At 69.2% G+C, this 54,202-nt stretch carries 58 protein-coding genes and 1 riboswitch (1 of these 59 cut by a window edge); of the genes, 21 read left to right on the top strand and 37 right to left on the bottom strand.

Features of this window, described 5'->3' with window-relative positions; translation table 11 throughout:
- The 5 genes from B0E52_RS06840 to B0E52_RS06820 all read right to left on the bottom strand — a co-directional run.
- Positions 1-241 carry the 5' end (the start) of a hypothetical protein gene (locus B0E52_RS06840; RefSeq protein WP_254426730.1) on the bottom strand. 1,484 nt of this gene lie to the left of the window's left edge, so only the first 241 of its 1,725 coding nucleotides appear in the window; the start codon lies at positions 239-241; the stop codon falls past the left edge of the window.
- A 132-nt stretch (positions 242-373) separates the two neighbouring features.
- A complete protein-coding gene (locus tag B0E52_RS06835; RefSeq protein ID WP_077482901.1) occupies positions 374-784 on the bottom strand; it encodes a hypothetical protein in 411 nt (136 codons plus the stop codon).
- A gap of 67 nt (positions 785-851) precedes the next feature.
- A complete protein-coding gene (locus tag B0E52_RS06830; protein WP_077482899.1) occupies positions 852-3,071 on the bottom strand; it encodes a toll/interleukin-1 receptor domain-containing protein in 2,220 nt (739 codons plus the stop codon).
- A gap of 153 nt (positions 3,072-3,224) precedes the next feature.
- Positions 3,225-5,645 carry a penicillin acylase family protein gene (locus tag B0E52_RS06825; protein WP_077482897.1) on the bottom strand — a complete coding sequence of 807 codons (2,421 nt, stop codon included), beginning with the start codon at positions 5,643-5,645 and terminating at the stop codon, positions 3,225-3,227.
- Complete coding sequence (locus B0E52_RS06820; protein ID WP_139351615.1) at positions 5,642-6,445, bottom strand: phosphodiester glycosidase family protein; 804 nt, start codon at positions 6,443-6,445, stop codon at positions 5,642-5,644. Before B0E52_RS06820 ends, B0E52_RS06825 begins: the two co-directional genes overlap by 4 nt.
- Before the next feature lie 105 nt (positions 6,446-6,550).
- On the opposite strand from B0E52_RS06820, the gene B0E52_RS06815 reads away from it, so the two are divergent.
- Together B0E52_RS06815 and B0E52_RS06810 are read left to right on the top strand one after the other, a co-directional pair.
- Positions 6,551-7,039: an 8-oxo-dGTP diphosphatase gene (locus B0E52_RS06815; RefSeq protein WP_077482974.1), complete on the top strand. Its 489-nt coding sequence runs from the start codon at positions 6,551-6,553 to the stop codon at positions 7,037-7,039.
- On the top strand, positions 7,036-7,467 hold the full coding sequence (locus B0E52_RS06810; RefSeq protein ID WP_077482895.1) for an NUDIX domain-containing protein: 432 nt from the start codon (positions 7,036-7,038) through the stop codon (positions 7,465-7,467). The genes B0E52_RS06815 and B0E52_RS06810 overlap by 4 nt, the downstream gene beginning before the upstream one ends.
- On the opposite strand, the gene B0E52_RS06805 is transcribed toward B0E52_RS06810, so the two are convergent.
- On the bottom strand, positions 7,448-7,681 hold the full coding sequence (locus tag B0E52_RS06805; RefSeq protein ID WP_077482893.1) for a helix-turn-helix transcriptional regulator: 234 nt from the start codon (positions 7,679-7,681) through the stop codon (positions 7,448-7,450). The two genes, B0E52_RS06810 and B0E52_RS06805, sit on opposite strands and share 20 nt — an antisense overlap.
- 7 nt (positions 7,682-7,688) lie before the next feature.
- The gene (locus B0E52_RS18530) at positions 7,689-8,123 is read right to left on the bottom strand and encodes a DUF2975 domain-containing protein (protein ID WP_168174152.1); all 435 of its coding nucleotides are present in this window, start codon (positions 8,121-8,123) and stop codon (positions 7,689-7,691) included.
- A gap of 172 nt (positions 8,124-8,295) precedes the next feature.
- On the opposite strand from B0E52_RS18530, the gene B0E52_RS06795 reads away from it, so the two are divergent.
- Entirely contained in the window at positions 8,296-9,612 is a 1,317-nt protein-coding gene (locus tag B0E52_RS06795; RefSeq protein ID WP_168174150.1) for a retropepsin-like aspartic protease, read from the top strand.
- A gap of 285 nt (positions 9,613-9,897) precedes the next feature.
- On the opposite strand, the gene B0E52_RS06790 is transcribed toward B0E52_RS06795, so the two are convergent.
- The 5 genes from B0E52_RS06790 to B0E52_RS06770 form a co-directional block, all read right to left on the bottom strand.
- Positions 9,898-10,674: a lipoate--protein ligase family protein gene (locus tag B0E52_RS06790; protein WP_077482889.1), complete on the bottom strand. Its 777-nt coding sequence runs from the start codon at positions 10,672-10,674 to the stop codon at positions 9,898-9,900.
- On the bottom strand, positions 10,671-10,961 hold the full coding sequence (locus tag B0E52_RS18595) for a biotin--protein ligase (protein ID WP_077482887.1): 291 nt from the start codon (positions 10,959-10,961) through the stop codon (positions 10,671-10,673). Before B0E52_RS18595 ends, B0E52_RS06790 begins: the two co-directional genes overlap by 4 nt.
- 65 nt (positions 10,962-11,026) lie before the next feature.
- The gene (locus tag B0E52_RS06780; RefSeq protein ID WP_077482885.1) at positions 11,027-11,461 is read right to left on the bottom strand and encodes a hypothetical protein; all 435 of its coding nucleotides are present in this window, start codon (positions 11,459-11,461) and stop codon (positions 11,027-11,029) included.
- Between the two features lie 159 nt (positions 11,462-11,620).
- On the bottom strand, positions 11,621-13,858 hold the full coding sequence (parC, locus tag B0E52_RS06775; protein WP_077482883.1) for a DNA topoisomerase IV subunit A: 2,238 nt from the start codon (positions 13,856-13,858) through the stop codon (positions 11,621-11,623).
- Between the two features lie 108 nt (positions 13,859-13,966).
- On the bottom strand, positions 13,967-14,443 hold the full coding sequence (locus tag B0E52_RS06770; protein ID WP_077482882.1) for an Lrp/AsnC family transcriptional regulator: 477 nt from the start codon (positions 14,441-14,443) through the stop codon (positions 13,967-13,969).
- Between the two features lie 93 nt (positions 14,444-14,536).
- Between B0E52_RS06770 and B0E52_RS06765 the strand changes: the two genes are divergently transcribed.
- Together B0E52_RS06765 and B0E52_RS06760 are read left to right on the top strand one after the other, a co-directional pair.
- A complete protein-coding gene (locus B0E52_RS06765; RefSeq protein WP_077482880.1) occupies positions 14,537-15,436 on the top strand; it encodes an EamA family transporter in 900 nt (299 codons plus the stop codon).
- A 38-nt stretch (positions 15,437-15,474) separates the two neighbouring features.
- The gene (locus B0E52_RS06760; RefSeq protein ID WP_077482878.1) at positions 15,475-16,461 is read left to right on the top strand and encodes an aldo/keto reductase; all 987 of its coding nucleotides are present in this window, start codon (positions 15,475-15,477) and stop codon (positions 16,459-16,461) included.
- Positions 16,462-16,478: 17 nt separating this feature from the next.
- Here the strand turns inward: B0E52_RS06760 and cfa are convergent, their stop codons facing one another.
- The 12 genes from cfa to B0E52_RS06700 all read right to left on the bottom strand — a co-directional run bounded on the left by cfa (position 16,479) and on the right by B0E52_RS06700 (position 26,279).
- The gene (cfa, locus tag B0E52_RS06755; RefSeq protein ID WP_077482876.1) at positions 16,479-17,597 is read right to left on the bottom strand and encodes a cyclopropane fatty acyl phospholipid synthase; all 1,119 of its coding nucleotides are present in this window, start codon (positions 17,595-17,597) and stop codon (positions 16,479-16,481) included.
- On the bottom strand, positions 17,594-17,941 hold the full coding sequence (locus B0E52_RS06750; RefSeq protein WP_077482874.1) for a DUF190 domain-containing protein: 348 nt from the start codon (positions 17,939-17,941) through the stop codon (positions 17,594-17,596). The genes cfa and B0E52_RS06750 overlap by 4 nt, the downstream gene beginning before the upstream one ends.
- Before the next feature lie 13 nt (positions 17,942-17,954).
- The gene (gene crcB, locus B0E52_RS06745; protein WP_077482872.1) at positions 17,955-18,341 is read right to left on the bottom strand and encodes a fluoride efflux transporter CrcB; all 387 of its coding nucleotides are present in this window, start codon (positions 18,339-18,341) and stop codon (positions 17,955-17,957) included.
- A gap of 67 nt (positions 18,342-18,408) precedes the next feature.
- Positions 18,409-18,499, bottom strand: a riboswitch (Fluoride riboswitch).
- Positions 18,500-18,544: 45 nt separating this feature from the next.
- Positions 18,545-19,651, bottom strand: a complete 1,107-nt coding sequence (locus tag B0E52_RS06740) for a DUF2235 domain-containing protein (RefSeq protein WP_077482870.1) — start codon at positions 19,649-19,651, stop codon at positions 18,545-18,547.
- A gap of 68 nt (positions 19,652-19,719) precedes the next feature.
- Positions 19,720-20,106: a DUF4288 domain-containing protein gene (locus B0E52_RS06735; RefSeq protein ID WP_168174148.1), complete on the bottom strand. Its 387-nt coding sequence runs from the start codon at positions 20,104-20,106 to the stop codon at positions 19,720-19,722.
- A 37-nt stretch (positions 20,107-20,143) separates the two neighbouring features.
- On the bottom strand, positions 20,144-21,928 hold the full coding sequence (locus B0E52_RS06730; RefSeq protein WP_077482866.1) for a DUF885 domain-containing protein: 1,785 nt from the start codon (positions 21,926-21,928) through the stop codon (positions 20,144-20,146).
- A gap of 150 nt (positions 21,929-22,078) precedes the next feature.
- A complete protein-coding gene (locus tag B0E52_RS06725) occupies positions 22,079-23,158 on the bottom strand; it encodes a glycosyltransferase family 9 protein (RefSeq protein ID WP_168174147.1) in 1,080 nt (359 codons plus the stop codon).
- Positions 23,159-23,186: 28 nt separating this feature from the next.
- A complete protein-coding gene (locus B0E52_RS06720) occupies positions 23,187-23,702 on the bottom strand; it encodes a hypothetical protein (protein ID WP_077482862.1) in 516 nt (171 codons plus the stop codon).
- 38 nt (positions 23,703-23,740) lie between these two features.
- A complete protein-coding gene (gene minE, locus B0E52_RS06715; protein ID WP_077482860.1) occupies positions 23,741-24,019 on the bottom strand; it encodes a cell division topological specificity factor MinE in 279 nt (92 codons plus the stop codon).
- 5 nt (positions 24,020-24,024) lie between these two features.
- Positions 24,025-24,840, bottom strand: coding sequence for a septum site-determining protein MinD (minD, locus tag B0E52_RS06710; RefSeq protein WP_077482858.1), 816 nt, complete (start codon positions 24,838-24,840; stop codon positions 24,025-24,027).
- Between the two features lie 48 nt (positions 24,841-24,888).
- Positions 24,889-25,662, bottom strand: a complete 774-nt coding sequence (minC, locus tag B0E52_RS06705; protein ID WP_077482857.1) for a septum site-determining protein MinC — start codon at positions 25,660-25,662, stop codon at positions 24,889-24,891.
- Positions 25,659-26,279, bottom strand: coding sequence for a GNAT family N-acetyltransferase (locus tag B0E52_RS06700; protein WP_077482855.1), 621 nt, complete (start codon positions 26,277-26,279; stop codon positions 25,659-25,661). Before B0E52_RS06700 ends, minC begins: the two co-directional genes overlap by 4 nt.
- 189 nt (positions 26,280-26,468) lie before the next feature.
- Between B0E52_RS06700 and B0E52_RS06695 the strand changes: the two genes are divergently transcribed.
- From B0E52_RS06695 to B0E52_RS06665, 7 genes are all read left to right on the top strand, one after another.
- Entirely contained in the window at positions 26,469-27,692 is a 1,224-nt protein-coding gene (locus tag B0E52_RS06695; RefSeq protein ID WP_077482970.1) for a sensor histidine kinase, read from the top strand.
- Positions 27,693-27,813: 121 nt separating this feature from the next.
- Entirely contained in the window at positions 27,814-28,455 is a 642-nt protein-coding gene (locus tag B0E52_RS06690; protein ID WP_077482853.1) for a response regulator transcription factor, read from the top strand.
- 297 nt (positions 28,456-28,752) lie between these two features.
- Positions 28,753-30,084: a polyketide cyclase gene (locus B0E52_RS06685; protein WP_254426729.1), complete on the top strand. Its 1,332-nt coding sequence runs from the start codon at positions 28,753-28,755 to the stop codon at positions 30,082-30,084.
- 206 nt (positions 30,085-30,290) lie between these two features.
- Positions 30,291-31,232 carry an ABC transporter ATP-binding protein gene (locus tag B0E52_RS06680; protein WP_077482851.1) on the top strand — a complete coding sequence of 314 codons (942 nt, stop codon included), beginning with the start codon at positions 30,291-30,293 and terminating at the stop codon, positions 31,230-31,232.
- Positions 31,229-31,963, top strand: coding sequence for an ABC transporter permease subunit (locus tag B0E52_RS06675; RefSeq protein ID WP_077482849.1), 735 nt, complete (start codon positions 31,229-31,231; stop codon positions 31,961-31,963). The genes B0E52_RS06680 and B0E52_RS06675 overlap by 4 nt, the downstream gene beginning before the upstream one ends.
- Before the next feature lie 2 nt (positions 31,964-31,965).
- Positions 31,966-33,879 (top strand): Gldg family protein, encoded by a 1,914-nt coding sequence (locus tag B0E52_RS06670; RefSeq protein ID WP_077482847.1) that lies wholly within the window; start codon positions 31,966-31,968, stop codon positions 33,877-33,879.
- 64 nt (positions 33,880-33,943) lie between these two features.
- Complete coding sequence (locus tag B0E52_RS06665) at positions 33,944-34,801, top strand: cytochrome c oxidase assembly protein (protein WP_077482845.1); 858 nt, start codon at positions 33,944-33,946, stop codon at positions 34,799-34,801.
- A gap of 127 nt (positions 34,802-34,928) precedes the next feature.
- Here B0E52_RS06665 and B0E52_RS06660 read toward each other — a convergent pair whose 3' ends face one another.
- Together B0E52_RS06660 and B0E52_RS06655 are read right to left on the bottom strand one after the other, a co-directional pair.
- Positions 34,929-35,378, bottom strand: a complete 450-nt coding sequence (locus B0E52_RS06660) for a copper chaperone PCu(A)C (RefSeq protein WP_077482843.1) — start codon at positions 35,376-35,378, stop codon at positions 34,929-34,931.
- Positions 35,375-35,989 carry an SCO family protein gene (locus tag B0E52_RS06655; RefSeq protein WP_077482841.1) on the bottom strand — a complete coding sequence of 205 codons (615 nt, stop codon included), beginning with the start codon at positions 35,987-35,989 and terminating at the stop codon, positions 35,375-35,377. Before B0E52_RS06655 ends, B0E52_RS06660 begins: the two co-directional genes overlap by 4 nt.
- Before the next feature lie 69 nt (positions 35,990-36,058).
- On the opposite strand from B0E52_RS06655, the gene B0E52_RS06650 reads away from it, so the two are divergent.
- Together B0E52_RS06650 and B0E52_RS06645 are read left to right on the top strand one after the other, a co-directional pair.
- Entirely contained in the window at positions 36,059-36,436 is a 378-nt protein-coding gene (locus tag B0E52_RS06650; RefSeq protein ID WP_077482966.1) for a DUF423 domain-containing protein, read from the top strand.
- A gap of 49 nt (positions 36,437-36,485) precedes the next feature.
- Positions 36,486-36,848 (top strand): hypothetical protein, encoded by a 363-nt coding sequence (locus tag B0E52_RS06645; protein WP_139351611.1) that lies wholly within the window; start codon positions 36,486-36,488, stop codon positions 36,846-36,848.
- 26 nt (positions 36,849-36,874) lie between these two features.
- On the opposite strand, the gene B0E52_RS06640 is transcribed toward B0E52_RS06645, so the two are convergent.
- Complete coding sequence (locus B0E52_RS06640) at positions 36,875-38,449, bottom strand: transglutaminase-like domain-containing protein (RefSeq protein WP_077482838.1); 1,575 nt, start codon at positions 38,447-38,449, stop codon at positions 36,875-36,877.
- A gap of 144 nt (positions 38,450-38,593) precedes the next feature.
- Here B0E52_RS06640 and purT point away from each other — a divergent pair, with 144 nt between their 5' ends.
- Positions 38,594-39,775 carry a formate-dependent phosphoribosylglycinamide formyltransferase gene (gene purT, locus B0E52_RS06635; protein ID WP_077482836.1) on the top strand — a complete coding sequence of 394 codons (1,182 nt, stop codon included), beginning with the start codon at positions 38,594-38,596 and terminating at the stop codon, positions 39,773-39,775.
- 186 nt (positions 39,776-39,961) lie between these two features.
- The gene (locus B0E52_RS06630; protein ID WP_077482834.1) at positions 39,962-41,470 is read left to right on the top strand and encodes an FMN-binding glutamate synthase family protein; all 1,509 of its coding nucleotides are present in this window, start codon (positions 39,962-39,964) and stop codon (positions 41,468-41,470) included.
- A gap of 130 nt (positions 41,471-41,600) precedes the next feature.
- Here the strand turns inward: B0E52_RS06630 and B0E52_RS06625 are convergent, their stop codons facing one another.
- The 8 genes from B0E52_RS06625 to B0E52_RS06595 form a co-directional block, all read right to left on the bottom strand.
- Positions 41,601-42,305, bottom strand: a complete 705-nt coding sequence (locus B0E52_RS06625) for an arginyltransferase (protein ID WP_077482832.1) — start codon at positions 42,303-42,305, stop codon at positions 41,601-41,603.
- 64 nt (positions 42,306-42,369) lie between these two features.
- Positions 42,370-42,762 (bottom strand): hypothetical protein, encoded by a 393-nt coding sequence (locus B0E52_RS06620; RefSeq protein ID WP_077482830.1) that lies wholly within the window; start codon positions 42,760-42,762, stop codon positions 42,370-42,372.
- Positions 42,763-42,774: 12 nt separating this feature from the next.
- Positions 42,775-43,641: an acyl-CoA thioesterase II gene (locus B0E52_RS06615; RefSeq protein ID WP_077482828.1), complete on the bottom strand. Its 867-nt coding sequence runs from the start codon at positions 43,639-43,641 to the stop codon at positions 42,775-42,777.
- A gap of 55 nt (positions 43,642-43,696) precedes the next feature.
- A complete protein-coding gene (locus tag B0E52_RS06610) occupies positions 43,697-44,749 on the bottom strand; it encodes a saccharopine dehydrogenase NADP-binding domain-containing protein (RefSeq protein WP_077482826.1) in 1,053 nt (350 codons plus the stop codon).
- A complete protein-coding gene (locus B0E52_RS06605; RefSeq protein WP_254426728.1) occupies positions 44,746-45,780 on the bottom strand; it encodes an alpha/beta hydrolase in 1,035 nt (344 codons plus the stop codon). Before B0E52_RS06605 ends, B0E52_RS06610 begins: the two co-directional genes overlap by 4 nt.
- Positions 45,777-45,920: a hypothetical protein gene (locus B0E52_RS18525; RefSeq protein WP_168174145.1), complete on the bottom strand. Its 144-nt coding sequence runs from the start codon at positions 45,918-45,920 to the stop codon at positions 45,777-45,779. The genes B0E52_RS06605 and B0E52_RS18525 overlap by 4 nt, the downstream gene beginning before the upstream one ends.
- A 75-nt stretch (positions 45,921-45,995) precedes the next feature.
- On the bottom strand, positions 45,996-46,841 hold the full coding sequence (locus B0E52_RS06600; RefSeq protein ID WP_077482823.1) for an AraC family transcriptional regulator: 846 nt from the start codon (positions 46,839-46,841) through the stop codon (positions 45,996-45,998).
- Complete coding sequence (locus B0E52_RS06595; RefSeq protein ID WP_077482821.1) at positions 46,834-47,424, bottom strand: N-acetylmuramoyl-L-alanine amidase; 591 nt, start codon at positions 47,422-47,424, stop codon at positions 46,834-46,836. The genes B0E52_RS06600 and B0E52_RS06595 overlap by 8 nt, the downstream gene beginning before the upstream one ends.
- Positions 47,425-47,487: 63 nt before the next feature.
- On the opposite strand from B0E52_RS06595, the gene B0E52_RS06590 reads away from it, so the two are divergent.
- The 3 genes from B0E52_RS06590 (at position 47,488) to B0E52_RS06580 (ending at position 50,703) form a co-directional block, all read left to right on the top strand.
- The gene (locus tag B0E52_RS06590; protein WP_077482965.1) at positions 47,488-48,006 is read left to right on the top strand and encodes an alpha/beta fold hydrolase; all 519 of its coding nucleotides are present in this window, start codon (positions 47,488-47,490) and stop codon (positions 48,004-48,006) included.
- A complete protein-coding gene (rlmKL, locus tag B0E52_RS06585) occupies positions 48,003-50,186 on the top strand; it encodes a bifunctional 23S rRNA (guanine(2069)-N(7))-methyltransferase RlmK/23S rRNA (guanine(2445)-N(2))-methyltransferase RlmL (RefSeq protein WP_077482819.1) in 2,184 nt (727 codons plus the stop codon). Before B0E52_RS06590 ends, rlmKL begins: the two co-directional genes overlap by 4 nt.
- Before the next feature lie 82 nt (positions 50,187-50,268).
- On the top strand, positions 50,269-50,703 hold the full coding sequence (locus B0E52_RS06580) for a hypothetical protein (protein ID WP_077482817.1): 435 nt from the start codon (positions 50,269-50,271) through the stop codon (positions 50,701-50,703).
- A 69-nt stretch (positions 50,704-50,772) separates the two neighbouring features.
- Here the strand turns inward: B0E52_RS06580 and B0E52_RS06575 are convergent, their stop codons facing one another.
- Both B0E52_RS06575 and B0E52_RS06570 read right to left on the bottom strand, forming a co-directional pair.
- Positions 50,773-51,222, bottom strand: coding sequence for a DUF6491 family protein (locus tag B0E52_RS06575; protein ID WP_077482815.1), 450 nt, complete (start codon positions 51,220-51,222; stop codon positions 50,773-50,775).
- A 160-nt stretch (positions 51,223-51,382) separates the two neighbouring features.
- Complete coding sequence (locus B0E52_RS06570) at positions 51,383-52,888, bottom strand: peptidase S10 (protein WP_077482813.1); 1,506 nt, start codon at positions 52,886-52,888, stop codon at positions 51,383-51,385.
- A gap of 183 nt (positions 52,889-53,071) precedes the next feature.
- Here B0E52_RS06570 and B0E52_RS06565 point away from each other — a divergent pair, with 183 nt between their 5' ends.
- Both B0E52_RS06565 and B0E52_RS06560 read left to right on the top strand, forming a co-directional pair.
- Positions 53,072-53,893: an SAM-dependent methyltransferase gene (locus B0E52_RS06565; RefSeq protein WP_256363976.1), complete on the top strand. Its 822-nt coding sequence runs from the start codon at positions 53,072-53,074 to the stop codon at positions 53,891-53,893.
- Positions 53,894-53,948: 55 nt separating this feature from the next.
- On the top strand, positions 53,949-54,202 hold a 254-nt coding region (locus tag B0E52_RS06560; protein WP_077482811.1), incomplete at its 3' end, for a hypothetical protein.

The following is a 54,202-nucleotide window of genomic DNA, read 5'->3' as shown; positions in this document are numbered from 1 at the left end:
ACGGCGCCAGCAACTTCGCCCCGGCGGCAAGCGCCTCGTGCGCCACCAGCCGGTCGCCGCCCTCGGCCAGTGCCGACAGCAGCAGCAGCGGCAAGCCGGGATACTCGCGCTGCAATCGCGCAAGGAAGCTCCGCACGCGTTGCCGGATCGGTTCGATCTCGCTCGCGGCAAGATTGCGGTGGCTGGTGACGCCGATGACCAGGGGCACGATGATCGGAGTAGTGGTTTCTTGGATACGCATCGGCCTCGACCAGAAGGTTGCGGGGCAGGCAGGGGCGCACTAGCGGTGGATATGGCGGAGGCGCCGTAGCGCAGCCGCGCACAGCACTCCACCGGTTCCGGGCATGTCGGCCGGCCCGGCCACGGGCCCGTGTCAGGTGTTCTTGATCGTGGGATTGGCCGTGTTGGAGGGGCCGTTCGTGGCCGCCCACGGCGTCTGGTACACCCGGTCGCCGAAGCGTGCGAACAACAGGTATGGCCAGTGGCCCCGGCTCCCGTTGCCGGTGTGGTGGTTCATCACCTTGAGCTGGTGGGGGGCGGGCCTCGAGAAGGATCGGAAGATGCCTTCGGGTGGTGTGCTGACGGACCATCGGAAGCCCGGGTCGAACTCGTCGAGCGCGCAGAATTCGCCGTGGCTGGCGTTGCCGACTAGGGTCCAGCAGATGCCCTGACCCTCGGGGTGCTGGTTGAACTCGTGCAGGTGTCTGCCGTTGTTGACCACGAGGTAGCAGTGGCCGGGCAGGTCCGTGTTGAGGGTGACTTCGATGACGAGGTCTTGGTTCATGGCGTGCTCCCAGGGTTTGAGGGTCGACGACGGCAACTCCGGCCGGATGCTGCTCCGGGTCCGGTGTTCAGTGCGGCAGGCCTGCGATGCCGGCGCTGGTCGCCAGCAGTTGTTTCTGGAAACCGGCATTGGGTGGATAGCTCATGTGCGCGTGCAGCACGGTGGCCAGCAGTTGCGCATCGCGATAGCCGCTGCCCCACAGTTGCCGTATCAGCGGCCGTGCGGCGGCCTTGTCGCCCAGCGCCAGCAGCGCCTGCACCTGCAAGGCCAGCAGGCGGGGGTCGTTGCGTCCGTGTGACTGACCCTGCAGCGCGGCCAGTGCGTCGCGGCGCAGTTGCAGCGCGGTGCGTGGGTCGGGACTGGCCTCGGCCAGCAGCAGGCGGGCGTCGGTGGCGGACAGCAGCGTGGCGCGGTCCTGCGGTTGCTGCGCCAGCAGCGGGTCGAGCTGGTCCAGCGCGGATTGCGCCTGGATGCGCGCGGCCTCCCTTTGTCCGCCCGCCAGGAGTTGGGCGGCCTGTTCCGTCCGCGCCTCGGCGAGCTCGCGCCGGATCTCGGTGTCGGCGGGATCCTGCCGCGCATGCTCGCCCAGGATGGCCAGCGCGCGGGCCAGCAACGCCTGCGCCGCCGTGGGGTCGCCGTTGAGGCGGCGCAGCCTGGCGAGCTGCGAGGCGTAGCGTGCGAGATCCTCGCGGATACCGTCGTTGTGCGGGTCGACCTGCACCAGTGCGGCGGCGGTGTCGACGGCCTGCTGCAGGCGGCGCATGCCGGCGTCGTCGTCGCCGGTCAGAGCCAGCATGCGCCCCAGGATGGCGCGCACGACCAGCATGTTGTCCTGCTGGCTGTTGTTGCGCGGGTCGCGTGCGGCCAGTCTCGACTCGATCGCGTCGTCCGCGGCGTAGCGGGCAACGGCCATGGCGAGGTCGCCGTGCAGCAGCGCCAGCTTGCCGAGGTTGTTTTCGGCCTGCCCGAGTTGCACGGCCCATTCCGTATCGTCGGGTCGCGCGGCCGTCAGCTGCTGCATCAGGGCCAGCATCTGTTCGTACTGGGGGGCGGCCTGGTCCAGCTGGCCACGGGCTTCGAGCACGTGGCCGATATTGTTGTCGATCACGCTCAGCTGGAAGAACAGGGCCGGGTCGCGGGTGCCCCTCACCCTGGCGCCCTGCAGGGCCTGCTGTGCGGCTTCGAATGCCCGCTGCGCATCGTCGAGCCGGCCCTGGTACCAATAGGTCATCCCGACATAGGCCAGTGTGCGGGACCAGGCGATCTGCCGCGGCGTGTCCCGGGGCGCCTCGCGGGCCAGCGTGCCGGCCAGCTTCGCGGCGGCCTGGTAGGCCAGCAGCGCGGCCGACTGGTGGCCCTGTTCCTGGCGCACGCTGCCGATCTTTTCCAGTGCCTTGGCGCGCTGCATCAGGGCCTGCTCGGTGACGTCGCCAGTCGGCAGCGAGGCGAAATAGGCCATCGCCTTGTCGTCGACCGCCTCCATGATGTCGAGGCGCTTGACCTGGGCCAGCTTGTCGTTGAGGTCGCCGAGCATGAAGCCGACCAGGTTCTCGGCCTGCTTCTGCCGGCGTTCGGCGTCCAGCCGGGCGACGACGGCGGCGTGGCGGGCGAACAGCGCGGCGATCGCGAGGGTGGTGGTCAGCGTCGTCACCACCAGCGCCCCGGCTGCGATGGCGGCCAGCCGCCGGTTGCGCCGCTTCAGTTCGCGCTGCTTGAGTCGGTCGTAGTCGAGGTCGAGCAGGCCGGCGATCAGCTTCAGTTTCGCGTTGCCCTTGCCATCCCTGCCGGTGCGCGCGTCGGCGGCGACCGGTTCGCAGCGCTGCGCGCCCGGCTGGCCGTCGGCGCCCAGCGTGTGGCGCAGCGCAGGCGCGAAACACTCCCGGGCATCCGCTCCGGGCACGTTGCCGGCGTTCGGCTCGCCTTCCACGATCAGGCAGAAGATGCGCTCGCCGCGACCCAACCGCTTGAACGCCAGCACTTCCTCGTTGACCCAGCGCGAGGCCGCCGAGCGCGGCGAGCAGATCACGATCAGATTCGCGGACTGCGCCAGCGCCTCGTTGACCTTGCGGTCGAGGTCGGTGGCGCTGGCCAGTTCCTCGCGATCGCGGAAGATCGGCGCAAGCCGAGCGGGCACCACGCCGGCCAGCGTGGTCTGGCCGATCAGCCGTCGCGGGATCGCGTAGGTTTCCAGCGCCTTGTGCAGCCAGTCCGCCCAGGACTTGTCCTGGTGGCTGTAGCTGATGAAGGCGCGGTACCGGAAATCCGGCATCGCGGAGGCTGGTGTCATGGCGCACCGCGCTCCCGCACGAGGTGATGCATTCCCTTGCCGGGAAATCCCCAACCGCCGATCGGGAATCGGGCGCCGAACAATCATGGTGATACGGCGTGTCACGACCCTCGCAGCGGGACAATAGCACGCAGAAATGTGATGCACATCACATTATTTGGCGTCCACGGTCCCAGGTTCCAGCATCAGCGTGTGCTGCGCGGGGCCGGGCTGCAGCGGGGTGGGGCGGCCGTGCACCCAGTCCCCGTGGCCGGCGCCGTAGTACGGCGACAGCGGATGGCCGCTCTGGCCGCCGGGCATTTCCAGCACGCCTTGCGCCTCGTGGCCGGGCGACACGTCCAGGCGCTCGGAGGCGCCGAAGCCGGGGCGCGCCACGCGCGGCATGTCGTCGTCGCCGGGCAGTTCGTCGTCCGGCATGTCGAGGAAGTGCGCCACGAAGCCGGGCAGGGCGCGCGACAGCGGGTGATCGATCCCGGCACGGTTGATCTCGCCCCAGCGGCGTGCGGCGAGGCCGCCGGGCTGCCCGCCCAAGGTGTCGGTCACATGGCGCGCGGCGGCCAGCAGCAGCGCATGCCAGTCCGGGTAGGCCGGGGCCAGCAGGTTCGGCGGCTGGCGCTGCACCAGCATCCACACCGCGGCCTCCGGATCGCCGAGGCCGGGCCAGGCGAAGTCGGGGTATTTCGCCACGACGCGCGCGGCGAACGGAGCGAGCACGGCGTCGTGCACCGCGTCGCGGAACGCGCGCACCAGCCGGTAATCCACGCTGTCCGGGTCGGCGCGGTTGCGCCAGGCGGCGGTGAGCTCGCGCAACTGGCGCAGCGCCGGCTCCTGCGTGCCGGCCAGGGTCTGCTGCAGCAACTGCTGCCAGCGGCTGAGGAAGACGGCGCGGTCGTCGAGCTGGATGTCGAGCAAGTTGCCGGGGGTGAAGTCCGCATGGGCGAACAAGTCGTCGCGGATCTGCTGCGCGCGCGCGCCGAGGTCGTGGCCGCCGTGGCCGAGCAGGGCCAGCGCCTCGCCGCCCACCACGCGGTTGTTCGCCGTCCACAGCCGGCCGCCGGCGGGGTCGAGCACGTGCGGGTACTGCGCCGGCGCGGCCCAGCCGGTCCAACCCGAACCGGGTTGCGACCAGTCGGCGGGCAGGCGCGGGTTGTGATCGCCGCGCAGCGGCACGCCGTTGCCGGCGATGGTCCAGCCGATGTGGCCCGCGCTGTCGGCCACCAGCAGGTTCTGCGGCGGCATGCCGAAGGTGGGCGCGAGATCGAGCGCCGCCGCCGCACTGGCGGTGCGTTCCAGCTGGATCAGGCCGAGGTTGTAGCCGCGCGGTTGCTGGGCGATCCAGGCCAGCGCCAGCGGCGTGCCGTCGGTGTCACGCGCCATGATCGGGCCCCAGCGCGTGTCCTCCACTTTCAGCGTGCGTGGCGCCTCGCCCTTCACGCGGATGGTTTCCTCGTGCGTCTGCAGCGTCGCCCAGCCGCCGGGCACCTTGTAGTGTGCGGGATCGTGCGGATCGCGGATCACGCGTACCCAGTCCATCCAGTCGCCGTAGCTGTTGGTGAAGCCCCAGGCGAGTTGGCCGTTGGAGCCCACGATCATCGCCGGCGTGCCGGGCAGGCTGACGCCGACCACATCGCGCTCGCCATGCGGCGCGGCGGGATCGGGGTAGCGCAGGCGGGTGCGGAACCAGATGTTCGGCACGCGCAGCGCCAGGTGCATGTCGTTCGCCAGCATCGCCGCGCCGGTGCCGGTGAGCGCGCCGGCGACCGCGAAGTTGTTGCTGCCGGGGCGGCGCGCGTCATGGCTGGGTGCGAGCACGGCGGCAAGGTCGGCGACGGGTTTGGTCGCGGGCAGCGTGCGCAGGTCGAACACGTTGGCGTCGGGGGGCACCGGCTGCGGCGACAGTGGACCTTCGAGCGGCGCTTCCCAGGTGGGATCGGGTGCGAGCAGGAAATCCACCAGTGCGCCGGGCAATGCCGCACGCATCTCGGCGATGCGCAGTTCGCGCGTGTTGCGGCCGTCGTGGTTGAGGTCGAGGTACATCGCCGCGATCACCAGCAAAGTGTCCTCGGAGCGCCACGGCTTCGGGTTCGCGCCCAGCAACAGGTAGGTCCAGGGCCGCACGCGCAGCGCGGCGAGTCCGGCGTTGACGCCGTCGCGGTAGCGGTCGAGTTCCTGCTGCTGCGTGGGTGGCAGTTGCGCATAGGCCGCTACGGCCACCGCGCGCAGGCGGTGGCGGCGATGGTTCAGATCGGTAGTCAGTGCGGCCGGGCCGACCAGTTCGGCCAGCTCGCCCGCGGCGGTGCGGCGCGTCAGGTCCATCTCGAAATAGCGTTCCTGGGCGTGCACGTAGCCCAGCGCGTAGTCGAGGTCGCCGCGGCTCTTGCCGGTGAGCGTGACCGTGCCCAGCGCGTCGCGCTGGATCTCCACCGGCGCCTGCACGCCGCCGGTGCGCACGCGGCCGTCCAGCTGCGCGCGGCTGCCGGCGAGCAGGTACCAGCCGGTGCCGAGCGCGGCCAGCAGCACGACCGGCACCGCGAGCAGCAAGCCGCGCAGCCAGCGGAACCGGCGCCGGATCATTGCGGCACGAACACCGCGAAGATGCCCGCGTAGGGCTTGACCAGGAACGCCGGCGCGCCGGCGTAGCCTTCACCGTCGACGAAGACCTGCGAGATGCTGCCGTCCAGGTACAGCGCGTCGCGGCAGCCCAGCTTGTCGCGGAACAGCCGGGCGAAGCCGTGGAAGTTCACCGGCACCTCGCTCACCGCGAACACCACTTCGTGCGGAGTCTTCGCGCAGACGCCGCTGCGCCATTTCAGGCTGCCGGAATCGTCCACGAAACTGGGGTTGAGCTGGCCGTCGATGACCAGCATCGGGCCGGACTGGGTGGCCCAGCGCACCGGCTTGCCGTCGGCCTTGAACGCGGCGCTGGTGCGCACCGCGGCGTGGCCGTCGGGGTAGATCGCGAACACGCCGTTCGGCAGCAGCGAGAAGTTGCCGGAGGCGGGGTTGCCGTGCGCCATGTTCAGCGGCACCAGGGTCTTGCCGTTCTCCACGTACAAGCCCAGCGGCGCGGCCTTGCGGTCGTAGATGCCGGCGTTGGTGGCGAACAGCAGGCGCTGGCCGTGCGTCTCGCCCCATTGCTGCAGGGTCTCGATGTCGCCGTAGGCTTCGCCGTTGGCCGGATCGCGCCAGTGCAGGCTGAGCGGATCGTGCTTCAGGTCCAGCGTCACCACGCGGTAGGTCTGGCCGTCGAAGCTCAGCTCGCGGCTGTGCGGCGCACGCGTCGAGGCGCCGCAGCCGGCCGCGCCCGCGAGCAGCGCCAGCAGTGGCAGCCAGCGCCAGCGGCGAGTGCGAGGCTCGGAGGATGGGCGAAGCATCATGCGCATCCGCCGATGGTCGCCGCCCGGTACGGGTCGATGCAAGTCCGCGGCTGGGGCGTGGCCGGCACCGTTACAATCGACGCTTTCCGCGGCCGTTTCGCCATGCCCTACACCCCCATCGTCGCCACGCTCGGTTACGTGCTCTCGCCCGACCGCACGGAGGTGCTGATGATCCACCGCAATGCGCGCCCCGACGACCAGCACCTGGGCAAGTACAACGGCCTCGGCGGCAAGATGGAGCCGGGCGAGGACATCGCCGCCTGCATGCGCCGCGAGATCCGCGAGGAAGCCGGCATCGAGTGCACCTCGATGCAGTTGCGCGGCACGTTGAACTGGCCCGGCTTCGGCAAGCAGGGCGAGGACTGGCTGGGCTTCATCTTCCTGATCGACCGCTACGACGGCACGCCGCTCGAACGCAACCCCGAAGGCACGCTGGAATGGGTGGCGCGCGAGCGGCTGATGGAACTGCCGATGTGGGAAGGCGACCGCCACTTCCTGCCGCTGGTGTTCGACGCGGACCCGCGGCCGTTCCACGGCGTGATGCCGTACCGGGAGGGGCGCATGCAGTCGTGGTCGTACAGCCGGCTGTGAGCGAAGCGCCGCGCACCCGCATCGTCGCCGCGGTGATCCGCGACGAGGCGGGTCGGACGTTGCTGGTGCGCAAGCACGGCGCCACGGTGTTCCAGCAACCCGGCGGCAAGCGCGATGCAAACGATGCGGATGATCTGGCCACGCTGGCGCGCGAACTGCGCGAGGAACTGGCTTGCACGTTGCTGCCCGGCTCGGCGTGCTTTCTGTGCCGCGCCAGCGCGCCGGCCACGAACGAGCGCGGCCATGTGGTGGAAGCCGAGGCCTGTGTCGTCGAGGTGGATGGCCAACCGCGCGTGCAGGCGGAGATCGCCGAGCTGCGCTGGGTCGCCCCCGCCGCACCCGGCGTGCCGGTGGCGCAGCTGAGTTTCGAGCACATCCTGCCGCTGTCGGGGCGCTGGGCGGGCTCCCCTAATCGCCGTCATTCTTGACCGTTTCCTCGTCGGGTACCCAGGCGAGCAGGTCGCCGGGCTGGCACTGCAGGAACTCGCAGATCTTGCCCAGCGTCTCGAAGCGCACGCCGCGCACGTGCCCGGACTTGAGCAGCGACAGGTTGGATTCGGTGATGCCCACGTAGCGGGCCAGGTCGCGCGAGCGGGCCTTGCGCAGCGCGAGCATCACATCGAGTCGGACGACGATGGCCATCGGTGCCTCAAACGATCGAGCGGCTGTCGTCTTCGAGGCGCGCCGCCTCGTCGAACAACCGGGCCACGAGAAAGAACACCGCCGTGAGCAGCAGCGCCAGCAGGTCGCCGCCGTCGAACGTCAGGTAAGTGGCGTGGCGGCCCGCCTGCCAGGCCACGGCTACGGTGGCGAGCGGCGGCAGCGCCACGCGCAACCCGGCCGCCAGCGCCAGCAGGCCCGCGAAGTGGCGGAAGTGGCGCGTCCCCGCGGGGGCGAACAGCGCGTGCTCCCGCACCCGCCCCAGCATGCGCGCCAGCTCGATAAGGGCGGCGGCGCTGACCAGGGCCAGCACCAGCGCGATGCCTGCCGCCCAGGCGCGCGGCAGGTCGCCGCTGGACAAGGTGGCGGCGATCCCGGTCGAGCCATCCGGTGGCGTCAGCACGCCAAGGAGGGTGACGAGCACGCAGGCGGCGGCTCCCGTCCAAGCGGCCACGCGCAGGGCGCGGGCAGTCCGGATGATGCTTTTGTTTGCTGTTGATTGCATAATATTTTCTGTTATACGATAAATTATGTTCATGAGACAGGATGAATCTAGCATGCCGCACCGAGTCATTCGACCCAGGCTCCGCCAAGGGATGGGGTTCTTCGTCGGGCTGCTGTCGCTGGGCTGCGCAAGCGCCGTCGCCACACAGGCGCAGACGCAACCGCCGCCTGCCGCCAGCGTGGAGGCGATGCTGGCCGCACCGGCGCAGGAGATCTTCGCGCTGCGTGCCGCGTTGCCGCGGGTCGATACGCCTGAGCTGGCGCTGCTGACGCGCGCGCGGCTCGCGGCAGGGCGGCTGGACGATGCGGAAGCCATGCGACTGGTGGAGCAGTTTCTCGCTGGCAACGCCTCCAGTCCGCGGCAACGCGCGATCGCCTGGGAGATCGCCGCCGACGCCGCCTTCGCGGACGGCGATTACGCGCGCGCTTCGAAGGCGGCACGGCAGTTGCAAGCCGCGCTGGCGGCGTCCGCGGCCGATGGGACGGAACAGGCCGGTGCCGCGCAGACGGCGGCGATGGCCACGCAGTTGGCCGCGTTGCCGGCGCAGCGGATCGTTGCGTACCAACCGCAGGCGGAGCCGGTGCGCAGGGACAAGGTGGGCCTGCCGCGGGTTTCGGTGAACATCGACGATCATGCGCAGGAGGCGGTGCTGGATACCGGCGCCAACCTCTCGGTGGTGTCGTTGTCGACCGCGCGCCGGCTGGGCCTGCATCTGCAGCGGGGCGACGCCAGCGTGGGCAGTTCCAGCCGCGACGCGGTGGCCGTGCGGCTGGGCCTGGCCGATACCCTGCGCTTCGCCGGGCTCACCTTGCATGACGTGCCTTTCCTGGTGCTGGACGACGCGCAACTGGCCATGCCGGTGCCGGGTGGTTACCGGATCGACGCCATCCTCGGCTTTCCCGTGCTGCGGGCCTTGCAGCGTTTCCGCATCACCGCCGCCGGCCGGTTGTTGCCGTCCCTGTCGGCTGCGAGTCCTGCGGATGCCGGCAAAGGAAACCTGTTGATGGTCGGCAACGACATGTACGCGCAGGCGAACGTCGGCGGCGTTCCCGTCGTGATGCACCTGGACAGCGGTGCGGCGGGTTCGGCGCTTTCCGCGAGTTTCGCCCGACGCCATGTCGGCTTGCTGAAAGGCCTGTCGTCGCGCCGTGCGCGCGTGGCGGGCGCGGGCGGCGCGGTGGAACGGCGCACGGCGACCTGGCCCGATGTGCGCGTGTCCGTGGGTGAGCGCACGACAACGCTGGCCGGGCTCGACGTGGAGCTGGCCGATGGCGCGGGCATTGCGCCGAACGTGTTGGGCGAGGATGTGCTGGGCGCGTTCGATTGGTGGTCGGTCGATTTCGGCAGGATGCGGCTGGAGCTGGGGCCGCCGAAGCGCAAGCAGGCGTTGGCGAAGGTCGTGCCATGAGCACGACCCAAGCGGCCAGTCGCTCCTGTCGCGGCGCACGGGCTGCGATCGCGCACAGGCTTGCGGGCGGGCGCAGCCGACGCAGACCCGGGACGTGTGCTGGCGTGGTACCGGGAAACACCCATCGCCGAGCTCGATTGGCGCACCGCTGACCATCTGGTGGCGGGCGGGCGGGCGACGGAGGCGATGGCTTTTCTGCGCTCGATAGCGAGCAGGCTGCGGGATTGAGATCAACGACTCGAGCTGGGGTTTCGCTCCACGGGTTCGTGGGAGGGCGTCTGGGCCTCAAGGCACGTCCGTGATCCAGGCCGCGGTGCCGAACTTGTCACGCACCAGCGCCTGCGCCTGCGCGAGCTCTTCCTCGCGCAGCCGGTCGTCGGCGAGCCCGTGCAGGCGGCGGAACGTGGCCAGCATGCGTTCCACCACGCCTGCGCGCGGCAGGCCGGTCTGGCTGCGCAGCGGGTCGACGCGCTTGGCGGCGCTGGCCGTGCCCTTGTCCGAGAGTTTCTCGCGGCCGATGCGCAGCACGTCCAGCATCTTCGCCGCATCGATGTCGTAGGCCATGGTGACGTGGTGCAGCAGCGCGCCGCCGCGACGAGTCTGCGCGGCGCCGCCGATCTTGCCTGCGGCGGAGGCGAGGTCGTTGAGCGGCTGGTACCACGCCTCGATGCCCAGTTCGCGCAGCGCCTCCAGCACCCATGCGTCCATCAGCGCATAGGATTCCTGGAAGCTGAGGCCCTCGACCATGGCCAACGGCGCATAGATCGAATAGGTGATGGTGTTGCCCGGCTCGATGAACATCGCGCCGCCGCCGGAGATGCGCCGCACCACCTCGATACCGTGGCGTTGCGCGGCATCAAAGTCCACCTCGTTGCGCAGCGACTGGAAGCGGCCGATCACCACCGCGGGGGACGCCCATTCCCACAGGCGCAGCGTGGGCGGGCGGCGGCCCGCGCCGACCGCGTCGAGCAGGGCTTCGTCCAGCGCCATGTGCAGCAGTGGCGGCTGCGGCGCGGCATGGATCAGCTGCCAGTCGTGGTCGCGCCAGTCGCTGCGGCTCATGCGGGCGCTCCTTCGTGCAGGGCGCGGCGCAGCGTGACGACGATGGCTGCGCTGGAGATGCCGTACATCGTGGTGCCCGCGGGCAGGGCGGCGTCGATGGCGGCGACCAGCGTGGCGTCGTCAATGCCGGTGGGCTGGCCTTCGAGCGCGGCATTGATCACCGGCAGCGCCGCGTCGGGTTCGAGAAAGAAGTCGCCGCTCAGCCGCACGCCGGCGAAGCGGCCGTCGCGCAGGTCGAGGTCGACCACTACCAGCTTGCCGCCTGGCATCTTGTATTCGCCGTGCATCGCGTGCGTATCCGTGGCGTCCGGCCGTGCCGGAACGGAAGTCGCGATTTTAGCGCGGCGCCGCGTTACCAGCCGCGGCCGTGGAAGTGGCCCTGGCCCACGCCGATCGAGAAGTTGACGGAGCCGCTGGGGTGGTCGCAGTCGCCGAGGTTCTTGCTGATGTTCACCGCGCCGGTCTGGTAGTTGCCGCTGGTGTGGTTGCCGGCGACCACGCCCATGCCCACGCTGCCGTGCATCTGCGCCTGGTTGTAGGTGGAGTCGTCGCAGCGCTGCAGGCTGGCGCTGCGCTCGTCGGCATGGCTGGTGCTGCCGCTGGTGTCGCCGTAGTACATGCCGGGCGTGCTGCTGGCGGGCTTGGTGGTGCTGGCGCTGCGGGCGGGCAGGTCGGTCGGCGGCATGTCGCTCTGCGGCGGCAGCTTGAGGTTGAGCGGCTGGCTGGCGCTTTGCGCCCAGGCAGGGGCGGCGAGCAGGCAGGCAACGATGAGGACGAGCGACTTCATGGGCTTGCTCCGGGGAATGCCGTCTTCAACGCATGAGTGGCGACGGCGTGTACCGACGTTTGACGGCTCCGGCGGCGCGAGGTTCCCCGTAGCTCTTGTGGCTCGGGATTCATCCCGACATCAGCTTGCCGTGATGCCCATGTCGGGATGAAACCCGCCCTACGCCGTGGTTTCGATCCGTTCCACCCGGCGCAGGCCGCGCGGCAGCAGGCCGCCGCGGGTGGCGCGGTTGCCGCCGTATTCCACGAGGTCGGCCCAGCGCAGGGTGAGCTTGCGGGCGCCGGCGTACATGGTGACTTCGCCCTTGCCTTCGGCGACCACGGCCACGCCGGCCACGCGCTCGCCTTCCGTCAGCTGCTTCTTCGGAATCTCGATCAGCTTGTTGCCCTTGCCCTTGTCGAGTTCCGGCAGCTCGGCCACCGAGAACATCAGCAGGTGGCCTTCCGTGGTGACCACCACGATGCGGTCGCGCGCGGGGTCGGCGCTGGCCTGCGGCGCCAGCACCTTGGCGCCGTCGCTGAGGCTGATGATCTGCTTGCCGGCCTTGTTGCGGCCGGTGAGCGCCTCGAAGCGGGTGACGAAGCCGTAGCCGAAATCGGTGGCGAGGATCAGGCGGGTGTCGTTGTCGCCGGCGGTCAGCGCGTCGAAGCTGGCGCCGGCCGGTGGCGTGAAGCGGCCGGTGAGCGGTTCGCCGTTGCCGCGCGCGGAAGGCAGGGTGTGCGCGGGCGTGGAATAGCTGCGGCCGGTGGCGTCGATGACCGCGATCTGCTGCGTGGTGCGCGCCTTCACCGTGGCGAGCAGGCCGTCGCCTTCGCGGTAGCTCAGGCCTTCGGCGTCGATGTCGTGGCCCTTCGCCGCGCGGATCCAGCCCTTCCGGCTGAGCACCACGGTGACCGGCTCGCTGGCCACCAGCGCGCTCTCGTCCAGTGCCTGCGCGGCCTCGCGCTCGACCAGCGGCGAACGGCGGGCGTCGCCGTATTTTTCCGCGTCGGCGCGCAGCTCGTCCTTGATCAGGCTCTTCAGCTTGGCGGGCGACTTCAGCAGCACGTTGATGCGCGCGCGCTCCTCTTCGAGCTGGTCGCGCTCGCCGTTGATCTTCATTTCCTCCAGCCGCGCCAGCTGGCGCAGGCGGGTTTCGAGAATGTAGTCGGTCTGTTCCTCGCTGAGGCCGAAGCGCGCCATCAGCTTGGCCTTCGGCTCCTCCTCGGTGCGGATGATGTGGATCACCTCGTCGAGGTTGAGGTAGGCGATGCGCAGGCCTTCCAGCAGGTGCAGGCGACGCTCGACCCTGGCGAGGCGGTGGTTGAGGCGGCGCGTCACCGTCGAGGTGCGGAACGTCAGCCATTCGCCGAGGATCTTCTTCAGATCCTTCACCTGCGGACGGCCGTCGAGGCCGATCATGTTGAGGTTGACGCGGAAGCTCTTTTCCAGGTCCGTGGTGGCGAACAGGTGCGGCATCAGCTCGTCGGCGTCGACGCGGCTGGAGCGCGGCACCAGCACCAGGCGGATCGGATTCTCGTGGTCGGATTCGTCGCGCAGGTCCTCGATCATCGGCAGTTTCTTCGCGCGCATCTGCGCGGCGATCTGTTCGAGGATCTTCGACGGGCTGACCTGGTGCGGCAGCGCGGTGATGACGATGTTGCCTTCCTCGCGCTGGAACACTGCACGGGCGCGTACCGAGCCGATGCCGTTCTGGTACATCGCCAGCAGTTCCGCGCGCGGAGTGATGATCTCCGCCTCGGTGGGATAGTCCGGGCCCAACACGTGCTCGCACAATTGCGCGACGGTTGCTTCGGGTTCGTCCAGCAGGCGGATGCAGGCGGTCACCAGTTCGCGCAGGTTGTGCGGCGGGATGTCGGTGGCCATGCCCACCGCGATGCCCATCGAGCCGTTGAGCAGCACGTGCGGCACGCGCGCGGGCAGCCACGAGGGTTCCTCCAGCGTGCCGTCGAAGTTCGGCACCCAGTCCACCGTGCCCTGGCCCAGCTCGCCGAGCAGCGCCTCGGCGATCGGGCTGAGCTTGCTCTCGGTGTAGCGCATCGCCGCGAAGCTCTTGGGGTCGTCCGGCGAGCCGAAGTTGCCCTGGCCGTCCACCAGCGGATAGCGGTACGAGAACGGCTGCGCCATCAGCACCATGGCTTCGTAGCAGGAGCTGTCGCCGTGCGGATGGAACTTGCCGATCACGTCGCCGATCGTGCGCGCGGATTTCTTCGGCTTCGCCGAAGCGGCCAGGCCCAGCTCGCTCATCGCGTAGACGATGCGCCGCTGCACCGGCTTCAGGCCGTCGCCCACGAAGGGCAGGGCGCGGTCCAGCACCACGTACATCGAGTAGTCGAGATACGCCCGCTCGGCGTATTCCTTGAGCGGGATCTGTTCGTAATTGGCTTGCAGGTTCATGCAGATGCGTCGACAGGCGCGCGATTCGCGCGGATAACCGGGCGATGGTGCCAGAACGGGCGGCGCCGGGACAGCTTGCGGCGCAGCCGGGTTCGTGCGGATGGCGCGTCAGCGCCGTTTCGGGACTTTCGGCAGCGGCGGGGCGCGCAGCGGCACCGGCGTGGACTGCACGATCGAGGTGGTGGTCTGGCCGTATTGCAGGAAGCGGTCGAGGATCTGGTCGAGGTTTTCCAGCGCGTCCAGGTGCACCTTGATGACGAAGCAATCCTCGCCGGTGACGCGATGGCATTCGGCGACCTGCGGCATCTTCTGCGCCAGTTCGGCGATCTTCGGTAGCTGGCCGGGAGCCGGGCGCACACGCACGTAGGCGGTGATCGGCCAACCCAGCGCCTTCGGTTCCAGCTCCAGCCGGTAGCCGCGGATCACGCCGGCTTCCTCCAACCGGTTCATGCGCTCCTTCACCGCGGGCGCGGACATGCCGATGCGTTGGGCGAGCTTGGTCACCGGCTGGCGGGGATCGTCCAGCAGGGCCTGCAGCAGCTCGATGTTGCGCGGATCGGACAGCAGAGTGGAAATCTGAGGCATATCGACCACATGACCTTCAAAAACTGATATATCGGTTGTTATTTCTTGCAACTATGCATGGATCATGCACCACTTGTCTGCAAAAGTGGAGTCATGGATGCACGCTCCGACCTTCCCGTGGCCGACCGGCCATCATCGCCGCCCGCGACCGCTGCAGGCCGGCTGCCGCCGCCGCTGTATTTCGTGGCCAGTGCGGTTTTCCACTACCTCGGCCCCGCTTTCGCGGTGCTGCTGTTCGCGCGCGTGGAACCCTTGGGCGTCGCCTGGCTGCGGATCGCCAGCGCGGCATTGATCTTCGCCGCATGGCGTCGGCCGTGGCGTCGCGTTTCGCAGCTGAATGCGGCGACGCGATGGAACATCGCGGGGCTGGGCGTGGTGCTCGGTGGCATGAATGCCTGCTTCTATCTGGCGATCGACCGCCTGCCGCTGGCGACGGTCGGCGCGATCGAGTTTCTCGGCCCGATCGGGCTGGCGCTGGCCGGGTTGCGCACGCAGCGCAATATCGTGGCGCTCGCGCTGGTGGTTGCCGGCGTGTGGCTGCTGACCCGCCTGCGCCTCGCCGGCACGCCGCTCGGCTTCGTGTTCGCCTTTGCCAACTGCGCGCTGTTCACGCTGTACATCGTGCTCGGCCATCGGGTGGCGAACGATGGCGGCGGCAACGCGATCGATCGCCTGGCCGCGGCGATGCTGGTGGCGCTGGTGGTGGTCACGCTGATCGGCATCCGTCCGGCTGCGCCGGCGCTGCTCAGCCTGCCGCTGCTCGCCGCGGGCACAGGCGTGGGCGTGACCTCATCGGTCATACCGTACGTGTGCGACCAGCTGGCGATGGCGCGATTGCCGCGGGCCACCTTCGCCACGCTGCTGGCCCTGCTGCCCGCCACGGCATGTATGGTCGGCGCGGTCGTGCTGCACCAGCTGCCCGGCCGGACGGAGACGATCGGCATTGCGCTGGTCGCCGCCGGCATCGCGATCCACCACGAGGCACGGCAATGAGACCAGGCCGAATCCACGCAACGACAGCGAGGTGACCCATGGATTACGCACGACTCGGAAAATCCGGACTCAAGGTTTCGCGCATCTGCCTCGGCTGCATGAGCTATTCGGTCGAGCCCACCGAGGCGAGGCCATGGACGCTGGACGAGGAGCACGGCCGACCGTTCATCCGCCGCGCGCTCGAACTGGGCATCAATTATTTCGACACCGCGAACATGTACTCCGGCGGCGGCAGCGAGCTGGTGCTGGGACGCGCGTTGCGCGACTTCGCCCGGCGCGAGGAGGTCGTCATCGCGACCAAGGTGTTCTATCCGATGCGCTCCGACGCCAACGGTGGCGGCCTGTCGCGCAAGGCGATCATGACCGAGATCGACGCCAGCCTGCGCCGGCTGGGCACCGACTACGTCGATCTCTACCAGATCCACCGCTGGGACGACGCCACGCCGATCGAGGAAACGCTGGAGGCGCTGCACGACGTGGTGAAGGCGGGCAAGGCGCGTTATCTGGGCGCCTCGTCGATGATGGCGTGGCAGTTCGCCAAGGCCTTGTACACCGCCGACCGGCATGGCTGGACGCGCTTCGTCTCGATGCAGCCGCACTACAACCTGCTCTATCGCGAGGAGGAGCGCGAGATGCTCGGCCTGTGCGCGGACCAAGGCATCGGCGTGGTGCCGTGGAGCCCGCTCGCCCGCGGCCGCCTGACGCGTGCCTGGGAAGACCGGCCCACGACGGTGCGCGGCGGCTCCGATCCCTGGGGCGACGGGGTCTATGCCGCGAGCACGGCGGTGGACAAGGTCGTGGTCGATCGCGTCGGCGAGGTCGCGGAGAAGCTGGGCGTCCCGCGGGCGCAGGTGGCGCTGGCCTGGCTGCTGCGCCAGCCGACGGTCACCGCGCCGATCGTCGGGGCCACCAGGCCGCACCATCTGGAGGAGGCCGTGGCGGCGCTGCCCGTGCGTTTGCCGGATGCCGAGGCCGCCGCGCTCGAAGCGCCTTACGTGCCGCACGCTGTCGCCGGCATCGACTGACCCGCCGGAGTCGACGCTCAGCGCGGCACGCGCAAACCGCCCGGCACGCCATTCGGGCTCAGCGTGAGTTGCCAGAGCTGGTCGCGGCGACTGCGGAACACCGCGGCGGAGGCGCCGAGGTAGTAGTGCCACATGCGGCGGAAGCGGTCGTCATAGTTTTTCGACAGCTCCGGCCAGGCGGCGTCGAAGTTCGCACGCCAGGCGCTGAGCGTGCGGTCGTAGTCGGTGCCGAAGTTGTGCCAGTCCTCGACCACGAACAGGCCTTCCAGCGCGGCGGTGACCTGGCTGGCGGCCGGGATCATCGAGTTGGGGAAGATGTATTTCTCGATCCACGGGTCGGGTTGGGCTGGCGTGCCGTTGCTGCCGATGCAGTGCAGCAGCGACAGGCCGTCCTCCTTCAGGCAGCGCCGCACGGTCTCGAAGTAGGCGCGGTAGTTCTTGCCGCCCACGTGCTCGAACATGCCGATGGAATACACCGCGTCGAACGGCTCGTCGATCTCGTGGTAGTCCTGCAGGCGGATCTCGATCGGCAAGCCCTTGCACAACTCGCGGGCGAACTCGGCCTGCTGTTCGGACACGGTGATGCCCACGCCGCTGACGCCGTATTTCTCAGCGGCGTACTTCAGCGCCTCGCCCCAGCCGCAGCCGATGTCCAGCACGCGCTGGCCGGGCTTGAGCTGCAGCTTGCGGCAGACCAGGTCGAGCTTGGCGGCCTGCGCGTCGTCGAGGTTGCCCGCCTCGGCCCAGTAGCCGCAGGAGTACACCAGCCGCTTGCCCAGCATGGCGTGGAACAGATCGTTGCCGAGGTCGTAGTGCGCCTTGCCGATCTCGAACGCGTGCTCGCCGCGCTGCAGGTTGATGAAGCGCGCCTTGAGGTGGGCGATCAAGGTGTCCAGGGTCTTGAGGTGCTCGTCCAGGTGCGAGGACAGCAGCTTCGTCATGAAGCCGGGCAGGTCGTCCACGTCCCACCAGCCGTCCATGTAAGCCTCGCCGAGGCCCAGCGAGCCATGCGCGAACACGCGGGCGTAGAGGTCCTCGTCGTGCACGCGCACGTCGGTGGGTGCGTCGCCGTCGATGCGGATGCCGGCGTGTTGCAGCAGGCCTTCCGCGCGCTGCTTCAATGAATCCTGGCTCATCGGGTTTCCTCGTTGCCGAGCACGCCGAAGCGCGCGGGGATGCGTGCGTACACCAGCTCCACGCCGGCCGCGCGCACCAGTTGCAGCAGGGTTTCCGCCTCGCTCTCGCGCAGCAGGAATTCCACCGCCACCGGCAGGTCGTCGGCGAGTTCGAAGAACGCTTCCTGGTGCAGCACGCCGTGGCGGCCGAAACCGGCGATGGCGCGGAACACCGAGCCGCCGCCGAGCTTGTGCCGTTTCGCCAGCTCCAGCAGCCACTGGGACACCAGCAGGCCGTCGTGGCGCGCGTGCATGTGCACGTAGAAGCGCAGCTGCACGCCGTCGATCGAGATTTCCGTGCTCATGGACGCTTGCTCCTCAATGCCGCAGCAGGCCGCGGGTGAGCGCGATGCCCACGATGGTCATGCCCAGCGTACCGACCAGGTGCATCGCCACGTGGCCGCCGAACCACAGGTATTGCTGGCGCAGCAGCAGCGTGTCGGCCTCGGCGGAGAATGTGGAAAAGGTCGTGAGGCCGCCGAGAAAGCCGGTCAGCACGAACAGCCGCAGCTCGGGCGGCAGGGTCTGGAAGTGCTCGAAGATGCCCATCATGCAGCCCATGATCAGGCCACCGAGCAGGTTCGCCGCCAGCGTGCCCAGCGGCACGGTGGGGAAGATCGGGTTGAGCGCGATGCCGAGCAGCCAGCGCAGCCAGCAGCCGATGGCGCCACCCAGGCCCACCGCGATGAATCCGTTGAGGTTCACGTGTCATGTCTCCTGTCCGCGAATCGAGGCATCCGCGACGACAGGCATGCCTGCGCCGCCGGAATCCGGTGGTGCAGGCATCATTAGCGTCGGTGCGGCTGCACTTCGGCGGTTCGCTCCATGGCTGGAGCGGGAGGCATGCCATCTCCCTCATGCATCGGCATGCTAGCCGATGCGCGGGGGCGGCGGTCAAGCGCGCAAGCTCAGGCGACGCCGGGCGGTGCGGCGATCACGTCGTCGCGCAGCGCGCGCGCCAGCGTGGGCGAGCGGTAGTCGTCGGCGAGCCGGCCGTGCCGCCACACCGACTCGTCCACGGTCTCGTTGACGCCGTTGCCGATCACCCGGTCGAACGGCGGCTTGAACGTCTTGTAGATGCCGTACATGAATTCGCCGTAGGAGTCGCGCGGCACGCCTGTGGCGGCATCGGGCGCCGGCACGCAGAGTTCGCTGCAGGCCAGCCCGGCCGCCATCGCCTTGCGCTGCAGCCAGGCCAGCGCGAGCTCCGGCAGCGGATCGGGCGCGCGGCCGGCGCCGTCGTGGTCATTGCCGCCGCCCACGTCGGCATGCGCGCCGATGAACCAGCGCTGCTCCACCTCGACCTGCTCGGCCTTCTTCGCGGTGGGCGATTCGCCGGGGGCGAGCATGTCGGGGTTGCGCGTCCACTTGGTCGGCGCGAAGTCGGCGCGGTGCTCGTCCAGTGCCAGCGCCTGGTAGGCGTGCTTGACGATGTAGCTGAGATCGGTGTCGTGGAACTGGTAACGCGAACCGGCGAACGGAAACCACGAAGCGGTGTCCGGGATGCCCAGCGAGCCCACGGTATCCCACACGCCGATGAAATGGATGTTCGTTTCGGTCGAGCGCGTAGCGCGCCAACGCACGGCCTCGGGGTCGCCCGGCTTGATCGCGGTATCGCGGTAGAACGTGTAGGCGTTCGTGACCGCATCGCTGCCGACGGTGCCGCCGGCGTCACGGCGCAGCATGCCGCACTTGCGGATCAGTCCGCCGAGGCTGCGCGCGCTGTAGGCGCCGCGGCTGAAGCCGAACAGCCAGATCTCGTCGCCGGGCTGCCACTCCCGGCACAGCCAGCGATAGCCGTCCTGCACGTTGCCGGACAGGCCGTAGCCGAACGCGCCGCCGAGCAGGTGGGGCATGCCGGACGCCACGCCCACGCCGGGGATGTAGTTGACGAGTTGTTCGGCGCCGGCCGCATCGCGTGGCGCGATCAGCCGGCGCAGGCGTTCCACGTTGGTGTTCGACTCGGGCTTGTTCCAGGTGCCGTCGAACAGAACCACCAGTCGGCGCACAGTCATTTCAGTCTCCGCGGCGGAGTGAAAGATCCCCTGCTAGGGATGTCAGCTGATCTTGCGGTTTATGCCGCTCAAAGCTTGAGATCAAACTCACGGATCGCGTTGAGCTTGTTTTCAGGAGGGAGGATGGATCCGGCGCGTTCCATGGGTAGCTTGCGCTGCACGATGTCGTACCAGACTTCGTCCTCATCGCATTCGGCTCCCAGATGGAGCAAGTCCATGATTCCTACAAACTCAAAGTGGACCATGGACCCCGCGTCATTTTTGTAGCTATGCATTACGGACTTCCCGCGGCGCTTGGCCAGCGCAAGTGCATTGCGCGCAGTCGGTGCCTGAATGACGATGATGCGTTCCTCGCACAAGCGCATGACATTGGGCCTGCCTTCATTCACCACGCGAAATTGGAAGAGCAGCTTCGCGGAAAATCTCAGCTTCTCTGCGTTCGCGTGTTTTGTCATGGGGCTCATCCAAAGAAGCGTGATTTTCGAATGTCCATTACAGCACCGGCGAGTCGTCGCCCAGCATCGCCTTGCGCACGATCGCGATCGGCGCGAAACCCTGCTGCATGAAGGCGTCGTGGAAGCGTTCGAGGTTGAAGTCCTTGCCCTGCTTCTTTTCGAGATCCGCGCGCAGCTTGAGGATCTCCAGCTTGCCCAGCGTGTAGTAGAGGTAGGTGGGGTCGGCGGTGCCGCGCTTGGTTTCCACCTCGCCCACGGCGCGCGACTGGTAGCCCTGCTTGACGAAGAAGTCCACCGCCTGCGCCATCGTCATCTGGCCGGTATGCAGCTTGATGCCCACGATGAAGCGCGCGTTGCGCAACAGCGCGTCCTGCAGCTGGCCCAGGCGCAGCAGCAGTTGCTGGCGGCGGTCGTGCGGGTAAAGGAACTGCGCCAGGCCCTCGTCCAGCATCATCTGCTCGCAGTAGTGCGCCCAGCCTTCCACGTTGGTGTTCGCGCCCAGGAGCTTGCGCACGCGGTCGTCGAGGTGGTGCATCCACAGGAACTGGATGTAGTGGCCGGGATAGGCCTCGTGCGTGGCCACGCTGTTGATCACCGGGTAGCTGAACTGCGCCATGAACTCCTGCGTGCGTTGCTTGTTCCAGCCGGGATCGGGCAGGGTGACGTTGAAGTAGGCCTCCTTCGCCACCGTCTCGTACGGCCCCGGCGTATCCATCGAGGCGAAGGTGGTGGCGCGCATGAACGGCGGCGTTTCCTCCACGATTGGCCGCACGTCGGAGGGGATGGTGATGATCTGCTTCTGCCGGATGAAGGCGACCAGTTGGCCGAAGCTGCCGCGGAAGGTGTCGAGCAGCTTGTCGCGCGGCGGGTGATCGGCGGCCAGTTCGGCCAGCACCTGCTGCGGCGTCTTCGTCGGGTCGAGCTCGTGCGCCACCTTGGCGAACTGCTGCTGGTTCGCGCGCATGTTCGCCGTGTCGATCGCGACCAGCTGGTCCAGCGGCAGGGTGACCATCTCGTCGTACTTCAGCTTGTCGCGGAAGGCTTGCGCGCCGATGCGGAAGTCGCCGTGCGAGCGCGGCAGCAAATCGGTCTTCAGCCACGCCTGGTAGTCCTCGAGCGCCTTGGTCACCGCGTCGTTGCTGGCGGCGAACTGCTGCTTCAGGTCCGCGTCGGTGATCTCGGCGAAGGCCGCGGGCACGTCGTGCTGGAAGAAGCTCACCAGGCCGGGCAGCTGTTCCAGCGCGATCTCGGTGTAGATCTCCGGCGGGTTGTCGAGGTTCTTGCGCGCCTCGGCCAGCACCGCCGGCATCAGCTTTTCGCGAGCGATCAGCGCGCGCAGCCGCGTTTCCGGCGACGCGAACTTGCGCTCCATCAGGGTGAACGCGCTGCTGGTGATGCCGCTGGAATAGCTGTCCGGGTTCTTCTGCCACGGCCGTATCGCTTCCAGCGTGAGCAGGGTGCTGCGGATGTTGTTGAGCACCAGTTCGCGATCGCCTTGCACGAACTCGCCGAGCGCCTTCGGGTCCGTCGCGGCGATGCGCGCTTCCCACTGCTTGAGAGCCTTGATGTTGGCGTCGACGCCGGCGCGCGAGTAGTCCTCCAGCTTGCCGTCCCATGCGTGCAGGCCATCGGCGGTAGCCACGCTGGGGTTGGCGGGGAAGTAGTAGTCGTCGAAGTACTGGTCGGCCAGCTGCGTGAAGGCCTGGTCGGCGGCCGAGGCCGTGGTGGTCGTGGCCGCGGGCGCGGCCTGCATGGCGAGGGCGCTGCCGCCCAGCGGCAAGGCGAGGGCGAAGGCACAGGCGATCCGGGTCAGCGGCTTCATCGAGGTTTTCCTGTGGCGTGATGGGTCGCATCCGCAGGTGGCGGCGCGGTGACACGGGAAGACTAGCGCAGCATGGGGCAGTGTAGGAGCGCACCCTGTGCGCGAATGCTCCGATGCTTCGATCAGAGCATTCGCGCACAGGGTGCGCTCCTACAGCCGTGCGGCGAGTTCGTGCGCCACTGCCTCGGGCGCGAGGCCGTAGGCGTGGATCACATGGTTGCCGGGGCCGTAGGGACCCCATTCGTCGGCGCGGGTGGTGGTGAAGATGCCCAGCGTGGGCACGCACGAGGCGCAGGCCAGGTGCATGATGCCGCAGTCGAGGCTGAGGTAGCCGTCGAGGTTGGCGAGCACGGCGCCGAGCTGACGCAGGTCGGTGGAGAAATAGCTCGGGTAGCGCGAGTCCAGCATGGAGCGGCCGTTCATCGGCACGATCTCCACCAGCCGGCAATCCGGACGCAACTGTTCCAGCGTGGCCAGCAACGGGCTCCACCAGTCGGTCCCCAGCAGCTTGGGACCGGTGGCGTTGGCGAACACGCCGATGGTCTTGCGGTGCCGAGCGTCGGCCGGGGCCGCGGTCAGCACGCGGTCCAGCACGCGCCGGCCGCGTGCAAGCTCGGCCTCGTCGAGGCGGATGTCGGGCACGGGGTAGTCGGCCTCGCTGTGATCGCCCAGCGCCTGGCGCAGCAGGTAGACCGGGCGCTGGCCCTTGTTCTGCACGTGTTCGGGCACCTCGACCGCGTGGGTCACGCTGCCGCTCTTCTTCGGCCCGCTGAAGCCCAGCGTCCAGGTGGCACGTGCCTTCAGCAGCAGCAGGCGGCCGGTCTGCGATTGCGGATCGACGTCGATCGCGAGGTCGTAATGCGCCTTGCGCATGCCGCGCAGGGCGCGCAGCCACTGGCGCGGATGACCGAAGCCGTGTGCGGGCATCTGGAACACTTCGCTGACGCGGTCGTAGTGGCCATACAGCTCGCGCCCGACCTGGCTGCGCGTGACGATGTCGATCTGGGCGCCGGGATACGTGGCTTCCAGTTCCTGGATCAGCGGCGTCAGCAGTAGCGCATTGCCCAGCGTGTGGCTGATGTGGCAGACGAGGATGCGATAAATGTTTCGGCGCGGCAGCGGCTCGCCGCTGGGCTCGGCGGGCTTGCCGAACAGCAGGCGCATCAAGCCGCGCGCCACGCGGCGGCGCAGATGGTCGAGGTCGAAAGCTTCGTGCGGGGTTCGCGCCACGGCGGGCCTGCGTAACGTGAGGGTTGGGTCAGGCGGCCGCGTCGGCCGCCACGGGAAGTGTGCCGTCGGGCCCGAGCAGGCCGCGCTCGACCAGCCAGCGCCGCGCATTCCCGGCGTCCTGCTCGAACCAGGCGCGGGTGGAGCCGAGCCGGAAGCTGTAGCCCCAGGTGTCCATGTCCGCCATCAGCCGTGCGCGGCCCACGCCGGGGAGTTCGTCGGCCAGCACGATCTGCAGGTAGCAGGTGGCGTCCTCCTCCTCGATCGAGTCGGTGGCGTCGGTGTGCACGGCGGCGCGCCGTTCCGGTGGCAGCACGATCAGGTGGCAGGCCTCGTGCAGCAGCGAATGCACCGGCGTGTCGCTGCGCGCGTACACCGTGTGGCCGATGATGCCGGCCTCCTCGTCGCCCCAGTAGCTGCCGGGAATGGGCGCGTCGTCGGCCACGCGTTGCAGCGCGAGGCCGTGACGGGCGAGCAGGGCGATCGGCGCGGTCTCGCCGAGGTCGGCGAGGCGCAGCACGCCGGGAGCGGTAGCGATGGCGGACATGGATGACGCCGCCCCGGCGGGCCGGGGCAGCGCGGCGCTCAGGTGGCCGGCGTGGCGGCGGCCTGCTTGACTTCCGGCAGCGCCACCGACAGCTCCAGTATCTCGTGCCCGCTGTCGCGTTCGAGGTTGATGTTGATCGCCTCGATGTCGACGTGGATATATTTCTTGATGACTTCGAGCAGATCACGGCGCATCAGCGGCAGGTAGTCCGGTGCGCCGCGGTCGGAGCGCTCCTGCGCCACGATGATGCGTAGACGCTCCTTGGCCATGCCGGCGGTGGGCTCGGGCTTGCGCTTCAGGAAGTCGAGAATGCCCATCGCGATCAGCCTCCGAATACGCGCTGGAGAAAGCCCTTCTTGGGCACATCGAGGAAGCGCAGGGCGCGCTCCTCGCCGAGGATGCGGGCGACGGTGTCGTGGTAGGCCTGGCCGGCCTGCGAATTCTCGTCGAGGATCACCGGCACGCCGGAGTTGGACGCGGCCAGCACCTGTTCCGATTCGGGGATCACGCCCACCACGTTGATGCCGAGAATATCTTCGACGTCCTTCACGCTGAGCATGTCGCCGTTGGCGACGCGCACCGGGCTGTAGCGGGTCAGCAGCAGGTGCTGCTTGATCGCGCCGTCGCCGCGCTCGGCGCGCCGGGTCTTGCTGGCGAGCAAGCCGAGGATGCGGTCAGAGTCGCGCACCGAGGAGACTTCCGGGTTCACCACCACCACGGCGTGGTCGGCGAAGTACATCGCCAGGTGCGCGCCTTTCTCGATGCCGGCGGGCGAATCGCACACCACGTAGTCGAAGCCGTCCTCGGACAGGCCGTCGAGCACCTTTTCCACGCCTTCCTGGGTCAGCGCGTCCTTGTCGCGGGTCTGGCTTGCAGCCAGCACGTAGAGGTTGTCGTGGCGCTTGTCCTTGATCAGCGACTGCTTGAGCGTGGCCTCGCCGTGCACGACGTTGACGAAGTCGTACACCACGCGGCGCTCGCAGCCCATGATCAGGTCGAGGTTGCGCAGGCCGACGTCGAAGTCGATCACCGCGACCTTCTTGCCGGCCATCGCCAGGCCGGTGGCGAGCGAGGCGCTGGTCGTGGTCTTGCCGACGCCGCCCTTGCCCGAGGTGACAACAATGATTTCAGCAGTCAAGTAACCATCTCCCGGGAACGTTCTTGTCGTTGTGGTTGAAGCGCCCGGTTACAGCCGGGCCAGCAGCAGTTTTTCGCCTTCGAGCCAGCATCGCACGGATTGGCCTTCGAGGTCTTTCGGTATCTGTTCGAACACGCGGTAGTGGCCGGCGATCGCCACCAGCTCGGCGCGGAAGTCGTGCACGAAGATGCGCGCGTCGGCGCTGCCCTGGGCGCCCGCCATGGCGCGGCCGCGCAGGCCGCCGTAGACGTGGATGTCGCCGTCGGCGATCACCTCGGCGCCGTTGGCGACGGTGCCGGTGACCACCAGGTCGCGGTCGCGCGCGTAGATCTGCTGGCCGGAGCGCACGGTGCCGTCGTGGTGCAGCGAGCCTTGCGCCCGTTCGGGCGCGGGGTCGGCGGCGGGCGCCTCGCGTGCCGGTGTCGATGCCGGCGCGGCCGCCGGTTCGGGAGCGACCGGTGGCGCGATGGCGCCGCTTGCCGGCTCATAGGCGGCGCGGAACTTGGCGATCAGCGGCAGGCCCATGCGGCGGGCCAGCGCCTCGGTCTCGCTGGTGCCGTAGGCCAGCCCCACCGGCAGCATGCCGGCGCTGCGCACGGCCTCCAGCAGCGCGTCGACCGCGCCGTCGTCGGGCAGGTTCAGCAGGTGGCTGAGGTCCAGCACCACGGCGGAGCGGGCGAACAGCTGCGGCGCGGAGCGCACGCGTCGCTCCAGTTCCTCGCACAGCGCGGCGGCGTCCACGCGCTTGATGCGCACGTTGGCGATGCCCACCTGACCGAAGCGCAGGTCGCAGGCGTCGGTTGCATCCAATGCGGCGGTCATGCGTGGCGCTCCCCGGCCTGCCGAAGCGGGCTGGAGGCCGGTGCCGGGCGCCGACGCTCGGCCAGCCACGGCAGTTCGGGCAGGCCGCCGTGTTCGAGCCAGGTTTCGCGCACGTAGGCGTAGCTGGGCAGATCCTTGGCGAGCAGGCTCACCTGGCGCGCCTTCCTCGATCCCATGCGCTGCTGGCCCACTTCCTGGAAGCCGTAGGTGCCGTGGAACAGCACGACCACGTCGTCGCGCGGCTCCAGGAACACCTCGCAGGTGAGCAGCGGCACGCGCACCTCGGCGTAGCTGGTGACGTCGCAATAGAAGATGCGGCCGAGGCCGTGGCGGCGGTAGGCATTGGCGATCACGATGCGATCGATGTACACGAACGCGGGGTAGTGTTCGCTGAACCACACGTAGTTCGGGCTGTGGTAGTCGCCGCCTTCGCGCAGCGCGATCAGGAAGCCGGCGATATGGCCGTCGATCTCGGCCACGCGGAAATAGTCCGCGCGCTCGAAGAAGTAGCGCAGCTGCGCGGCGTCGAGGGCGATGATGGATTGACCGGCAGCGTTGTTGAGGGCCAGCACGGCGTCCAGGTCGTGCTCGCTGACGTCGCGGATGGCAAGGGCCATTCGTTGCTCCGCAAAGTGTTATAGGAGGCCGGCGTGGCCTCGCGTCAATGTCACATTATGGCATGCCCCCGCCACCCGCACACCTCGCGCCGCCACATGTAAAGACGCTGTAAAGCAGTCGCATGCCTTTCGGCAGGGATGACTTCCCGCGCATTGCGCGAGCCGGGCGCGTGTCCAATGATGTGCGGCATGCCTCAGGTCAATTTCAGCCATATCCGGCTGCTGCGCTTCGCCGGATTGTTCACCTATCTGTGCGTGGGGACGCCGCTGCTCACCGAGTGGGCGCCCGACCGCCTGAGCCAGTTGCATCGTCCCGGGTTCTCGCTGCTGATCTGGACGTTGTGCTACCTGTCGTTCGGAGTGCTGTACTGGGCGGTGACCTACGACCTCGGTTCGCGCCGCCACGTGGGGCTGCGGCTGGTGGGTGTCCTGGTGATGAGCGCCGCGGCGGTGGCCGTCGGCTGGTACAGCCACAGCGGCCTGGTCGCGATGCTGTTCGCGGTGACGTCGCTGGTGCTGCCCTGGCTGCTGCCGCTCTGGCTCGGCGTGTTCTGCATCGTGCTGCAGTACCTCAGCCTGATCGCGGTGTTCGTGCACTTTCCCGAGTTCGGCCACAGCTTCATCAAGGTGATCCTGCAGACCATCATCTACCTGGGCATCTGCGCGCTGGCGTTCATCGCCTCGGTGGTGGCCAGCCAGCAGACCGAGGAGCGCGAGGCGCTCCGCCGGCTCAACTCCGAGCTGCGTGCCACCCGCGCGCTGCTGGCCGAGTCCAGCCGGCTGGCCGAGCGCATGCGCATCGCGCGCGAGCTGCACGACCTGATCGGCCACCACCTCACCGCGCTGAGCCTGAACCTGGAAGTGGCCAGCCACGTCTGCAACGAGGACGCCGTCGCGCACGTGCGCAAGGCGCAGGCCACCGCCAAGCACCTGCTGACCGACGTGCGCGAGGCGGTGAGCGAGCTGCGCCAGGACGACGCGATCGACCTCACCCAGGCGCTGCGCAGCCTCACCGAAGGCGTGCCGGGACTCAAGGTGCACGTGAGCATGCCGCCGCGCTTCAGCGTGGAGGATCCGCGCCGCGCCCAGGTGCTGCTGCGCTGCGCGCAGGAGATCATCACCAATACCGCGCGGCACGCCGGCGCACGCAACCTGTGGCTGACCTTCGCCTACGCCGGGCCGAGCCTGCTGGGCCTGCATGCGCGCGACGACGGCCGCGGCGCCACCCAGCCGGAGGCGGGCAACGGCCTGTCGGGCATGCGCGAGCGGCTGGCCGAGTTCGGCGGCAGCCTGGTGCTGGAAACCGCGCCGGGCGAGGGCTTCGCGCTCACCGTGCGCCTACCGCTGGGCGAGCAGCCGGAATTGGCGCATGCGCCTTCGCGGCTCGAACCGCCCGCGCTGAGTGTGCCGTGATGCTCACTATGAGTTCGCGCCACGCGCTTTTCGCATGCCAGAATGCATCGGTTCGGACACCGCATTGTTTCCCCTGTCGTTCGATGCCGCACCGGAACGACGACCGCTTCGAGGATCCGCGATGATTTCCGTCTGTCTCGTCGACGACCAGAACCTGGTGCGCCAGGGCGTGCGCTCGCTGCTCGATCTGGCCCAGGACATCCGCGTGGTGGCCGAGTGCGCCGACGGCGCGCAGGCGGTGCAGGAGATCCCCCGCGTCAAGCCCGACGTGGTGCTGCTGGACCTGCGCATGCCGAACATGAGCGGGCTGGAGGTGCTGCAGGCGCTCGCCGCGCGCAACGAGCTGCCGCCCACCATCATCCTCACCACCTTCGACGACGACCAACTGGTGCTGCAGGGGCTGAAGGCCGGCGCGCGCGGCTATCTCCTGAAGGATGTCTCGCTGGAGCAACTGGTGGAGGCGGTGCGCACCGTGGCCGCGGGCGGCTCGCTGGTGGCGCCGATGGTCACCCAGCGCCTGCTGGCCGGGGTGGGGCGCATGCAGAACCAGTTCACCAGCCTGGAGCAGCCCGATCCGCTGACCGAACGCGAGACCGAGATCCTGCGCCTGCTCTCCGGCGGCTACTCCAACAAGGAGATCGCCAACTCGCTGAAGGTGGCGGAGGGCACGGTGAAGAACCACGTCTCCAACATCCTCTCCAAGCTGGGCGTGCGCGACCGCACCCGCGCCGTGCTGAAGGCGCTGGAGCTGGGCATCGTCTGAGCCGCGGCGCGCCGATGCATCCATGCGCCCGCGGATGCTGCGGCGCAGCGTCCGGCGCGGTCCGACAAGCCTGCCGCAACAAGGTCTTGCAGCCGTCCATACGGCTTGCCGAAACCCGATGGCGTTCCGGCGCATGAGCAAGTAACATCCAGTCCTTCGGCGTTTGCCGACCCCCGGTCATCTCCCCGCGATCGAGCCGCAGCCAAGGCCCGCGCGACGGCTGGGGCAACACCTGAGTACCGCGTACAGACGTTCGGAGACCCTGGAATGATGCGTGTTCGTGTTCTTGAATTTCTGATGGCGTGCGCCATCGTCATCGGCATCGGCGTGCTGGCCGCGGTGATCATGCCCGGCAGCGGCCACATCGAGCGTTCGCTGGTGGTCGGCAAGGACATGCGCCAGGTCTACGACGTGCTCGCGAACTTCCGTCGCCTGCCCGAGTTCTCGGTGCTGAACTCGTACGATGCGCACATCAAGTACAACTGGTCCGGCAAGGCTTTCGGCCCCGGTGCCGAAGTGAGCTGGACCAGCAGCGATCCCCGCGCGGGCAGCGGCTCGCTGACCATCGACAGCGCCACCCCGGATTTCAACAAGGTCGACGGCACCGCCAAGAGCGCGAAGATCGTGTGGGACCTGGACAACGGCTGGAAGGGCTACGACAAGACCTTCACCCTCGACCTGGAACGCCAGGGCAGCCGCAACCAGCTCACCAACATCACCTGGTCGTATGACGTGAAGTACGGCTGGAACCTGGTGAACCGCTTCGCCAACCTGTACATCCACGGCGATCCCGACTCGTTCATCGAGTTCGGCCTGAACAGCCTGCAGAACGTGCTGGCCTCGGTGCCGAACGTCAACTACGGCGACCTGATCCCGTACATCCGCCAGACCGAGCAGACCCCGGTGCTGCTGGTGCCGGCCTCGATCCAGCGCAAGGACGGCATCGAGGGCCTGGCCGACACCGTCAACAAGGCGGTGGCGCAAATCCAGGCCACGGCGAAGAAGCTGGGTGTGAACGTCACCGGCCCGCGCATCATCTTCACCACCAACTACGGCGACACCACCTACACCTTCGACGTGGCGATGCCGATCGATTCCAGCACCGTCAATGTCAACGGCCAGACCCAGCAGCTCACCGCGCCGACGCCGCCCGCGCTGGACAGCAGCGCCCCGGCCGATGCCGGCACCGCTGCGGCTCCCGCCGCCCCGGCGGCGCTGAACCCGGGCGACCACGACAAGTTCGGCCGCCTGATCGTCGACGGCGACGTGCGCGCCACCCTGGCGTTCGGCGGCGCCGCGCTGGAAGGCGTGTGGAACGGTACCGCCGCCGGCGTGCCGCAGACCCGCGACATGCTGAAGGCCTATGCGTTGACCCACGGCTACAAGTTCGACGACGTGGTGAACCGCATGTACGACATCCTGGCCAAGCCCGAACTGAAGGATGCGCAGGGCAACATCACCAGCTACGCCGAATTCGACGTGTACCTGCCGATCACCAACGCGCCGGACCAGACCCCGGAGCAGGCCGCCGGCATCAAGCAGCCGACGCTGGAAGTGCAAGGCCCGGCCGCCGCCGGCAGCGCGCCGGCCCCGGCGAGCACCGCCCCGGCACCCGCCAGCAGCCACTGAGCCCCGCTTGTCGTTCCATCGAAAGGCCCTTCTCCGGAAGGGCCTTTCGTTTTCATGGCGCACATCCGTGCGCGCCACCCTCGCGGGCGTCCTGCGGACGTGCAAAACGGCAGTCCTGGCGTTTTGTGCTTGGACCGCTGCCGATGCGCCGGAACCTTCCCGCACGCTTGCGGTACATTGCAGGTGTTCCCGCCGCCCGCTCATCCATGATCGAGACCGAACGACTCACCCGCCGCTACGGCCAGCTCACCGCGGTGGACGCGCTGAGCATCCGCGCCGAACCCGGCCAGGTGCTGGGCCTGCTCGGGCCGAACGGCGCCGGCAAGTCCACCGCAATGCGCATGATCGCGGGTTTCCTCGCGCCCACCAGCGGCACCGCGCGGGTTTGCGGGTACGACGTGCAGCGCGCGCCGCTTGCCGCGCGCCGTGCGCTGGGCTACCTGCCCGAGGGCGCACCCAGCTACGGCGAGATGACGGTGCGCGAGTTCCTGGTGTTCATCGCGCGCATGCGCAAGCTCACCGCCGAGGTGGGGCATCGCCGCTTCGACGAGGTAGTGGGCTGGTTGCAGCTGGAGGACGTGCTGGAGGCCGGCATCGACACGCTGTCCAAGGGACTGCGCCGGCGCGTGGGGCTGGCCCAGGCGATCCTGCACGATCCGCCGGTGCTGATGCTGGACGAACCCACCGATGGCCTCGACCCCAACCAGAAGCACACCGTGCGCCAGCTGATCGACGCGATGGCGCGCGAGCGCACCATCCTGATCTCCACGCACCTGCTGGAGGAAGTGCACGCCTTGTGCAACCGCGTGGTAATCGTCGCGCGCGGGAAGCTGCTGGCCGACGCCACGCCCGCCGAGCTGGAGGCGCGTTCGCGCTACCACGGCGCGGTGTCGTTCAGCGCGCCGGGCAGCGGGGTCTCGCAGGAGATGCTGGGTCGGCTGCCGCAGGTGGCTTCGATCGAGGTGGATCCGCTGGACGGGCGCATCACCGTGTTTCCGAGGCCGGGCGCCCGCATCCTGGAACCGGTGGAGCAGCTGCTGCGCGAGCAGGGGCTGGAGGTTTCCGAGATCCAGCTCGAACGCGGGCGGCTGGACGAGGTGTTCCGCCAGATCACCACCGCGCAGGACGCGATGGGGGCGAGCGCATGAGCCCGGTCAACGCGGTGTTGCGGCGCGAGCTGCGCAGCTTCTTCGTGACGCCGATGGCCTACGTGTTCCTGGTCATCTTCCTGGTGCTGGCGGGCATCCTCACGTTCTACACGGGCGACTTCTACGAGCGCGGCCAGGCCGACCTGCAGCCGTTCTTCGTGGTGCATCCCTGGCTGTACCTGATCCTGGTGCCCGCGGTGACCATGCGCATGTGGGCGGAGGAGGCCAAGGGCGGCACGCTGGAACTGCTGCTGAGCCTGCCGCTGACGCTGTGGCAGGCGATGCTGGGCAAGTTCCTCGCCGCGTGGCTGTTCATCGGGCTGGCGCTGGCGCTGACCTTCCCGATCTGGCTCACCGTGAATTACCTCGGTTCGCCCGACAACGGGGTGGTCTTCGCGGGCTACCTGGGCAGCTGGCTGATGGCCGGCAGCTTCGTGGCGATCGGTGCCTGCCTGTCAGCGCTGACCCGCAGCCAGGTGGTGGCGTTCGTGCTCACCGCCACGGTGTGCGTGCTGCTGATCCTGGCCGGCCAGCCGCAGGTGCTGGACTTCTTCTCCGGCGCGCTGCCGCGCCGGCTGATCAATGCGCTGGCCTACCTCAGCATGCTGCGGCACTTCGAGGCGATCGCGCGCGGCGTGCTCGACCTGCGCGACCTGGCCTACTTCGTGCTCAGCATCGTCGGCTGGCTGATCGCAGGCGTGCTGCTGCTCGAACTGAAGCGGGTGCGCTGACGATGGCCCGTCTGCGCCTTCCCGCTGTATTCACCACGCCGCTGCGCTGGAACCGGCGCGCCACGCTGTACGCGGCGCTGGTACTGCTGACCCTGGTCTTCGTGTCGCTGATCGTGTCGAGCGGACACTGGCTGCGCACGCGGCGCATCGACCTCACCGCCGACCGGCTGTACACGCTCTCGTCCGGCACCCTGCAGATCGTCGACCACCTGCAGCGGCCGCTGCGCCTCACGCTTTATTTCTCCGAGCACGCCACCCGCGACCTGCCCAAGCTGCGCAGCTACGAGCAGCGCGTGCGCGACATGCTGCAGGAGATCGCGGCCCGCTCCCACGGGCGCGTGAAACTCGTGGTGGTCGATCCGGTGCCGTACTCCGACGACGAGGCCAGCGCCGAAGGCGCGGGGCTCACCTCGGCCAGCGGCGGCAGCAACGGCGAGCGGGTGTTCTTCGGCCTGGCCGGCAGCGTACTGCCCGGCGGCGCCGACAGCGAGACGGTCGAGGCCGCGCCGGAGCGCATGCTGGCGATCCCGTTCTTCGATCCGGCGCGCGAATCCTTCCTCGAATACGACATCGCCAAGCTGCTGTACGAACTCAACCAGGTCAACAAGCCGCACATCGGCGTGATCAGTTCGCTGCCGGTGGAGGGCAACCCGGTGCTGGGCCAGCAGCCCTGGGTGGCGATGCAGCAGCTGGCCCAGCTGTTCGAGGTGAAGACGATCGATCCCGGTCAGCTCAAGCAGGTCGGCGCGGACATCCGCGTGCTGCTGCTGATCCATCCCAAGAACCTGCCGGCGGACGCGCTGTACGCGATCGACCAGTACGTGCTGCGCGGCGGCCACCTGGTGGTGTTCGTCGACCCGGATGCAGAACTGGACGACACGCCGGGCGATCCCGCCAGCGGCACGCTGCCCGACCACAGCTCGAACCTGCCGCGGCTGTTCGCGGCCTGGGGCGTGCGCTACGACCCGCACGAGGTGGTGCTGGACCGCGCGCACGCGCTGACCATCGAGCTCAACGGCAACAACGTCAGCCATCCGGCGATGCTGGGGCTGGACGCGCAGCAGCTCAACCACGGCGACGTGGTCACCGCGAGCCTGCAGCGCATCGATCTGTCCACCGCCGGCCACTTCGACCTCACCCCGAACGCGAGCGCACGGTTGATCCCGCTGCTGCAGAGCAGCGCCGATGCCGAGGCGGTGCCGGTGGTGCGGGTGCTCCAGGCCATCGACAACCCGGCCCTGCTGCTGCAGGACTACAAGCCGGACAACACCAACTACGTGTTCGCCGCGCGCCTGCGCGGCGGCTTCGCCAGCGCGTTTCCCGAGCGCGCGAAACAGCCCGGCCACCTGGCGCGCTCGGCCGCCGGCGACGAGGTGATCCTGGTCGCCGACACCGACCTGCTCAGCGACCGACTGTGGGTGGAGCCGCAGACCATCCTGGGCCAGGTCATGATGCAGCCGTTCGCGAACAACGGCGAGTTCGTCAGCAACCTGGTGGACAACCTCAGCGGTTCCTCGGCGCTGCTGTCGGTCCGCGGCCGTTCCACCTCGCAGCGGCCGTTCACCCGCGTGGAGGCACTGCGCAACGTGGCCGACCAGAAATTCCTGCAGAAGGAGCAGGAGCTGGAACGCGAGCTGGCCGAAACGCGGCAGCGGCTGGAGGAGCTGCAGCCGGGCAAGGGCGGCCACGGCGGCAACGTCAGCACCGAGCAGCGGCGCGAGATCGAGCAGTTCCGCCAGCGCCAGTTGGCGATCAACAAGGAGCTGCGCGACGTGCAGCACCAGCTCAACGCCGAGATCGACGCGCTGGGCCTGCGCCTGAAGGTGATCAACATCGTGGTGGTGCCTGCGCTGGTGGCGCTGCTGGGCCTGCTGTACGGCTGGCGTCGCACCCGCCGCAACCGGCGGCGGCCGTGAACATGCCGGCGCCGCGAGCGGCAATCCGCCGCAATGGGCGCGCCGCTGCCGGCGCTATGCTGGACTGATGGCAACGTTGCTGAAATGGATCGTGCCGTGGGAGTTCTCGTGGGTGTTTCTCGCGAGCTTCCTGCTGGCCGGCGTGCTGTACTGGCGCGGCAGCCGGCGCCTGCGCGTGAGTCGCGCCCGCCGCGCGGCGTTCTGGGTCGGCATGGCGATCATCTGGCTCACGCTGCAGACCTATCTGGATTTCTACGCCGAGCACGAGTTCTTCGTGCATCGCCTGCAGCAGTTGCTGCTGCACCACCTCGCGCCGCTGCTGATCTGCGCCTCGTTCCCCGCCAGCGTGCTGCGCGCGGGCCTGCCGCGGCGCTGGCGGCTGCGCTGGCTGAAGCCGCTGCGGGGCTCGTGGCCGTGGCGTGCCGTCAGCGGCGTGCTGTTCCAGCCGTTGCTGGCGTCGATCCTGTTCGTGTTCTTCGTGCTGATCTGGCTGGTGCCGTGGGCGCAGACGCTGGCCATGCTGGACTGGCGCGTCTACCGCTTCATGAACTGGACGATGCTGCTCTCGGGCTTCGTCTACTGGTCGCTGATCCTCGACCACCGGCCGCACCCGCCGGGACGCATGGGCGCGGGCATGCGCGTGCTGTCGCCGGGCATCACGATGGCGCCGCAGATCCTTGCCGGCGCCATTGTCACGTTCTCGCGCAGCGACCTCTATCCGATCTTCGAGATCTGCGGCCGTGCGTTCAGCTTCAACGTGCTCACCGGGCAGATGATCGGCGGCGTGATCACCTGGGTGCCGGCGGCGCTGCTGGAGTCGCTCGGCGGCCTGCTGGCGCTGCGCCAGTGGCTGCGGCTGTCGCGCAGCGGGCGGCTGCCGCGCAAGACCTGGCAGCCGCCGCGCCGGGCTGCGCTTGATTGAAAAGGGCGGCCACGCATGACTGCCCGTTCGATCTTCACGATCGAGGACGATCGCAAGGGATCATTGAAGAGTGCGGCCAGGGATGGCCGCTCATTTGATTCTCGCGATCAGGGACGATCGCAAAGGTTCAACGGCCGTCGTCCAGCGCGTTCGCCGGCCGTGCGGTGAAATCCACCGGCAGCGTGGAACCGTCGCCGAATTCCAGCACCACGCGCACCGTATCGCCGGGCTGCACGGGATGTTTCGCGTGCATCAGCATCAGGTGGTAGCCGCCCGGCTTGAGCGCCTGCGTGCCGTGGGCGGGAATGCCCAGCGCATCGACCATGGTCATGCGGTTCATGCCGCCGGCACTGGAGCTTTCGTGCAGCATCGCCTCGCCATAGGCTGGGCTGCTGGCGCCGGTCAGCGAGACCGCGCGGTCGCTGTCGTTGCGCAGGATCACGTAGGCACCTGCAGGCAGATCGCCGGGCAGCACGCGGATCCAGGCGTGGCTCGCGGTCACATGCCCGGGAGCGGCATGCGCGAGGCCGGTGCCGAGCAGGCCGGCGAACAGCAGCGGCAGGACGACGCGCTTCATGCGGAAGTCCCCGCGCCCAGCAGCAGCTGCAGGTCGTGCACCAGGTCGTCCTGCGGCGTGCCGGGCGTGGAGAGCACGCGGGCGCGGCCGTCGCGGTCGAACACGTAGATCGCCGAGCTGTGGGTGACCTCGTAGTTGCCGTCCTTGCCGGAAGGCTCGCGGGTGAACGCCGAGCGGTAGCGCTTGCTCAGCGCCTCGATCGCGCGGGGGCTGCCGGTGAGGCCCACTGCGCGCTTGTCGAAGGCGTTGACATAGGCGTGCAGCACCGCCGGTGTGTCGCGCGCGGGGTCGACGCTGACGAACAGGATGCGCACGTCGTCGCCCGGCTTGCCCAGCTTCTGCAGCGTCACGTGCAGCTGGGCCAGGGTCAGCGGGCAGACGTCGGGGCAGTGCGTGTAGCCGAAGTACAGCAGCAGCACCTTGCCGCGGTAATCCGCGGCGCTCACCGCGTTGCCGTTGTCGTCGGTGAGCTGGAATTGCAGGTCCGGCATGTGCCCGCTGATGTTGGTGAGCTTGAACGGCGGCGCATCGCGATGGCAGGCAGTGAGCAACAGGGCGCCGGCCAGCGGCAGCAGGAGCAGGGCGAGACGCAGGAGGCGTGGGAACTTCATGCGAGAATCCGTGGCATCAAGCGCCCAAGCATACGCTGCGCGACCATCAGTTACCGGAGTCCGGCCATGCTGCGACAAACTGCCCGATCACGCGCCGGCCTGCTCGCCGGCATCGCCGGAGCCAGCGCGGTATTGCTCGGTGCGTTCGGCGCGCATGCCTTGCGCAATGCGCTCGATCCCGCCCATCGCGAGCTGTGGCACACCGCGGTGGAATACCACGCATGGCATGCGCTGGCGCTGGTGCTCGTGGTGGGACTCGGTGCGGGACGTGCGGGTCGTTGTGCGGTGATTGCCTTCGCATGCGGCATCGTGCTGTTCAGCGGCAGCCTGTATGCGCTGGCCTTGGGCGCACCGCGCTGGACCGGCATCGTCACGCCGTTCGGCGGCGTGGCCTTCGTGGTCGGCTGGGTCGCGTTGGGGCTCTCGCTGCGCCGGCGCGGGGCGTAGCCCGGTCGGGCGTCATGCGCCTGTCATGCCGGGGCGCGAGCATGCCGGCATGCCTGCCGTCGCCCCTTCACCTCTGCGCTCCTGGTGGCCTGCCCTCGGCCTGTGGGCGGGCCTGCTGGCGATCGTGCTGGGCGGTTTCGGCCTGGCGCATCCGCCACCGGGCTCGGGGCAATTGATGCGCTGGCACGATGCCGGCCACGACTGGCTGCTGGCCGCCGACGACGAGGCCGACCAGCTGAGCGTGTTCGACGCGGCCGACGGCCGCCTGCTGCACCGGCTCGACGCCCGCACGGTGGGCGACATCGCCACCCTGGCCCGGCGCGACGGCCGCCTGTACGTGGTGGGCGACGACGGGAGGCGCAGCGAACTCCGCTTGCCGCAGCTGACGGTGGCGATGTCCGGCACGCATTGAGCGGGCATGCCGGGCGTGCCGCCGCATCAGCCGTTGCCGCCGCTGGAACCGACGCCGTTGCCGACGGTGCCCGCGGGCGAGGCGGGGGCGCTGTCGATCGGTGCGTCGAAGAGTTCGGTGACCGACTTGACGCTGTCGATGCGCAGGCGGCCGAACAGGTCGGTGACGCCGTAGAAGTGCCAGGGGTCGCCGTCGCCGCTGTCCAGCGCGACGTGGGTGCTGTCGAAGTGCCGCAGCGCGGCGTCGTAGCTTTGCCAGCGCCTGCCCGTCCACGCCTGCACCCAGGCGTGCGGCACGAACACGCGCGCGGCGTTGCCGTAGCGGTCGGTGTAGACCATGCCGGTGACCACGCGCGCGGGCACGCCTGCGGCGCGCGCCATCGCCGCCAGCAGCACGGCGAATTCGGTGCAATCGCCCTGGCGGTTGTTTGCCACTTCCAGCGCCGAGGCGTAACCCACGTCGAGGCCGTGCTGGGTGATGTAGCCGCTGACGAAGTTGCGCAGCCGGCGCATCTTCAGCACGGGCGTGCCGGCGTCGCCGATCGCCGCGGCGGTCAGCTCGCGGATCAGCGGGGCATCGGATTGCAGCCAGGCGTTGGCCGCGAGGTCGCCTGGCTGCGGCGGTGGTTGCCCGTGCAGGTGGGGGCCGCCGGTGTCGATCTGCCAGTCGCCATGGCCGAGTGCGATGACGCGTTGCTCGTCGGTATCGATGAACGGCTGCGTCGCATCGCCGTCGACGTGCACGCGGTAGCGCAGCGAGGTGGTGCGCAGGTTCGGCGTCAGCGCGCGCGGCGAGTCCACCATCGCCGCGCGGAACATGTCCACGCCCTGTGCCGGCGCCTGCGCGCAGGCGCGGTCGCAGGCCAGCATTTCCATGCGGCTGCCCAGCATGCCGAGCAGCCCCTTGCGCACCCGGCCTTGCGCATCCAGCCACAGGTCCAGCACCTGCTCGCCGCGCGTCTGGCGCAGCACCTGGCGCTGGTGGCTCAGTCGTTCCGCGCCGCCCGGCAGTTGCACCGTTTCCTCGCCGAGCACCTCGGTGTCGACGTCCATCACCTGCCGGCTGGCCGGGTCGAACATAGCCAGCCGGTAGTGCCGGCCGGGCTGTCGGCTGGCGTCCAGCATGGCAAGGCGCTGACCCTCGGCGAGCAGGGCGCCGGCGGCCCAGTCCATGATTTCCTGCCGCGTCGCGCCGCCCACGGTGATGTCGACGCGGAACCGGCCGTCGGGCAGGCGCGTGCCTTCGACCACGCTGTCCATCGCCGACATCGTGGTGCGCGCGCCGAAGCCCAGCGGCTGGCCATCCGGCGTTTCCACGCTGCGGATGGTGTTGCCCAGCGGGATGCTCTTGCCGTTGCGGGTCAGCAGGATGGACAGCGTCTGGGTGGTGGTCACCGCCTGCCCGTCGCGCTGGCGCTCGACGTGCAGGCTGCCGATCTTGCGGCCACCGAGCAGCACGCTCATCCAGGTGTCTTCGCGGGTTATCGGGCTGGTTGTCGGGCTGCTTGCCGCGCTGGTGGCGGGAGCCTGCGCGCGGGTCGGCGCGACGAACGCGCAGGCAAGGCACAGCGCCAGCCGGAACAAGGCGCTTGGACGACCCATGGGACGGCTCCGCGGGGACGGGTGCGGCCAGTGGAAGCCGCGGCGCGGGCGCCGTCAATGCGCGGCGCAGCAAAATCTTGCGCCGACGCGACAGCCACGGCGCACCGCCTACAATGCGCTCCCGCCCAACGACGGAGCACCTCCATGAAACCCTTCGGCACGCCCCATTCCGACCATGCCGTGCGCGTGCTGCTGCTGGGTTCCGGCGAGCTCGGCAAGGAGCTGGCGATCGAGCTGCAGCGCTACGCGGTGGAGGTGATCGCGGTGGATCGCTACGCCGACGCGCCGGCGATGCAGGTGGCGCATCGCAGCCACGTGATCGACATGCTGGACGGCGTCGCGCTGCGCCGCGTGATCGAGGCCGAGCATCCCGATCTGGTGGTGCCGGAGATCGAGGCGATCCACACGCCCACCCTGGTGGAGATGGAGCGCGAAGGCCTGCACGTGATCCCCACCGCGCGCGCCGCGTGGCTGACGATGGATCGCGAGGGCATCCGCCGGCTGGCCGCGCAGGAACTGGAACTGCCCACCTCGCCCTATCGTTTCTGCGACAACGAAGCCGATTACCGCCGCGCGGTGGCCGACATCGGCTACCCGTTCGTGATCAAGCCGGTGATGAGCTCCTCGGGCAAGGGCCAGAGCATCGTGCGCAAGGAGTCGGAGCTGCAGCACGCCTGGGACTATGCGCAGTCCGGCGGTCGCGCGGGGCAGGGGCGGGTGATCGTGGAAGGCTTCGTCGATTTCGACTACGAGATCACCCTGCTCACCGTGCGCCACCAGGGCGGCACCAGTTTCTGCGCGCCGATCGGCCATCGCCAGGAGGACGGCGACTACCGCGAGTCGTGGCAGCCGCAGGCCATGAGCGACCAGGCGCTGGCCGAGGCGCAGCGCCAGGCCGCGGCGGTGTCGAACGCGCTGGGCGGCTGGGGCGTGTTCGGCATGGAGTTCTTCGTCAAGGGCGATGCGGTGATCTTCTCCGAGGTCAGCCCGCGCCCGCACGACACCGGCCTGGTCACCCAGATCTCGCAGGACCTGTCCGAATTCGCGCTGCATGCGCGGGCCATCCTCGGCCTGCCGATTCCCGTGATCCGCCAGCTGGGCCCCTCGGCTTCGTGCGCGGTGCTGGTGGAAGGCGAGGGCCGCGCGCCGCGCTACCACGGCGTGGCGGCGGCGCTGGCCGAGCCGGATACCCAGCTGCGCCTGTTCGGCAAGCCCGAGGTGAAGGGCCGCCGGCGCATGGCGGTAACGCTGGCGCGCGACGCCGACATCGAGGCGGCGCGCGCGAAGGCCGTGCGTGCGTCGGCGCAGTTGCGCGTGGAGCTGTAACGCTTCCCTCCCTCTCCCCTTTGGGGAGAGGGCTGGGGTGAGGGGCCGCACTGGCGGCGTCACCTCATCGAAGCACGCTTCGATCAGCGACATCACAAGCCCCGCCCCCTCACCTCGATCCTCTCCCCAAAGAGGAGAGGAGGGGCACAATGAACGGCATTTCCACGCAACACACAGGAGTCGCACATGGAATCGACGGGTTTCGCGCATTGGCTGGTGGTGCTGGTGGAAACGTTCGCGGCGCTGTTCCTGCTGCTGCTGGCGATGGCCGTGGTGGTGGTCGCGGCGGTGTGGGTGGTGGATCGCAACCAGACCGCCAACGCGGTGTTGCGCAACTTCCCGGTGATCGGCCACTTCCGCTACGGCTTCCTGCGCCTGGGCGAGTTCTTCCGCCAGTACCTGTTCTCCAGCGATCGCGAGGAACTGCCGTTCAACCGCGCCCAGCGCGTGTGGGTGTACCGCGCGGCGAAGAACGCGGAGAACACCAACGCGTTCGGCTCCACCCGCGACCTGCGCGGCGAGGGGGTGCCGTTCTTCGTCAACGCGGCGTTTCCCGCGCTGGGCGACCACCACGTGGAACCGAAGCCGGTGCGCATCGGCCCGCATGCGCGCAAACCCTACGATCACGCCGCGTTCTTCAACATCTCCGCGATGAGCTTCGGCGCGCTGGGCGCGCCGGCAGTGCGTGCGCTGTCGCACGGCGCGGCGAAGGCCGGGATCTGGATGGACACCGGCGAAGGTGGACTGGCGCCCTACCACCTCGAAGGCGGTTGCGACATCGTGTTCGAGATCGGCACCGCCAAGTACGGTGTGCGCACGCCTGACGGCAAGCTGGACGACGGCAAGCTTGCGGCGATCTGCGCGCACCCGCAGGTGAAGATGGTCAGCATCAAGCTCGGCCAGGGCGCCAAGCCCGGCATGGGCGGCCTGCTGCCCGCGGCCAAGGTGACGGCCGAGATCGCCGCGATCCGCGGCATCCCGGAGGGACAGGATTCGCAGAGCCCGAACCGCCATCTCGACATCGCGAACGTGGCGCAACTGATGGACGCCATCCATCACATCCGCGAGCTCACCGGCAAGCCCACCGGCTTCAAGGCGGTGTTCGGCGACATGCGCATGATCGAGGAGCTGTGCGACGAGGTGCACAAGCGCGGCCTCGAAAGCGCGCCGGACTTCATCATCGTGGACGGCTCCGAAGGGGGCACCGGCGCCGCGCCGCAGACCCTGATGGAAGGCGTGGGCCTGCCGCTGCACGAGGCGCTGCCCGCGCTGCTCGACACGCTGATCGCCAAGGGTCTGCGCGAGCGCATCAAGGTGATCTGCTCTGGCAAGCGCATCACTGCCTACGACGTGGCGTGGGCGCTGTCGGTAGGTGCGGACTTCGTGAACTCCGCGCGCGGCTTCATGCTGGCGCTGGGCTGCATCCAGTCGCTGCAGTGCAACCGCAACACCTGCCCCACCGGCATCACCACGCAGGATCCGAAACTGCAGCGCGGCCTGGTGGTCACCGACAAGAGCGAGAAGGTGGCGAACTACGCGCGCAACGTGATGCACGAGGTCGGCATCATCGCCCACAGTTGCGGCGTCGACGACCCGCGCCAGCTCGACCGCACGCATTGCCGCGTGGTCGGCGACGACGGCATCTCGGTGCCGCTGGTGAAGCTGTTTCCGTATCCGGAAATACGCAAGACCTGAATCCGCAGGAGCGCACCCCCGGATCAAGTCCGGGGCAGGCTCTGTGCCCGATGGCTCTGGTGCTTGATCGAAGCAGGAACAATCGCGCACAGAGCCTGCCCCGGACTTGATCCGGGGGTGCGCCCCCACGTCAAGGCATCGCCTGCCAGCCCTCGGCCGTGCGCAGCTGCAGCGGCCGGAAGCGCCGCTTGTAGTCCATCTTCGGATGCCCTTCGATCCAGAAGCCCAGGTACACCCAGGGCAGGTTGCGGCGACGGGCCAGTTCCACCTGCTTGAGGATGGCGAAGGTGCCGAGGCCGCGTGCTTCCTCGCCGGGGTCGTAGAAGGTGTAGACCGCCGACAGGCCGCTGCGGCAGACGTCGGTGACCGCCACGCCGAGCAGACGCTCGCGCAGGCGGAATTCCAGGAACACGGTGGGGCTCCACGGCGCGGTGAGGAAGCGGCGGAAGTCGCTGGCGTCGGCCTCGTCCATGCCGCCGCCGGGGTGGCGCCGGCGCAGGTAGTTTTCGTACAGGGCATGGCGCTCGGCGTTGTAGCCGGCCTGGCATTCGGTCACCACCAGGTCGGCATTGCGCTTCAGGCAGCGCCGCTGCGAACGGTCGGCCTCGAAGTGCAGCGCGTCGATGCGGCAGGGCGTGCAGGCGCGACATTCCGGGCAGTGCGGGAAGTACAGGTGCCCGCCGGCGCGGCGGAAGCCGCGTTCCAGCGCCGGGCCGTACAGCCGGTCCAGCTGCGGCGCGGCCGGATCGATCACCAGGTTCTGCGCCGTGCGCTCGGCGAAGTAGCCGCAGGCGTGCGGCAGGGTCTGGAACAGGCGGACGTGTTCGGAGCGCATGGCCCGATTCTAGGCTGGAGTCGCGGCGTGCGCACGCCGCAGGGACGCAAACCCTTGCGTGTGCTCAGATCACGTGCAGATAACGCAGCGTCATCACCGCGATGATGCCCAGGATGGCCAGCAGCATGATGCGGCGCACCCGCGTCACCGTGCTCCGGCGCCGTGCCTGCGGCGAGGGATTGCGTGCCTCGGCCAGCTCCTGGCCGTGGCGGATCACCGGTTCGATGCCCAGCTCGCGCAGCAGGGCCCGGGCGCGGGTGTAGTCGTCGGCGCGGGCGATCCACACCTGCTCCCAGTTGCTGCGGTCGGTGTCCGGCTCCTGGTAGCTGAAGCGGCGGTGGCCGGGCTTGCGCCAGCTGGAGCGGTTCTCCACCGTGGCCTCGATGCCGTGTTCGGCCATCAGGGCGACCACGCGGTCGATGTTTTCGGGGCGGGGCGAGGTGTAGATCTGGCGCATGTCGGTACCTGCTTATTCGCCGCGCAGGCGGATCAGGCCTTCCTGCGCGGTGGAGGCGACCAGCCGGCCGTCGCGGCTGAAGATCTGCCCGCGTGCCAGGCCGCGACCGCCCTGGGCGGTGGGGCTGTCGAAGGAGTACAGCAGCCACTCGTCCACCCGGAACGGGCGGTGGAACCACAGCGCGTGATCGAGGCTGGCCATCTGCACGTTGTGGGTCATGTAGGAAATCCCATGCGGCAGCGTGGCGGTGCCGATCAGGTGGAAATCCGAGGCATAGGCGAGCAGGGCGCGGTGCAGCACCGCCGAGTCCGCGACCGGTGCGGTGAGCCGGAACCAGATGTGCTGGATCGGCGGCCGCTTCACCGGATGCATCTCGTCGCGCGGCCACACCAGGCGGAACTCGAACGGGCCGTCGATGCCCAGCCAGCGCTGCAGCTTCACCGGCAGCTTGGCCAACTCTTCCGGCGGCAGCGGGCGCATCGGCTCCACGTCTTCCGGCGCGGGCACTTCCGGCATCGCGGTCTGGTGCTCGAAGCCCTTTTCCGGCACCTGGAACGAGATCGAGCCGTTCAGGATGGGCTGGCCGTGCTGGATCGCCAGCACCCGGCGCGACGAAAACGAGCCGCCGTCGCGGGCGCGCTCCACGCTGTAGACGATCGGTGCGTCGATGTCGCCCGCGCGCAGAAAATAGGCGTGCAGCGAATGCGCCTCGCGCGACGGGTCGACGGTCCGCTGCGCCGCCGACAGCGCCTGCCCCAGCACCTGACCACCGAACACGAAGCGCGTGCCGATGTCGCGGCTCTGGCCGCGGAACAGGTTGTCCTCCAGCCGTTCGAGCTGCAGCAGCTCGACCAGTTCGTTGACATGTGCTTCGCGCATGGCGGGTCCTTGGCGGGGGATTGGCCAGTATACCGGGGCGCCCGCCGGGGCCGCGTCAGGAGACGGACGCGGCCGGCTCTGCCCCGCTAGCGACCTCCAGTGCCACCGCGACGCCGGCAGGCGTCAACGCAGCCAGGAAATCGCGCGCGTCGAACGCCTGCCCGGCGGCCAGCGCCCCGCTGCCGCGGACCCGGCCGTCGAGGATGCGCTGCAGCGCCTCGGCCAGCAGCGGCGCGGTGACGGCATAGATGTCGCGCCCGCTGGCCGTGGCGCGGCCCTGGTGCGCGCCACGGCGCACACGCACGTCGACCATGAAGCGCTGCGCGGAGCGTCCGCTGTCGTCGGTGGCGACCGGCGCCGGCGTGGCCGGATCGCGCAGGTCGCGCAACGGGGCCAGGTTCATCCATGCGTGCAGGTTGCGGCAGGCGATGTGGTGCGGCACCAGCACCGCCTCGGACAGCGTGAGCAGCACGGTTTCCTGCCGTCCGAACGGCGCCGGGAAGTCCGTGGTGCGTACCGGCGCCGGGTCGGGCAGGTGGAGCGTGCGGCCGTGCTCGATGTAGCTGCGCGGATGCCGGTTGCGTTCGCCGGTGATGCGGGTGCCGCGCGTGGGGTGCCAGCCATCGAGCGCGACGGCGATGTCCAGTGCGTCTGCGTCGGTGGCGCCATCGAGCGCGGCGCTGGCCAGCAGGTCGGCAAGGCCGCCGTAGAAGGCCATCGCGGGCAGCACGGTCACGCCCGCGGCCCGCGCCTCGGCGTCGCGGGCGAGGGTGTCGGCCACCGCGCGCTGCTCGGCCGCCACGTCGAGATAGTGGATGCGCGCGCGCAGCGCTGCGTCGAGCACCGGTGCCGAGGTGTCCATGAAGGGTCCGGCGCAGAGCAGCACGGCGGCAGTGCCGGCGAAGGCGGCGTCCAGCGCGGCGGGATCGTCGACGCCGGCGACGCGGGTTTCGACGCCGGCGGCTTCGGCCAGCGCCGCCAGCTTCGCCGCGTCTCGCCCGCAGGCCACCGGCACGAAGCCGCGGCGGCGCAGTTCGTGCAGCACGAAGCGGCCGGTGTGGCCGTAGGCGCCGTATACCGCGATGCGATCGGGGCGGGCGGCATTCATGCGTGTTCCCTCCAGAGTTCGAGTGCTTCTTCGGCGATCACGTCCGGACGTTCCTCGGGCCAGAACAGCTTGCTGTCGGGCAGCCGGCGCACGCCCTGCGAGTGGCCGAAAGCGCGGTCGAGGAAGCCGGCGTTGCCGGGGGCAAAGATCGTGTCGGCGTCGCCCCAGACGATGCGCACCGGCATGCGGGTGCGCGCCAGCGCGGAGCCGATGCCGGCCAGCGCGTTGTGCCCCAGCGCGATGGCGTAGGCGTGCGCCAGGTCGCGGCTGTGCTGCGATGCCAGCAACGGTGCGAAATACGTGTCGATGGCCTCGTCGGTGGGATGCGCGGGATCGGCGTAGCACATGCCGCCGATGCCGGCGGCCGAGCGCGCCAGGGCGTGGTCGCGATACCAGTGGCCCAGCCAGTCGTCGACGAAGCGCCCCTGTTTGGCCAGCTCGATCACCGGCAGCATGGCCGGCGGCGGACAATCTTGCTCGGTGTCGCAGTTGGCCAGCAGCAGGCTGCGCACGCGCTCCGGGTGGTGGGCAACCAGCAATTGCGCCGCCGCGCCGCCGCTGTCGCTGGCGACCACGTCGGCGCTCCCGATGCCCAGCGCGTCGAGCAGGGCGACCAGCATCGCCACCTGCGCGGCGGGTGCGCACGACTGCCCCTCGGCCACCCGGGTGTAGCCCAGGCCGAGGAAGTCCGGCGCGATGCAACGCCGGTACGGAGCCAGCCTTGCCAGCGCGCCGCGCCACTGGAAGCTGTTGAGCGGGAAGCCGTGCAGGAACAGCGCCGCCGGCCCGCTGCCGCGCTCGACGTGGGCGATGTCGCCGAACGCGGTGCGCGTGTAGCGGCGTGCGGCGTGGAACGCCGCGGCATCCATCGCCGAGGCGCTTGCTGCGGTTGCGGTTGCGGCGGCGCGCGGCCAGCGGGCACAGCCGGCGATGCCGGTCGCGCAGGCGACCGTGGCCAGGGCGAGGAAGCGGCGCCGGCCAAGGTCCGGCGCCGCGGGTTGTGCGGCGGGCAAAAGGATTTCGCCGTTCACGACTGTGCTGCCGCCTCGCGCAGCTTCTGCGCACATTCCTCGCAACAGACCTCGACGGTGCGGCCGCCGATGGTCACCTCGATGGCGTTGCCGTCGAGCGGGTAGTCACAGGCGGCGCAGGTGGCTTCTTTCGTTTGCATGGTGGTGCTCCGGTGATGCCCGTGATCGGGCAGGCACAGGAGACCATGGGCCGCCGTTGGCGGCTGTCAGGATCTTTAGCTCTTCGCGGCGCCCGGGGCCAGCGTAGCCTGGCGGAACTCGCTGGGCGTGCGCCCATAGGCCTGGCGGAACGCGGCGCTGAAGTGGCTGTGGCTGGAGAAGCCCAGGTCCAGCGCCAGCGCGGCGACATCTTCACAGTCGGCCACCAGGTCCAGCGCGCGCGCCAGCCGCAGCCGCAGGTGGTAGCGGTACAGCGGCAAGCCCTCGACCTGCTGGAAGGCCTGGGTGAGGTAGACCGGCGAGCCGCCGACTTCCGCCGCGATCTCCGCCAGCGTCCAGCGCCGGGTGAGGTCGCTGGCCAGCAGCAGCTTGGCCCGGTCCACCAGCCGTTGCCGTGCGTGGGTGGCGCCGGGCGCGTGGGTGGTGCGCGGGCCGAGGCTGCGGCACACCAGGGTCAAGGCCAGGCTCTCGGCCTCCAGTGGCTCGATGGCGCCGTTGTGCAGGCTGTGGCGCAGCAGCGCCACCAGTACCTGGGCGCGTTCGTCGATGCGCAGCGACTGGCCGTGGAACACGGGGATGTCGCGCCGCTGCAGCAGCTCGGCCGGCGCCAGTTCGCGCAGCAGCGGCTGCGAGATCGACAGCGACAGGCAGGCGTCGCCGCCGGTCGCGGGATGGCTGACCTGATAGCCCTGGCCGGCGTTGAAGAACAGCACATGGTTGGCGTCGGCCACCGACTGCGTGCTGCCCACGTGGCGCAGGAACAGGCCGCGGTAGGGAAATACGAGCTGGGTCGCGCTTGCGCATTCCTCGGCACTGCGATGGCGGCACTCGCCACGGCAATGCACGTCGTGCGCCGAGACAGTGGCCGACTGCAGCAGCGGCTGGACGGTGAACTCAGGCATGCGGCGCGAGCCGGGGCGAGTTCGGCGCAGTCTGGCGAAGCCGCTCCAGGCCGCAGGCGGGAACGATGGCGTCCCACGGAAACAGCGGGCCGGGATCGAGCTTGCGCGGCACGGTTCGCGCGGGGTCGTCGCTGGCCGCCACCCGGGCGGTGTCCAGGTCCTCGTGGCCGGCGATGTCGTGCAGGCCCGGGAATTCCTCGCGTAGTTGCGCCAGCAGCGCGCGCAGGGCATCGATCTGCGCGGCAGGGTAGGGCTCGGTCATGGTCTGCCGGCGCGAGTCGAACCAGTCGGGGTAGCGGCCGGTGTTCACCAGTTCGATGCCGATGGACTGCGGGTTCCAGCCGCGCACGTGGTGCGCCACGCGGGTGCCGGGCACGTAGCGGTACGTGGTGCCGTCGCGGTCGACGTAGTAGTGGCCGCCGTTGCCGGCGCCGCTGTCGTACAGCACCTTTTCGCCGTACTCGCGGGCCGTCGCGAGGTCGGGCAGCTCGGTGCAGTGGATCACCACCAGGGTTACCGCGGAGGCGGGGCGCTCGGGCAGTTTCGCCGCGTAGGGCAGGAGCTGGTCATGGATGGTCGGCATGCGCGAAGTCTCGCACGGTGGCCGGTTATCATGGGCGCCTTGCAGCCCGTACCGGAGACCGCCATGCGCGGCCAGATCATCCTTTCGCACGGTTCGGATTCCGGTCCGGGCGCCACCAAGATCAGCGCGCTGGCCGACTGGGCCGAGGCGATGGGCTGGCGCACGCAGCGGCCGGACTTCCGCGCGCACGACGGCCGCGGTTACGCCGCGGCGGTGGCGCCGCGCGTGGCGCAACTGTGCGAGGTCATCGCCGCATGCGAGGCGCCGCCGGTGCTGGTGGGTTCCAGCATGGGCGCATTCGCCTCCGCGCTGGCCTCGCTGGAAGTGCCGGTCGCGGCGCTGTTCCTGCTCGCCACGCCGCCGGCGGTCCCCGGCTGCGCGCAGGCGCTCGAGCTTCGGGCCAACGTGCCCACGCTGCTGATCCACGGCTGGCGCGACGAGCTGTGTCCGGTGGAAGGCGTGCAGGACTTCGCCGCGCGTCGCCGGCTGCCCCTGCTGCTGCTGGACGACGACCATCGGCTGCTGGCCAGCATGGACACGATCGCCGCGCAGTTCGGCATCCTGCTGGGAGCACTGGCATGAGCCGCTGGTTTGCCACCTGCCCCAAGGGCATGGAATACCTGCTGCGCGACGAACTCGTGCAGCTCGGCGCGACGGAGGTGCGCGAGGCGCTGGCCGGCGTGCATTTCGAGGGCCCGCTGACAACCGCCTATCGCGCCTGCCTGTGGTCGCGCCTGGCCAGCCGCATCCTGCTGCCGCTGGCCGAGTTCGATGCGGCGACGGACGATGCCTTGTACGCTGGCGTGCAGGCGATCGACTGGTCGACGCACCTCGCCGCGCACGCCACCCTGGCGGTGGATGCGCATACCGCGCTGAGCAAGCTCACCCACAGCCAGTTCATCGCGCAGCGGGTGAAGGACGCCGTGGTCGACCAGTTCCGCCAGCAGGGCGGCACCCGCCCCGGCGTGGACACCGACGAGCCCGACGTGCGCCTCAACCTGCGCCTGAAGCGCGACCGCGCCACGCTGTCGCTGGATCTCGCCGGCAGCCCGCTGCACCGCCGCGGCTGGCGCGAGCTGCAGGGCGAGGCGCCGCTGAAGGAGAACCTCGCCGCCGCGATGCTGCTGCGCGCGCACTGGCCGGAAGTCTACGCGCAAGGTGGCGCCTTGCTCGACCCGATGTGCGGCTCCGGCACCTTGCTGATCGAGGCCGCGCTGATGGCCGCGGACGTGGCGCCGGGCTGGCGCCGCGACTACTACGGCTTCCTCGGCTGGCAGCAGCACGATCTCGCGCTGTGGCGCGGCCTGCTGGACGAGGCGCGGCAACGCGCCGAGGCCGGCCTGAAGTCATTGCGCAGCTGCTTCTTCGGTTCGGACGCCGATCCGCGCATGGTGCAGACCGCCAAGCGCAATGCGCAGGAGGCCGGCGTGGCCGGCTTCCTCACGCTGGAGAAGCGCGACGTGGCGCACGCCGAGCCGCCGGCTGGCGTGGAACGCGGCCTGGTCATCACCAATCCGCCCTACGGCGAGCGGCTGGGCGAGCGCGCGCAGATGCCCGTGCTGTACCACGCGCTGGGCGAGCGCCTGCGCACGCAGTTCCCCGGCTGGCGCGCCGCCGTGCTGGCGGGCGACGCGGAGCTGGGCCGCGCGCTGGGCCTGCACGCGGAGAAAAAATACGTGCTCTACAACGGCGCGCTGGAAACCCAGTTGCTGACCTTCGAGATCCGCGCGCGCGACGCGGCGCCACGCGAGCCGAAGCCGCTCTCCACCGGCGCGCAGATGCTGAAGAACCGGCTGGAGAAGAACCTCAAGCACCTGCGCAAGCGGCTCGCGCGCGAAGGCATCGCCTGCTTCCGCGCCTACGACCAGGACTTGCCCGAATACGCCGCCGCGATCGACGTCTACGCGCACAAGGACGAGGCACCGTGGCTCCACGTGCAGGAATATCGCGCGCCGGCCGAAGTGCCCGCCGAGACCACGCGCATCCGCCTGCGCGAAATCGCCCGCGTGGCCGGCGAGGTGTTCGCGGTGCCGCGCGAGCGCATCGCGCTGAAGACCCGCGAGCGCGGCAAGGGCGGCTCCAAGTACGGCCAGTTCGACCAGCGCGGCGAGTTCATCGAGGTGGACGAGGGCGAGTTGAAGTTCCTGGTCAACCTCACCGACTACCTCGACACCGGCCTGTTCCTCGACCACCGCCTGGTACGCGCGAAGCTGCGCGAGCTGGCGCCGAACAAGCGCTTCCTCAACCTGTTCGCCTACACCGCCACCGCCAGCGTGTACGCGGCGGCAGGTGGTGCGAAGGACACCACCAGCGTCGACCTCTCCGCGACGTATCTCGACTGGGCCTCGCGCAACCTCGCGCTGAACGGCTTCACTGGCGCGAAGCACCGGCTGATGCAGGCGGACGCGCTGAGCTTCCTGCGCCAGGACCGCGCGCACTACGGGCTGATCTACGTCGACCCGCCGACGTTTTCCAATTCCAAGCGTGCCGACGACTTCGACGTGCAGCGCGACCACGCGGCGTTGCTGGACGCTTGCGGTGAACGCCTGGCGAACGACGGCGTGATCGTGTTCTCCAACAACTTCCGCCGCTTCAAGCTGGACGAGGCGGCGCTGGCGGAACGCTTCGACATCGAGGACTGGAGCGCGGCCAGCATCCCGTTCGACTTCGCCCGCCGCGCCGACATCCACGGCTGCTGGTTGCTCAGGCCGCGTGGTGCCGCCGAGGTCGATCCGTGGGCCGGTTCACGAATCAAGCGCTGAGGTTTTGCTTAGGCCAATCCTTCAGTGCGGATTAAGCGCATCGGGCCCAGCATCCATCCCGCAATCAACGGAGGTTTCTGTCATGTCCAAGCGCAATGTCGGCAAGTGGATGGCGATCGGTCTGGCCGTGGCCGCCGCGGTGGCGATGCCGCTGAGCGCCTCTGCGCACGATCACGATGGCTGGGGCCATGGTGGCGGTTGGGGCCATCACGGCTGGCACGACGGCGGTTGGGGCCGCGGCGGCTATCACGGCGGTTACTACCGTCATGGCGGCGGCTACTGGAGCGGCGGCCGTTGGATCGCCGGCGCGATCGTCACCGGTGTGGTGGCTGGCGTGGTCAGCGATGCGCTGGCGCCGCGACCGGTGTATTACGGACCGGCCCCGGTGGTCTATGGGCCGCCCACGGTGGTCTACGAAGACGCACCGGTGGTGACGCGTCGCGTGGTCACCCGCACGGTGGTGTACGACGACGGTCCGACGCGCTATGTGCGCGACGACGGTTACGACGGCGACTGATCATCGACACCGCTCCCACGAAAAAGCCCGGCCACTGGCCGGGCTTTTTCGTTCGGTGGAGCAACGGGTTCAGGGCTGGGTGGGTTGGTCCGCGCCGCTGCCGCTGCGGCTGGCGTGCGCGCTGAGCTTGTCGAATTCGGCCTTGTCGATCTTGCGCACCGACTGGATCGGGCAAGGTGGCTGGTGCAGCGCGCGCACCGATTCGCCGGCTTCGCCGCAGATGCTGAACGGGATCACCGCCTGGTTCGCCGGATTGGAGTGGAACAGCAGGGTGGGCGGCCCGTAGCTGAGCCTGGGGCAGGCGACCTGCAGTTTCACCAGGTAGCGGTCGGGGCCGGTACGCACCGTGACGGTGCGCGGGTCCACGATGTGCCACTCGTTGATGCGGTCGGTGCGCAGGCAGTCGGCGACCGGGCGCAGCGGGGTGTAGGCAGGGGCTTTGGATTTCGTCTGGGCGGCTGCGGCGTTCGCGGCAAGCACGAACGACAGCGCGAACAGGCCGGTCAGGGCGGATTTCATGGGGAACACCTCATCAGCGGATGTGGCGGATCGCATCGCAATGGTGCGTCGCGGGGGCACCGTGCGCAATCATCGGCCAGCCGGGCAGCACGAGAGGTGAAGGAAAAGCGGCTCTCTCCCCCCTTGCCCCTCCCCCGCGGGCGGGGGAGGGGAGAAAGGCTCACTGCACGCCGTACAGCGACTTCACGTCGCGCAGCAGGTCGGCCTGGCTGTCCGGGCGGGCGTAGAACATGTGGCCGCCGGGGTATTCCTTCACCTGCACGCGAGTCGGGTCGCCCATCGCCGGCATCTGGTCGACGATCAGCACCGAGGCCATGAACGGGCAGGAGAGGTCGTCCCAGCCGTGGGCAATCAGCACGCGCAGGCCCGGATCGTTCGCCACCGCCTCGCGCAACTGCTTGGTCGAGCCGAGGCGCGCGTCGTCGTCCTCGTGCCACAGCCGGTTCACCTCGTAGCTCAGCGCGTTGTAGCGACCGTCGTATTTCCAGCCCACGGTCCGGGTGACGAAGTTCACCATCGCCGTGGTGGTGGGGGCGATGATGCCGTTGAGGATGGGGTCGCCCGAGCGCTGGTGCGGCGCGTAGGGGAACGGGTCCCAGGCGGTGACGTTGGAGTCGTAGCGGCTGCCGACCTTGCCCTCGGCGCGGTACACCTCGCGCAGGTAGGCCTGGGTTTCCAGCCGACCGCCGGAGCGTTTCACGAACAGCGGATCGAGTCCGGTCAGCTCGGTCACCTTCTTGATCATCGCCGCGGTGGCGGCCGGGTTGCTGCGGCCCTCCATCAGCGTGGTGGCGTAGGTGGTGCGGGTGTAGTCGATGATCGGCTGCATCGCTTCGGCCGTGAGCTTGTGCTCGCGCTCCAGGTGGGCGGCGGCGATGGACGGCAGGGTGAGCATCCACGGCAGCGGCGAGACGTTCTCGTCGTCCGACGCCGCCGGGTCGAGGTAGGGCGACAGCAGCACCACGCCGTTCATCGCCACGCCGAGCTGGGTCTGCAGGTAGTCGGTGATGCGCGGGCCGCGGAAGCCGCCGTAGCTTTCGCCCACCAGGTACTTGCGCGACTCCATGCGGCCGTTCTTCACCAGCCAGTCGTAGACGATGCGCGACAGGTACTGGATGTCGCTGTCGGTGCTGTAGAACTGCTTGGTCGCTTCCTTGTCATCCACCAGCGCGCGGCTGAAGCCGGTGCCCACCGGGTCGATAAACACCAGGTCGGTGAAGCCCAGCCAGGTGCCGGGGTTGTCGTGCAGCACGGCCGGGTCGGAGGGGTTGTCGCCCTCCACGCCGAACTTCACCTTCTTCGGACCGATCGCGCCGAGGTTGAGGTAAACCGACGAGGCGCCGGGGCCGCCGTTCAGCGCGAAGGTCACTGGACGGTTCTTGCCGGGCATGGTGTAGGCCGTGAACATCACCTGCGCGATCACCTTGCCCTTCTCGTCGCGCACCGGCAGCGAGCCCACCGTGGCGGTGTACTTCAGCGTGCGGCCGTCCGCCGAGGTGGACTGGGCGACGTGCGCGTCGGCGGGGAAGGGTGGCAGCTGGAAGCCGTCACTGGCGCCCGGCGCCTCCGCCGCGGCGGGCGGCTTGTTGTCGGCGGCCAGCGCCGGATGGTGGAAACCGGCCAGCAGCAGGGCTGCCAGCAAGCTCGTCTGCAGCGGCTTGCGCACGGGTCATTCCTCGCGGGGGAAAAGCTCCAAGCCTAGCGAGCCGGGGCAGCGCGCAACCGTGCCTTTAGGCATGGATTGGCACGGCGCGTGCATTCGGTGCCGCGAGCGTGAAGGAAAATTTCGTTCACCGGACGCTGGCGCCACCCGGACTTGCCCTATCATCGCGCGATGCCACCGACCGCCTTGCCATCCCTGCACGAAACCCGCCGCGGCAGCCTGAGCTGCGTGGGCCTGGGCATGACCCTGGGCTCCCACCTCACCCCGCTGGCGCGCAGCCATATCGAGCAGGCGGACGTGGTGTTCGCGGCGCTTTCCGACGCCATCGCGGAAGAGTGGTTGAAGCGCATGCACCTGGACGTGCGCAGCCTGCAGCCCAATTACGCCGAGGGCAAGCCGCGCATCAAGACCTACCGCGAATGGGTGGCGCTGATGATGGCCGAGCTGCGCGCCGGCAAGCGGGTCTGCGGCGTGTTCTACGGCCACCCCGGCATCTTCGCCTGGTCGCCGCACAAGGTGATCGAACAGGCGCGCGCGGAAGGCTACGAGGCGCACATGGAACCGGGCATTTCCGCCGAGGACTGCCTCTACGCCGACCTCGGCTTTGACCCCGGCCGTTACGGCTGCCAGCACTTCGAAGCCAGCCAGCTGCTGTACTGCGAGCGGCGCATCGACCCCGCGGGCTACCTGGTGCTGTGGCAGGTGGGGGTGGTCGGCAACCGCTCCGTGGGGCGATTCGACGACGGCCCCTCGTATCGCGCCCTGCTGGTGGAGCGGCTGGAGCAGGACTACCCGCCAAGCCACGAGGTCATCGTCTACCGTGGTGCCACCTTGCCCATCGAGCGACCGCGCATCCGGCACATGACCTTGCGCGAGCTGGCCGAGGCATCGGTGACCGCCGAGGAAACCGTGGTACTGCCGCCGGCCGCGGCCTTGCAGCCGAACCGTGCCATGCTGGAGCGGCTGCAAGCGCTGGATGCGAGGGGACGGGCCGCCACAGCGGCCTGAAGCAGGACGGCACGGCACGCCGGTGTCGCCCGAACATGGAGGCAAGGGGAACAACATGACCGATACGATCAAGTTGCTGGCAACCATCGGCAGCGATGCGTCGCTGCGCTATGCCTCGCCCGAGGAGCTGAAGTGCGTGCTGGGGAAGGCGCAAGCGAGTGTCGAGCTCAAGCTGGCAGTGGAGTTGGGTGACGGTGCGCCGCTGCGTGTGGAACTGGGCATATATCGGGTGGAGGAGGCACCCCAGATGCAAGCACCAGGCCATGGGGATGACGAAGATGAGACCGACGTTCCTCCGCCGCCTCCCCC

The sequence above is a fragment of the Rhodanobacter sp. C06 genome (genome assembly GCF_002001105.1).
Taxonomy (GTDB): domain Bacteria; phylum Pseudomonadota; class Gammaproteobacteria; order Xanthomonadales; family Rhodanobacteraceae; genus Rhodanobacter_A.
This window is presented reverse-complemented; position numbering and strand designations above follow the sequence as displayed.

What these genes read in the sequence shown, in the direction of transcription:
- B0E52_RS06835 (WP_077482901.1), bottom strand. Translation starts at nt 784, where the DNA reads ATGAACCAAGACCTCGTCATCGAAGTCACCCTCAACACGGACCTGCCC.
- B0E52_RS06830 (WP_077482899.1), bottom strand. Translation starts at nt 3,071, where the DNA reads ATGACACCAGCCTCCGCGATGCCGGATTTCCGGTACCGCGCCTTCATC.
- B0E52_RS06825 (WP_077482897.1), bottom strand. Translation starts at nt 5,645, where the DNA reads ATGATCCGGCGCCGGTTCCGCTGGCTGCGCGGCTTGCTGCTCGCGGTG.
- B0E52_RS06820 (WP_139351615.1), bottom strand. Translation starts at nt 6,445, where the DNA reads ATGCTTCGCCCATCCTCCGAGCCTCGCACTCGCCGCTGGCGCTGGCTG.
- B0E52_RS06815 (WP_077482974.1), top strand. Translation starts at nt 6,551, where the DNA reads ATGCCCTACACCCCCATCGTCGCCACGCTCGGTTACGTGCTCTCGCCC.
- B0E52_RS06805 (WP_077482893.1), bottom strand. Translation starts at nt 7,681, where the DNA reads ATGGCCATCGTCGTCCGACTCGATGTGATGCTCGCGCTGCGCAAGGCC.
- B0E52_RS06795 (WP_168174150.1), top strand. Translation starts at nt 8,296, where the DNA reads ATGGGGTTCTTCGTCGGGCTGCTGTCGCTGGGCTGCGCAAGCGCCGTC.
- B0E52_RS06790 (WP_077482889.1), bottom strand. Translation starts at nt 10,674, where the DNA reads ATGAGCCGCAGCGACTGGCGCGACCACGACTGGCAGCTGATCCATGCC.
- B0E52_RS18595 (WP_077482887.1), bottom strand. Translation starts at nt 10,961, where the DNA reads ATGCACGGCGAATACAAGATGCCAGGCGGCAAGCTGGTAGTGGTCGAC.
- B0E52_RS06780 (WP_077482885.1), bottom strand. Translation starts at nt 11,461, where the DNA reads ATGAAGTCGCTCGTCCTCATCGTTGCCTGCCTGCTCGCCGCCCCTGCC.
- parC (WP_077482883.1), bottom strand. Translation starts at nt 13,858, where the DNA reads ATGAACCTGCAAGCCAATTACGAACAGATCCCGCTCAAGGAATACGCC.
- B0E52_RS06770 (WP_077482882.1), bottom strand. Translation starts at nt 14,443, where the DNA reads ATGCCTCAGATTTCCACTCTGCTGTCCGATCCGCGCAACATCGAGCTG.
- B0E52_RS06765 (WP_077482880.1), top strand. Translation starts at nt 14,537, where the DNA reads ATGGATGCACGCTCCGACCTTCCCGTGGCCGACCGGCCATCATCGCCG.
- B0E52_RS06760 (WP_077482878.1), top strand. Translation starts at nt 15,475, where the DNA reads ATGGATTACGCACGACTCGGAAAATCCGGACTCAAGGTTTCGCGCATC.
- cfa (WP_077482876.1), bottom strand. Translation starts at nt 17,597, where the DNA reads ATGAGCCAGGATTCATTGAAGCAGCGCGCGGAAGGCCTGCTGCAACAC.
- B0E52_RS06750 (WP_077482874.1), bottom strand. Translation starts at nt 17,941, where the DNA reads ATGAGCACGGAAATCTCGATCGACGGCGTGCAGCTGCGCTTCTACGTG.
- B0E52_RS06740 (WP_077482870.1), bottom strand. Translation starts at nt 19,651, where the DNA reads ATGACTGTGCGCCGACTGGTGGTTCTGTTCGACGGCACCTGGAACAAG.
- B0E52_RS06735 (WP_168174148.1), bottom strand. Translation starts at nt 20,106, where the DNA reads ATGACAAAACACGCGAACGCAGAGAAGCTGAGATTTTCCGCGAAGCTG.
- B0E52_RS06730 (WP_077482866.1), bottom strand. Translation starts at nt 21,928, where the DNA reads ATGAAGCCGCTGACCCGGATCGCCTGTGCCTTCGCCCTCGCCTTGCCG.
- B0E52_RS06720 (WP_077482862.1), bottom strand. Translation starts at nt 23,702, where the DNA reads ATGTCCGCCATCGCTACCGCTCCCGGCGTGCTGCGCCTCGCCGACCTC.
- minE (WP_077482860.1), bottom strand. Translation starts at nt 24,019, where the DNA reads ATGGGCATTCTCGACTTCCTGAAGCGCAAGCCCGAGCCCACCGCCGGC.
- minC (WP_077482857.1), bottom strand. Translation starts at nt 25,662, where the DNA reads ATGACCGCCGCATTGGATGCAACCGACGCCTGCGACCTGCGCTTCGGT.
- B0E52_RS06700 (WP_077482855.1), bottom strand. Translation starts at nt 26,279, where the DNA reads ATGGCCCTTGCCATCCGCGACGTCAGCGAGCACGACCTGGACGCCGTG.
- B0E52_RS06695 (WP_077482970.1), top strand. Translation starts at nt 26,469, where the DNA reads ATGCCTCAGGTCAATTTCAGCCATATCCGGCTGCTGCGCTTCGCCGGA.
- B0E52_RS06690 (WP_077482853.1), top strand. Translation starts at nt 27,814, where the DNA reads ATGATTTCCGTCTGTCTCGTCGACGACCAGAACCTGGTGCGCCAGGGC.
- B0E52_RS06685 (WP_254426729.1), top strand. Translation starts at nt 28,753, where the DNA reads ATGGCGTGCGCCATCGTCATCGGCATCGGCGTGCTGGCCGCGGTGATC.
- B0E52_RS06680 (WP_077482851.1), top strand. Translation starts at nt 30,291, where the DNA reads ATGATCGAGACCGAACGACTCACCCGCCGCTACGGCCAGCTCACCGCG.
- B0E52_RS06675 (WP_077482849.1), top strand. Translation starts at nt 31,229, where the DNA reads ATGAGCCCGGTCAACGCGGTGTTGCGGCGCGAGCTGCGCAGCTTCTTC.
- B0E52_RS06670 (WP_077482847.1), top strand. Translation starts at nt 31,966, where the DNA reads ATGGCCCGTCTGCGCCTTCCCGCTGTATTCACCACGCCGCTGCGCTGG.
- B0E52_RS06660 (WP_077482843.1), bottom strand. Translation starts at nt 35,378, where the DNA reads ATGAAGCGCGTCGTCCTGCCGCTGCTGTTCGCCGGCCTGCTCGGCACC.
- B0E52_RS06655 (WP_077482841.1), bottom strand. Translation starts at nt 35,989, where the DNA reads ATGAAGTTCCCACGCCTCCTGCGTCTCGCCCTGCTCCTGCTGCCGCTG.
- B0E52_RS06645 (WP_139351611.1), top strand. Translation starts at nt 36,486, where the DNA reads ATGCCTGCCGTCGCCCCTTCACCTCTGCGCTCCTGGTGGCCTGCCCTC.
- B0E52_RS06640 (WP_077482838.1), bottom strand. Translation starts at nt 38,449, where the DNA reads ATGGGTCGTCCAAGCGCCTTGTTCCGGCTGGCGCTGTGCCTTGCCTGC.
- purT (WP_077482836.1), top strand. Translation starts at nt 38,594, where the DNA reads ATGAAACCCTTCGGCACGCCCCATTCCGACCATGCCGTGCGCGTGCTG.
- B0E52_RS06630 (WP_077482834.1), top strand. Translation starts at nt 39,962, where the DNA reads ATGGAATCGACGGGTTTCGCGCATTGGCTGGTGGTGCTGGTGGAAACG.
- B0E52_RS06625 (WP_077482832.1), bottom strand. Translation starts at nt 42,305, where the DNA reads ATGCGCTCCGAACACGTCCGCCTGTTCCAGACCCTGCCGCACGCCTGC.
- B0E52_RS06620 (WP_077482830.1), bottom strand. Translation starts at nt 42,762, where the DNA reads ATGCGCCAGATCTACACCTCGCCCCGCCCCGAAAACATCGACCGCGTG.
- B0E52_RS06615 (WP_077482828.1), bottom strand. Translation starts at nt 43,641, where the DNA reads ATGCGCGAAGCACATGTCAACGAACTGGTCGAGCTGCTGCAGCTCGAA.
- B0E52_RS06610 (WP_077482826.1), bottom strand. Translation starts at nt 44,749, where the DNA reads ATGAATGCCGCCCGCCCCGATCGCATCGCGGTATACGGCGCCTACGGC.
- B0E52_RS18525 (WP_168174145.1), bottom strand. Translation starts at nt 45,920, where the DNA reads ATGCAAACGAAAGAAGCCACCTGCGCCGCCTGTGACTACCCGCTCGAC.
- B0E52_RS06600 (WP_077482823.1), bottom strand. Translation starts at nt 46,841, where the DNA reads ATGCCTGAGTTCACCGTCCAGCCGCTGCTGCAGTCGGCCACTGTCTCG.
- B0E52_RS06595 (WP_077482821.1), bottom strand. Translation starts at nt 47,424, where the DNA reads ATGCCGACCATCCATGACCAGCTCCTGCCCTACGCGGCGAAACTGCCC.
- B0E52_RS06590 (WP_077482965.1), top strand. Translation starts at nt 47,488, where the DNA reads ATGCGCGGCCAGATCATCCTTTCGCACGGTTCGGATTCCGGTCCGGGC.
- rlmKL (WP_077482819.1), top strand. Translation starts at nt 48,003, where the DNA reads ATGAGCCGCTGGTTTGCCACCTGCCCCAAGGGCATGGAATACCTGCTG.
- B0E52_RS06580 (WP_077482817.1), top strand. Translation starts at nt 50,269, where the DNA reads ATGTCCAAGCGCAATGTCGGCAAGTGGATGGCGATCGGTCTGGCCGTG.
- B0E52_RS06575 (WP_077482815.1), bottom strand. Translation starts at nt 51,222, where the DNA reads ATGAAATCCGCCCTGACCGGCCTGTTCGCGCTGTCGTTCGTGCTTGCC.